This window comes from Helicobacter sp. MIT 05-5294 (assembly GCF_000765675.1).
In the GTDB taxonomy this organism is placed as follows: Bacteria; Campylobacterota; Campylobacteria; order Campylobacterales; family Helicobacteraceae; genus Helicobacter_D.
In genome coordinates this window covers 1-44,409 of sequence record NZ_JRPA02000012.1, presented here as the reverse complement: position 1 = coordinate 44,409, position 44,409 = coordinate 1, and the positions used below count along the sequence as shown (strand labels likewise).

62 protein-coding genes, 1 tRNA gene and 1 other RNA gene are annotated in these 44,409 nt (G+C 38.0%); 42 read left to right on the top strand and 22 right to left on the bottom strand.

Features of this window, described 5'->3' with window-relative positions; translation table 11 throughout:
* Both LS69_RS07185 and LS69_RS11110 read left to right on the top strand, forming a co-directional pair.
* Positions 1–1,072: flagellin (locus tag LS69_RS07185; RefSeq protein WP_138123583.1), on the top strand; the 1,072-nt coding region annotated here is incomplete at its 5' end.
* A 130-nt stretch (positions 1,073–1,202) separates the two neighbouring features.
* On the top strand, positions 1,203–1,328 hold the full coding sequence (locus tag LS69_RS11110) for a hypothetical protein (protein WP_275050967.1): 126 nt from the start codon (positions 1,203–1,205) through the stop codon (positions 1,326–1,328).
* 217 nt (positions 1,329–1,545) lie between these two features.
* Here LS69_RS11110 and LS69_RS07180 read toward each other — a convergent pair whose 3' ends face one another.
* From LS69_RS07180 to LS69_RS07170, 3 genes are read right to left on the bottom strand one after another with little or no spacing between them, the layout of a single operon-like run.
* Positions 1,546–2,928 carry a UDP-N-acetylmuramoyl-L-alanyl-D-glutamate--2,6-diaminopimelate ligase gene (locus LS69_RS07180; RefSeq protein WP_138123581.1) on the bottom strand — a complete coding sequence of 461 codons (1,383 nt, stop codon included), beginning with the start codon at positions 2,926–2,928 and terminating at the stop codon, positions 1,546–1,548.
* 48 nt (positions 2,929–2,976) lie between these two features.
* Complete coding sequence (locus LS69_RS07175; RefSeq protein ID WP_138123579.1) at positions 2,977–3,573, bottom strand: hypothetical protein; 597 nt, start codon at positions 3,571–3,573, stop codon at positions 2,977–2,979.
* A 23-nt stretch (positions 3,574–3,596) separates the two neighbouring features.
* Complete coding sequence (locus tag LS69_RS07170; RefSeq protein ID WP_138123577.1) at positions 3,597–3,842, bottom strand: NifU family protein; 246 nt, start codon at positions 3,840–3,842, stop codon at positions 3,597–3,599.
* Positions 3,843–4,049: 207 nt separating this feature from the next.
* Between LS69_RS07170 and LS69_RS07165 the strand changes: the two genes are divergently transcribed.
* The 6 genes from LS69_RS07165 (at position 4,050) to LS69_RS07140 (ending at position 8,943) form a co-directional block, all read left to right on the top strand.
* Complete coding sequence (locus tag LS69_RS07165) at positions 4,050–4,781, top strand: fumarate reductase cytochrome b subunit (protein ID WP_138123575.1); 732 nt, start codon at positions 4,050–4,052, stop codon at positions 4,779–4,781.
* An 11-nt stretch (positions 4,782–4,792) separates the two neighbouring features.
* The gene (locus tag LS69_RS07160; protein ID WP_138123573.1) at positions 4,793–6,766 is read left to right on the top strand and encodes a fumarate reductase flavoprotein subunit; all 1,974 of its coding nucleotides are present in this window, start codon (positions 4,793–4,795) and stop codon (positions 6,764–6,766) included.
* The gene (locus tag LS69_RS07155) at positions 6,763–7,509 is read left to right on the top strand and encodes a fumarate reductase iron-sulfur subunit (RefSeq protein ID WP_138123571.1); all 747 of its coding nucleotides are present in this window, start codon (positions 6,763–6,765) and stop codon (positions 7,507–7,509) included. Before LS69_RS07160 ends, LS69_RS07155 begins: the two co-directional genes overlap by 4 nt.
* A gap of 162 nt (positions 7,510–7,671) precedes the next feature.
* A tRNA-Ser gene (locus tag LS69_RS07150) sits at positions 7,672–7,759 on the top strand.
* Between the two features lie 241 nt (positions 7,760–8,000).
* Complete coding sequence (locus LS69_RS07145; RefSeq protein ID WP_138123569.1) at positions 8,001–8,417, top strand: hypothetical protein; 417 nt, start codon at positions 8,001–8,003, stop codon at positions 8,415–8,417.
* Between the two features lie 55 nt (positions 8,418–8,472).
* On the top strand, positions 8,473–8,943 hold the full coding sequence (locus tag LS69_RS07140; RefSeq protein ID WP_138123567.1) for a hypothetical protein: 471 nt from the start codon (positions 8,473–8,475) through the stop codon (positions 8,941–8,943).
* A gap of 312 nt (positions 8,944–9,255) precedes the next feature.
* On the opposite strand, the gene LS69_RS07135 is transcribed toward LS69_RS07140, so the two are convergent.
* The 5 genes from LS69_RS07135 to LS69_RS07115 form a co-directional block, all read right to left on the bottom strand.
* Positions 9,256–9,798, bottom strand: a complete 543-nt coding sequence (locus LS69_RS07135; protein ID WP_138123565.1) for a superoxide dismutase family protein — start codon at positions 9,796–9,798, stop codon at positions 9,256–9,258.
* Positions 9,799–9,918: 120 nt separating this feature from the next.
* Positions 9,919–10,500 (bottom strand): MotE family protein, encoded by a 582-nt coding sequence (locus tag LS69_RS07130; protein WP_138123563.1) that lies wholly within the window; start codon positions 10,498–10,500, stop codon positions 9,919–9,921.
* Complete coding sequence (locus tag LS69_RS07125; protein ID WP_138123561.1) at positions 10,497–10,922, bottom strand: flagellar export protein FliJ; 426 nt, start codon at positions 10,920–10,922, stop codon at positions 10,497–10,499. The genes LS69_RS07130 and LS69_RS07125 overlap by 4 nt, the downstream gene beginning before the upstream one ends.
* 17 nt (positions 10,923–10,939) lie before the next feature.
* The gene (locus tag LS69_RS07120) at positions 10,940–12,196 is read right to left on the bottom strand and encodes an adenylosuccinate synthase (protein ID WP_138123559.1); all 1,257 of its coding nucleotides are present in this window, start codon (positions 12,194–12,196) and stop codon (positions 10,940–10,942) included.
* A gap of 20 nt (positions 12,197–12,216) precedes the next feature.
* A complete protein-coding gene (locus tag LS69_RS07115; protein ID WP_138123557.1) occupies positions 12,217–13,092 on the bottom strand; it encodes an ATP phosphoribosyltransferase regulatory subunit in 876 nt (291 codons plus the stop codon).
* Positions 13,093–13,310: 218 nt separating this feature from the next.
* Here LS69_RS07115 and LS69_RS07110 point away from each other — a divergent pair, with 218 nt between their 5' ends.
* From LS69_RS07110 to polA, 3 genes are read left to right on the top strand one after another with little or no spacing between them, the layout of a single operon-like run.
* On the top strand, positions 13,311–14,063 hold the full coding sequence (locus LS69_RS07110; protein ID WP_138123555.1) for a TerC family protein: 753 nt from the start codon (positions 13,311–13,313) through the stop codon (positions 14,061–14,063).
* On the top strand, positions 14,064–14,282 hold the full coding sequence (locus LS69_RS07105) for a 4-oxalocrotonate tautomerase family protein (RefSeq protein WP_138123553.1): 219 nt from the start codon (positions 14,064–14,066) through the stop codon (positions 14,280–14,282). It begins immediately after the preceding gene.
* A gap of 18 nt (positions 14,283–14,300) precedes the next feature.
* Positions 14,301–17,018, top strand: coding sequence for a DNA polymerase I (polA, locus tag LS69_RS07100; protein WP_138123551.1), 2,718 nt, complete (start codon positions 14,301–14,303; stop codon positions 17,016–17,018).
* Between the two features lie 3 nt (positions 17,019–17,021).
* Here polA and LS69_RS07095 read toward each other — a convergent pair whose 3' ends face one another.
* From LS69_RS07095 to LS69_RS07055, 9 genes are all read right to left on the bottom strand, one after another.
* Positions 17,022–18,233: a potassium/proton antiporter gene (locus tag LS69_RS07095; RefSeq protein WP_138123549.1), complete on the bottom strand. Its 1,212-nt coding sequence runs from the start codon at positions 18,231–18,233 to the stop codon at positions 17,022–17,024.
* A gap of 17 nt (positions 18,234–18,250) precedes the next feature.
* Positions 18,251–18,823 (bottom strand): recombination mediator RecR, encoded by a 573-nt coding sequence (gene recR / locus LS69_RS07090; RefSeq protein WP_138123547.1) that lies wholly within the window; start codon positions 18,821–18,823, stop codon positions 18,251–18,253.
* A gap of 57 nt (positions 18,824–18,880) precedes the next feature.
* Positions 18,881–20,665 (bottom strand): cation:proton antiporter, encoded by a 1,785-nt coding sequence (locus LS69_RS07085; protein WP_138123545.1) that lies wholly within the window; start codon positions 20,663–20,665, stop codon positions 18,881–18,883.
* 205 nt (positions 20,666–20,870) lie between these two features.
* Positions 20,871–20,968, bottom strand: an RNA gene (ffs, locus tag LS69_RS07080) — signal recognition particle sRNA small type.
* 134 nt (positions 20,969–21,102) lie between these two features.
* Positions 21,103–22,155, bottom strand: a complete 1,053-nt coding sequence (locus LS69_RS07075) for an NAD-dependent epimerase (RefSeq protein ID WP_138123543.1) — start codon at positions 22,153–22,155, stop codon at positions 21,103–21,105.
* A gap of 4 nt (positions 22,156–22,159) precedes the next feature.
* A complete protein-coding gene (locus tag LS69_RS07070; RefSeq protein WP_138123541.1) occupies positions 22,160–23,272 on the bottom strand; it encodes an alanine--glyoxylate aminotransferase family protein in 1,113 nt (370 codons plus the stop codon).
* Positions 23,273–23,485: 213 nt separating this feature from the next.
* The gene (gene dctP, locus LS69_RS07065; RefSeq protein ID WP_138123539.1) at positions 23,486–24,604 is read right to left on the bottom strand and encodes a TRAP transporter substrate-binding protein DctP; all 1,119 of its coding nucleotides are present in this window, start codon (positions 24,602–24,604) and stop codon (positions 23,486–23,488) included.
* Between the two features lie 12 nt (positions 24,605–24,616).
* Positions 24,617–25,945 (bottom strand): TRAP transporter large permease subunit, encoded by a 1,329-nt coding sequence (locus LS69_RS07060; RefSeq protein WP_138123537.1) that lies wholly within the window; start codon positions 25,943–25,945, stop codon positions 24,617–24,619.
* Between the two features lie 3 nt (positions 25,946–25,948).
* Positions 25,949–26,524 carry a TRAP transporter small permease subunit gene (locus LS69_RS07055; RefSeq protein ID WP_138123536.1) on the bottom strand — a complete coding sequence of 192 codons (576 nt, stop codon included), beginning with the start codon at positions 26,522–26,524 and terminating at the stop codon, positions 25,949–25,951.
* An 896-nt stretch (positions 26,525–27,420) separates the two neighbouring features.
* Between LS69_RS07055 and rpsJ the strand changes: the two genes are divergently transcribed.
* The 29 genes from rpsJ (at position 27,421) to rplQ (ending at position 41,201) form a co-directional block, all read left to right on the top strand.
* Positions 27,421–27,732, top strand: coding sequence for a 30S ribosomal protein S10 (gene rpsJ / locus LS69_RS07050; protein ID WP_034287206.1), 312 nt, complete (start codon positions 27,421–27,423; stop codon positions 27,730–27,732).
* A gap of 9 nt (positions 27,733–27,741) precedes the next feature.
* On the top strand, positions 27,742–28,320 hold the full coding sequence (gene rplC / locus LS69_RS07045; RefSeq protein ID WP_138123534.1) for a 50S ribosomal protein L3: 579 nt from the start codon (positions 27,742–27,744) through the stop codon (positions 28,318–28,320).
* Positions 28,317–28,931: a 50S ribosomal protein L4 gene (gene rplD / locus LS69_RS07040; RefSeq protein WP_138123532.1), complete on the top strand. Its 615-nt coding sequence runs from the start codon at positions 28,317–28,319 to the stop codon at positions 28,929–28,931. Before rplC ends, rplD begins: the two co-directional genes overlap by 4 nt.
* 1 nt (position 28,932) lies before the next feature.
* Entirely contained in the window at positions 28,933–29,214 is a 282-nt protein-coding gene (locus LS69_RS07035) for a 50S ribosomal protein L23 (protein WP_138123530.1), read from the top strand.
* Between the two features lie 10 nt (positions 29,215–29,224).
* The gene (rplB, locus tag LS69_RS07030; RefSeq protein WP_138123528.1) at positions 29,225–30,052 is read left to right on the top strand and encodes a 50S ribosomal protein L2; all 828 of its coding nucleotides are present in this window, start codon (positions 29,225–29,227) and stop codon (positions 30,050–30,052) included.
* A 9-nt stretch (positions 30,053–30,061) separates the two neighbouring features.
* Positions 30,062–30,343 (top strand): 30S ribosomal protein S19, encoded by a 282-nt coding sequence (gene rpsS / locus LS69_RS07025; RefSeq protein ID WP_138123526.1) that lies wholly within the window; start codon positions 30,062–30,064, stop codon positions 30,341–30,343.
* An 11-nt stretch (positions 30,344–30,354) separates the two neighbouring features.
* Positions 30,355–30,684, top strand: coding sequence for a 50S ribosomal protein L22 (rplV, locus tag LS69_RS07020; protein ID WP_138123524.1), 330 nt, complete (start codon positions 30,355–30,357; stop codon positions 30,682–30,684).
* Positions 30,684–31,391 (top strand): 30S ribosomal protein S3, encoded by a 708-nt coding sequence (gene rpsC / locus LS69_RS07015; protein ID WP_138123522.1) that lies wholly within the window; start codon positions 30,684–30,686, stop codon positions 31,389–31,391. The genes rplV and rpsC overlap by 1 nt, the downstream gene beginning before the upstream one ends.
* 3 nt (positions 31,392–31,394) lie before the next feature.
* Entirely contained in the window at positions 31,395–31,820 is a 426-nt protein-coding gene (gene rplP, locus LS69_RS07010; RefSeq protein WP_115551088.1) for a 50S ribosomal protein L16, read from the top strand.
* On the top strand, positions 31,807–31,998 hold the full coding sequence (gene rpmC, locus LS69_RS07005; RefSeq protein WP_138123520.1) for a 50S ribosomal protein L29: 192 nt from the start codon (positions 31,807–31,809) through the stop codon (positions 31,996–31,998). The genes rplP and rpmC overlap by 14 nt, the downstream gene beginning before the upstream one ends.
* A 3-nt stretch (positions 31,999–32,001) precedes the next feature.
* Entirely contained in the window at positions 32,002–32,268 is a 267-nt protein-coding gene (rpsQ, locus tag LS69_RS07000) for a 30S ribosomal protein S17 (RefSeq protein WP_138123518.1), read from the top strand.
* Positions 32,265–32,633, top strand: a complete 369-nt coding sequence (gene rplN, locus LS69_RS06995) for a 50S ribosomal protein L14 (protein WP_138123516.1) — start codon at positions 32,265–32,267, stop codon at positions 32,631–32,633. The genes rpsQ and rplN overlap by 4 nt, the downstream gene beginning before the upstream one ends.
* Positions 32,633–32,869, top strand: a complete 237-nt coding sequence (gene rplX / locus LS69_RS06990; RefSeq protein WP_138123514.1) for a 50S ribosomal protein L24 — start codon at positions 32,633–32,635, stop codon at positions 32,867–32,869. The genes rplN and rplX overlap by 1 nt, the downstream gene beginning before the upstream one ends.
* 3 nt (positions 32,870–32,872) lie before the next feature.
* Positions 32,873–33,427, top strand: a complete 555-nt coding sequence (rplE, locus tag LS69_RS06985) for a 50S ribosomal protein L5 (RefSeq protein WP_138123512.1) — start codon at positions 32,873–32,875, stop codon at positions 33,425–33,427.
* Complete coding sequence (locus tag LS69_RS06980; RefSeq protein ID WP_115551083.1) at positions 33,420–33,605, top strand: type Z 30S ribosomal protein S14; 186 nt, start codon at positions 33,420–33,422, stop codon at positions 33,603–33,605. The genes rplE and LS69_RS06980 overlap by 8 nt, the downstream gene beginning before the upstream one ends.
* A 9-nt stretch (positions 33,606–33,614) precedes the next feature.
* Positions 33,615–34,010: a 30S ribosomal protein S8 gene (gene rpsH, locus LS69_RS06975; RefSeq protein ID WP_138123510.1), complete on the top strand. Its 396-nt coding sequence runs from the start codon at positions 33,615–33,617 to the stop codon at positions 34,008–34,010.
* A 9-nt stretch (positions 34,011–34,019) separates the two neighbouring features.
* Positions 34,020–34,556, top strand: coding sequence for a 50S ribosomal protein L6 (gene rplF / locus LS69_RS06970; protein WP_138123508.1), 537 nt, complete (start codon positions 34,020–34,022; stop codon positions 34,554–34,556).
* A 9-nt stretch (positions 34,557–34,565) separates the two neighbouring features.
* Entirely contained in the window at positions 34,566–34,922 is a 357-nt protein-coding gene (gene rplR / locus LS69_RS06965; protein ID WP_138123506.1) for a 50S ribosomal protein L18, read from the top strand.
* 8 nt (positions 34,923–34,930) lie between these two features.
* Complete coding sequence (gene rpsE / locus LS69_RS06960) at positions 34,931–35,371, top strand: 30S ribosomal protein S5 (RefSeq protein ID WP_026943282.1); 441 nt, start codon at positions 34,931–34,933, stop codon at positions 35,369–35,371.
* 9 nt (positions 35,372–35,380) lie between these two features.
* Positions 35,381–35,782 carry a 50S ribosomal protein L15 gene (rplO, locus tag LS69_RS06955; protein WP_138123504.1) on the top strand — a complete coding sequence of 134 codons (402 nt, stop codon included), beginning with the start codon at positions 35,381–35,383 and terminating at the stop codon, positions 35,780–35,782.
* Positions 35,782–37,041 carry a preprotein translocase subunit SecY gene (gene secY / locus LS69_RS06950; protein WP_138123502.1) on the top strand — a complete coding sequence of 420 codons (1,260 nt, stop codon included), beginning with the start codon at positions 35,782–35,784 and terminating at the stop codon, positions 37,039–37,041. Before rplO ends, secY begins: the two co-directional genes overlap by 1 nt.
* A complete protein-coding gene (map, locus tag LS69_RS06945) occupies positions 37,041–37,799 on the top strand; it encodes a type I methionyl aminopeptidase (RefSeq protein WP_138123500.1) in 759 nt (252 codons plus the stop codon). The genes secY and map overlap by 1 nt, the downstream gene beginning before the upstream one ends.
* Positions 37,800–37,817: 18 nt before the next feature.
* Complete coding sequence (gene infA, locus LS69_RS06940) at positions 37,818–38,036, top strand: translation initiation factor IF-1 (protein WP_026943286.1); 219 nt, start codon at positions 37,818–37,820, stop codon at positions 38,034–38,036.
* 261 nt (positions 38,037–38,297) lie between these two features.
* Complete coding sequence (gene rpmJ / locus LS69_RS06935) at positions 38,298–38,411, top strand: 50S ribosomal protein L36 (RefSeq protein ID WP_005022299.1); 114 nt, start codon at positions 38,298–38,300, stop codon at positions 38,409–38,411.
* 12 nt (positions 38,412–38,423) lie between these two features.
* A complete protein-coding gene (gene rpsM, locus LS69_RS06930) occupies positions 38,424–38,792 on the top strand; it encodes a 30S ribosomal protein S13 (protein WP_138123498.1) in 369 nt (122 codons plus the stop codon).
* Positions 38,793–38,802: 10 nt separating this feature from the next.
* A complete protein-coding gene (rpsK, locus tag LS69_RS06925; protein ID WP_138123496.1) occupies positions 38,803–39,195 on the top strand; it encodes a 30S ribosomal protein S11 in 393 nt (130 codons plus the stop codon).
* 9 nt (positions 39,196–39,204) lie between these two features.
* Positions 39,205–39,831: a 30S ribosomal protein S4 gene (gene rpsD / locus LS69_RS06920; protein ID WP_138123494.1), complete on the top strand. Its 627-nt coding sequence runs from the start codon at positions 39,205–39,207 to the stop codon at positions 39,829–39,831.
* 19 nt (positions 39,832–39,850) lie between these two features.
* Positions 39,851–40,840 carry a DNA-directed RNA polymerase subunit alpha gene (locus LS69_RS06915; RefSeq protein ID WP_138123492.1) on the top strand — a complete coding sequence of 330 codons (990 nt, stop codon included), beginning with the start codon at positions 39,851–39,853 and terminating at the stop codon, positions 40,838–40,840.
* Positions 40,841–40,850: 10 nt separating this feature from the next.
* Complete coding sequence (gene rplQ, locus LS69_RS06910) at positions 40,851–41,201, top strand: 50S ribosomal protein L17 (protein WP_138123490.1); 351 nt, start codon at positions 40,851–40,853, stop codon at positions 41,199–41,201.
* 161 nt (positions 41,202–41,362) lie between these two features.
* On the opposite strand, the gene mog is transcribed toward rplQ, so the two are convergent.
* From mog to LS69_RS06885, 5 genes are read right to left on the bottom strand one after another with little or no spacing between them, the layout of a single operon-like run.
* The gene (gene mog, locus LS69_RS06905; RefSeq protein ID WP_138123488.1) at positions 41,363–41,914 is read right to left on the bottom strand and encodes a molybdopterin adenylyltransferase; all 552 of its coding nucleotides are present in this window, start codon (positions 41,912–41,914) and stop codon (positions 41,363–41,365) included.
* On the bottom strand, positions 41,915–42,409 hold the full coding sequence (mobB, locus tag LS69_RS06900; RefSeq protein ID WP_138123486.1) for a molybdopterin-guanine dinucleotide biosynthesis protein B: 495 nt from the start codon (positions 42,407–42,409) through the stop codon (positions 41,915–41,917). It lies immediately after the preceding gene.
* Positions 42,410–42,431: 22 nt separating this feature from the next.
* Positions 42,432–42,887, bottom strand: coding sequence for a molybdenum cofactor biosynthesis protein MoaE (locus LS69_RS06895; RefSeq protein WP_138123484.1), 456 nt, complete (start codon positions 42,885–42,887; stop codon positions 42,432–42,434).
* Positions 42,888–43,109: a MoaD/ThiS family protein gene (locus LS69_RS06890; RefSeq protein WP_138123482.1), complete on the bottom strand. Its 222-nt coding sequence runs from the start codon at positions 43,107–43,109 to the stop codon at positions 42,888–42,890.
* A 30-nt stretch (positions 43,110–43,139) separates the two neighbouring features.
* Positions 43,140–43,502, bottom strand: a complete 363-nt coding sequence (locus LS69_RS06885; RefSeq protein ID WP_138123480.1) for a hypothetical protein — start codon at positions 43,500–43,502, stop codon at positions 43,140–43,142.
* A 72-nt stretch (positions 43,503–43,574) separates the two neighbouring features.
* Between LS69_RS06885 and LS69_RS06880 the strand changes: the two genes are divergently transcribed.
* Positions 43,575–43,961 (top strand): RidA family protein, encoded by a 387-nt coding sequence (locus LS69_RS06880; protein WP_138123478.1) that lies wholly within the window; start codon positions 43,575–43,577, stop codon positions 43,959–43,961.
* Between the two features lie 217 nt (positions 43,962–44,178).
* A partial coding sequence (locus LS69_RS06875; protein ID WP_138123476.1) for a hypothetical protein occupies positions 44,179–44,409 on the top strand: 231 nt, incomplete at its 3' end.

Sequence of the window (44,409 nt, the reverse complement as noted above, 5' to 3'; positions counted from 1 at the left end):
TGGATTTACAAACAAAGAATTCCAAGTAGGTGCTTACTCTAACCAAACCATTCGTGCAAGTATTGGTGCAACAAGTTCTGATAAGATTGGGCATGTAAGAACAGAAAGCTATGGTGTAGATGTTTTTAGTGCTTCTACTGGTAATTTGGCTCTAACTTTCACAGTGGGCAACAAAAAAGTCAGCTTAGAGTCTGTAACGATTTCTACAAGTGCAGGAACAGGTCTAGGTGTCGTAGCTGAAGCTATCAATAGATACTCCGATGAGTTGGGTGGTGTGCGTGCTGAATACACAGTAGAGACAGCAGGAACAGCAGCGGTAACAGCTGGAAATATCGTAAGCCTCTCAATCAATGGTGTAAAAATCGGGGATATTCTTGACATTAAAACAAACGACAAAGACAATCGTTTAGTTCAAGCTATCAATGCTTACAAAGATACCACAGGTGTTCAAGCTTCTATTGATAAAGATGGTGCATTGAGATTGACTTCTACAGATGGTAGAGCGATTAATGTTACAGGGGATGGTGTTTCAGGTGTTACAAACTTTGGCACTGGAGTAAATGTTGGAACATTGAACCTTACTCAATTGGGTGCAAATGATATTAAAGTTTCAGGAACAAATACAGGTGGGCAATTCACTGTTAATTCAGCAAGTGTTGCTCAAGCCGTTACAACCCTAAGACAACTTAAAGGTTCATTTAATGGTGATACTTTGAAATCCATCGGTGTAACTACAACAGCAATTGGAACAGCATTAGATGCGACTTTTGGTTCAGGCGTTACAACCCTCAAAGGTGCAATGCTTACTATGGATATTGCAGAATCTGCGATTAAACAACTTGATAGCATTCGTTCAGACTTGGGTTCTGTGCAACAACAAATGCAATCTACAATCAACAACATTACAATCACTCAAGTGAATGTAAAATCTGCTGAAAGTGGAATCCGTGAAGTAGATTTCGCAAGTGAATCTGCAAACTACTCTAACTTGAACATTCTTGCTCAAGCTGGAAGTTATGCAATGAGCCAAGCGAATTCAGTGCAACAAAATATCTTAAGATTACTTCAGTAGCTTAAGGATTCTTTTCTTAGAATCACAACTCCAGGCAAGGGATTCTCCCTTGCTTTTTTATTTTCTTCATCTTTCTACCTAATCCAATCACCAAGATTTAACTATCTTTTGTCATTGCGAGGCACACGAAGTGCAACGAAGCAATCCACGCTTAGAATCTCACATTAAAGATTCCATTGTATTATTTTCCTTGAAACCCAACATTATAGATTGCCACGAGTTTTTGCAAAACTCTCGTAATGACGCAGTGGTTTAATACATAAACAATGACTCAATAAATAAAACTTGGGATTTCTAAAGTTTTGAAGTATAATGTCGCAGGGTAATTACCACAGGCTGGTTACCCTGTGGTAAAATCTACGCTCCAAAAAAGAGCTATTGTATAAATTTCCATTGATTGTTTTCTTACCATTTTGATGTTGATTGTGGATTGCCACTTCATAAGGACGCAAGGCAACGCAAAACTTACATAGCTATGCTAAGTTTTTCAAAGCCTTTTGCACTTCTTGGCAATCATCAAAAGGGTAAGTTTTATCGCCAATGATTTGATAAGTTTCATCGCCTTTTCCCAAAATCAACAAAACCTCTTCATCTTTTAAGCTTTTAATCGCCATTTCAATGGCTTTAGCGCGGTTTTCTTCCAAATAAATCTCCCTAGAATCCCTTAAAATTGTCGGGATTCCGCTAAGAATTTCTTGCATAATCTGCGATGGAATCTCACTGCGTGGATTGTCGCTTGTGATATAAAGTTTTTGGGCATATTTGGCGGCACACAATCCCATTTTTGGTCTTTTACTTTTGTCTCTATCGCCTCCTGCACCAAAGACAACAGAGATTTTTTGGTGCAAAAAAGACTGAAAGATTTTTTCCATTCCGTCTTCTGTATGTGCGAAATCCACGATAATTAGGGGCTTTTGATTGACGACTTGCATTCTCCCTAACACGCCACCAAAGTTTTCTAATTTTTCGCAAATTTCACCCAAAGGAGCGTTTTCTAGCAGTTTGACTGCCCCGATTGCTGCAAGTGCGTTATAAAGGTTGTGTTTGCCAAACAAGGCGCATTCCAAACTCGCTTCTTCTTTGCCATAGGCGATTTGGGCTGTAATACCATTTTGTAGGCTGTAAGCTTTGGCATTAAGCGTGGCGGGGGATTCTATGCCATAGGTGATTGCTCTTTCTAGGGCGTAATGCGCGTTGGATTCGTCTTTGTTGATAAGTTTTAAATCCTCTGGATTGGCAAAAAACGAATTTTTCACAGCGATATAGTTTTCTAAAGTCTTGTGATAGTCTAAATGGTCGCTTGTGATGTTGGTTAGAATTCTTAAATCAAAATGCAACCCTTCAATGCGATTTTGCACAATTGCGTGGGAGCTAACTTCCATTACGAAATATTGGCAGCCCTCACTCTTTGCCTCGCTAATCGCGCTATAAATCTCTAGCAAACTAGGCGTTGTAAGTCCTTTGGGGCGTTTTTGGATTCCATTGATAAAGAATCCGCGTGTGCCAAGTAAGCCAACAGAGAATCCAAAATCAAGCAAAATAGAGTAAATCATCGCTGCTGTGGTTGTTTTGCCATTTGTGCCTGTGATTCCGATAAGTTTTAAGTTTAAATCAAAATATTTTATTAAATCTTTAGGAATGATAAATTTTTTAAATCCATTTTTTTGGGCAGATTCTTGATAATTTTGATTGCTTTGCGTGATGAGAAATGCGCAATTTTCTGAAGTGCGATTCTTGCTTTGGTTGTTTTGGGTTGTTGGAGGGAGCAACACTTCTCTTGAATCATCGCTAATAAAGCGTAAAGAAGAATCACAATCTGGGCAGTTTGTGAGGTTTGCTTGAATTTCCACTAGCATAAAATATCCTTAAAATTAATGTTGTTTAGACGATGGAATCGCAAAGATTCAAAGCTTTTTGCCTTGCAGGATTTTGCGATAGAGGCGCATAAAATCTCTGTCGTAAAACAAAAGATTTCCCGAATTTTCAAAATAATTAATCGCAACATCTTCAAAGCCAAATTTAACGAGATTCCGCACAAAAAAGAGAAATTCGCTTTTGTTGGTAAAGATGATTTTGGAGCTGAACATTAAATCTTCAAAAGCTTCTTTGAAGCCGACTTTGGCGGAATGGGTTTCAAAATCTTCATAGAGGATTCCGTCGTTTTTGTCAATCTCTGCTTCTTGCAAACTCCAAATCGCGAGATTGAGCGCGTAAAGGTTTTTGTCAAAATTTTCAACCATTCCAAGCACGACTTTCGCTACTTCTTGATTGTTTTTAATATGAGTTACTTGATAGTATTCAAAGAGTGCACGCGCCTCATCTTCGTAGTCTAAAGCCATATCAGAGAGCGCACTAAGCATTTTAATATAAAGCGATTCTTTGTCGCTTAAATTTTCAAGCAGAAGATGTGCATAAGAGAGAATCTCTAAAACGCGCAAATATTGACGCTTGTTAAAAGCGAGTTTTGCTTTGTTTTTAAAATACGCAAAATCTTTCGCCATATTAAGCCTTTATGCAGTGCAAGTTAGGTAACATTGATAAGTTCAATGTCAGGGTGAATGTCGTTTTTGAGTGTGCGTTCAATGCCGAATTTCAGGGTTTGTGCACTACTTGGACAGCCTTTACAGGCACCCTCTAGGCGCACAAAAACTTTGCCATTTTCAATTTTGAGCAAAGTTACATTGCCTCCGTCTTGGACAAGCATTGGGCGCACTTTGTTAAGGCTGATTTCCACAGGTTTTAAAAGTTCTTCATCGCTAAAGGGAAGCATAAAATTTCCTTAAATTTCTACTTTTTGGATTCTATGTTTGAAACCTAATTTAAAAGCTATGATAATACTTAAGTTTTCTTAAAGTTTTAATAAAAAACTTCTTAAAAATATTTAATCTAATTTTATTTAAAATGTTTTATAATTACAAGATTTTTAAGTTTAATGGCGTTGTGCAAAGGCACTGGTAATCTACTTTAGGAGGATTTTATGCAAAATGATGAAGTAGTAATTGAGAGTTATTTAAAGGTAACTTCAGAGCGCAAAAAAAGTAAAAACCCTGCGCGTTGGGATATGTTGCAAAGTATCACAGGAGCTATTCTAGCGATTTTTATTTTGTTTCATATGTGTTTTACATCTTCTATTTTACTTGGAACAGAGGCATTTGATGCTGTGGTAGGATTCAGCGAGGGTTCGTTGATTTTTGGTGGGCATGGGATTCCACTTTTAACTACTCTAGTTGTGATTGTTATTAGTGTTGTTTTCGTGGCTCACGCGTTTTTGGCGATGAGAAAATTCCCTGCGAACTTCCAACAATTTATGATTTTTAAAACTCATAAATCTTTAATGAAACATTGCGACACAACGCTTTGGTGGATTCAATTCTTGACTGGATTTGCATTATTTTTCTTAGGTGGCGCACATCTTGTTACGATTCTTTTTAATTCTACAAGTATTAACGCAATCACTTCTGCAACAAGATTTGTTGATGGCAATTTGGCAGAATTTTATCTTGTATTGCTTGTTGTAATGGTGTTACATGCAAGTATTGGATTGTATCGCGTGATTATCAAATGGGTTCCACTTGAAGCACCAACTACCGCACAAAGCAATGTAAAACGCAAAAATGTTAAAATTGCTGTATTTGCAGTATTTATCGTTTTAGGTGTGATTGCATTTATCGCGGACTTTACTTGGATTGCGTTAGGCAAAAGTCTATAAAGGAGAGATGAATGAAAATAGTATATTGCGATTCATTGGTAATTGGTGGAGGTTTGGCAGGGCTTCGTGCGGCGGTCGCCTGTAAAGAAAAGGGTTTGGATACTATTGTCTTAAGCCTTATTCCCGTAAAAAGAAGCCACTCTGCCGCAGCTCAAGGTGGTATGCAAGCAAGTCTTGGAAACTCTAAAATGAGTGATGGAGACAATGAGGATTTGCACTTCGCAGACACCGTAAAGGGAAGCGATTGGGGTTGCGATCAGAAAGTTGCTAGAATGTTTGTTACCACAGCACCTAAGGCGATTCGTCAATTAGCTGCTTGGGGTGTGCCATGGACGAGAATCAAAAAAGGCGACAGAACCGCAATCATTAATGCGCAAAAAACAACCATTACAGAAGAAGAGTTTAGACATGGATTAATCCATTCTCGTGATTTTGGTGGAACAAAAAAATGGAGAACTTGCTATACAGCGGACGCGACAGGACACTCTATGCTTTTTGCGGTGGCAAATGAAGCGTTAAAAAGAGGCGTGATTATCCACGATAGAAAAGAAGCGATTTCTTTGATTCACAAAAATAATCGTTGTTATGGCGCAGTCGTTCGTGATTTGATTACAGGCGAATTGATTGGTTATGTTGCAAAAGGAACATTGATTGCAACAGGTGGTTATGGAAGAATCTATAAAGACACAACAAACGCCGTAATTTGCGAGGGAACAGGAACTGCTCTAGCCCTTGAAACAGGAATCGCAAAGTTAGGTAATATGGAAGCGGTGCAATTCCACCCAACAGGACTTTTTCCAAGTGGGATTCTACTTACAGAGGGTTGCCGTGGAGATGGTGGAGTTTTGCGTGATGTTGATGGCTATCGCTTTATGCCAGATTATGAGCCAGAGAAAAAGGAACTTGCAAGTCGTGATGTTGTCGCGCGTAGAATGCTTCAAAGAATCCGTGAGGGCAAAGGCGTAAGCTCTCCTTATGGTGAGCATTTGTGGCTTGATATTTCCATTCTAGGACGCAAACATATTGAAACAAACTTGCGTGATGTGCAAGAGATTTGTCAAGTGTTTGCAGGGATTGATCCAGCGGATAAATGGGCTCCTGTGAAGCCAATGCAACACTATTGTATGGGCGGAATCCGAACCAACGCAAAAGGTGAAACTGCATTGCAAGGCTTATTCTCTGCGGGTGAAGCAGCTTGTTGGGATTTGCACGGATTTAACCGCTTAGGTGGAAACTCTGTCAGTGAAGCGGTAGTTAGCGGTATGATTATTGGAGACTATTTTGCGGAATCTTGCGCGGGAACTTATGCGGATATTGAAACTAAATTGGTTGAAGATTTCATTAGAGCCCAACAAGGCTATTTGGATAGCATTTTAGCAAATACAGGCGCAGAAAATGTGTTTGAAATCAAAAATGCTATGAAGCAAATTATGGGTGATAAAGTAGGAATCTTTAGAGATGGTGAGCATTTGGCAGCGGCGGTAAAAGAGTTGGAGCAACTTTATATTCGCAGCAGAAATATTGGAATCAAAACCAAACGACTTTCAGCGAATCCGGAGCTAGAAGAAGCGTATCGTGTGCCAAAAATGCTAAAAATTGCGTTGTGCGTCGCCAAAGGTGCGTTAGACCGCACAGAATCTCGTGGAGCGCATAGTCGTGAAGATTATCCAAAACGCGATGACCAAAATTGGTTAAAACGCACTTTGACAAGCTGGGAAGACCCAAATCAAACCTTGCCAACCATCACTTATGAGCCACTTGATATTGCGACAATGGAAATGGCTCCGGGATTCCGTGGTTATGGTGCTAAAGGAATGATTATTGAAAATCCTGAAAGCTTGAAGCGTCAAGAACAAATTGATAAAATTAGATCCGATATGGAAGCACAAGGAAAAGATCGCTATGAGATTCAAGAAGCATTAATGCCATTTGAATTACAACCATATTATAAAGCACGCAATGAGAGAATAGGAGACAAACAATGAGTGGAGCAGTTCAAAGTAGTAACAGAGAATTAACAATTCGGGTATTGAAGTTTGACCCAAATAGCGCAATATCCAAACCACACTTCGCGGAATACAAGCTTAAAGAAGCGCATTCTATGACGGTTTTTATCGTGCTAAATATGATTCGTGAGCAATTTGACCCGGATTTGAGTTTTGACTTCGTATGTCGTGCGGGGATTTGTGGAAGTTGCGGAATGATGATTAATGGGCGTCCTCGCCTTGCTTGTCGCACTTTAACAAAAGATTTTCCTGATGGTGTGATTACTTTAATGCCATTACCTGCATTTAAGTTGATTAAAGATTTGTCTGTGGATACAGGAAATTGGTTTAATGGTATGAGCAAACGCGTAGAAAGCTGGATTCACGCTCAAGAAAAAAGCGAAGAGCATATGTGTCAAATTGAAACAAGAGTAGAACCTGAAGTAGCGGCGGAAGTTTTTGAACTTGACCGCTGCATTGAATGTGGTTGTTGTATTGCTTCTTGTGGCACAAAGCTTATGCGTGAAGATTTTGTGGGTGCTGCTGGATTCAACCGCGTAGTGAGATTTATGCTTGACCCACACGATGAGCGAACAGACGCTGATTTCTATGAGTTGGTAGGTGATGATAATGGGGTGTTTGGTTGTATGAGCTTACTAGCTTGTCATGATGTTTGCCCTAAAAATTTACCATTACAAAGCAAAATTGCTTACTTAAGACGCAAAATGGCGACTACAAAGTAACAATCACAGAATCCCTTTTGGGATTCTAACTTCTTTAGATTCCTTTTGTTTTTATAATGTTTAGTCTTTAGTAGTAACGCAGTAAATCAATAAAATAATCAATGAGAATCCTTTAGATTCAAGCAAAACTTATTTTATTTGTGTATAATTTAGCTTCTTTTTAGAGAGGTGTCCGAGTGGTTGAAGGAGCACGCCTGGAACGCGTGTAAGGTGTAAGCCTTCGAGGGTTCGAATCCCTTCCTCTCTGCCACAATCAACGATACAATTCCTTGATTCCCGTTAAACTTACAATATCAATCTCAACTTTATTTGCAAAAGTAACATTATGAAACATTTTTTTGCTTAAAAGTTAAAAATTATTTTTATAAAATGTAGATTTTAGTTTTTTGATAATATTTATGTGAAATTATATTGCTGAAATGATTTTATGAAAAAGAAATGGCGGTGAAGAGTGTTAGTTTGGGATTCTTGTATGCTTATAGGGGAAAGCAATGTTGCTTTATGGTGCTTTGGATACGGCAGCTTTTAATTCTCTCGTAGTTCCTGCGAAGTTTCGTAGCCAAAAATCTTTGCTAGAGGAAGAAAAAAGTCAAGAGCAAAACCAAGCAACCCATAAAGAAAATACACCCAAAAATACTTCCCGACAAGTTGTGATTTTTGAAGATTCTATAAGCGGTAATAGATTTGGAGTCTCAATTTCTAAAGAAAATTTCCAAAGACCAAAAGAGAAGTTTGATTCTAGTAATTTTTATGCACTTAAAAGTGGAGAGATTCGCCTTAATGGTGAGGTGGAAGCGTATGTTGGGGGTTGGTTTGGTGAAATTGCCTACAATATGGGTGCGCTCCAAGCGGATAAAGATAAGAATGGCAAATTTTCCCAAGAAGAAAAAAGCGCAAATCAAAAGTAGTATTTATTTATCTTTTAGAATGTAATACAGGGATTCTATCGTTTATGATTTTGCTGTGGACAAATATCAAACTAGTGAGAATCTCCAATACGAAAGTATTGATGAAATGCTAGATTTGCTGATTTTTAAAGATAGAAATCTTGATGGCGCAGTGAGTTTAGTGAGGCATTTTGGCACTCAAGGCTTGTATCAAACCCTAGCAGAAATCATTAAATCGTGCGAATGTAAGTGTGAGGATAAGCTGGATACAGAAAAGCTACTGCGTAAGCTAGAAAATAGCAAACAAAATAAAGATGAAATCTCCAAAGAAGAAGCCATAACATTGCTCCATAGACTTAAACAAGGTGGCAATATAGAATCGCTAACACTAAAAGAACAAGAAGCGTTGAAAAAGTATTTTGCAAGTGAAATATCAAGAATCAAAGAAGAGAATCCCTCACTAGAAAATGCGTTGGATAAGGTGATTGGTGATTTTGTCGAGAAAATTTACTCTAAAGAAAGTTTTATTTTAAACTTTATGGTGTGAGTTTGCGCTTGTGTGGCGATTTAGTGTTGCGTTAGTGTGAGGATTCCATTTGCACTTTGCATTTCCTGTAATGACGGAAAGGTGGGATTCTGCAATAGAAATGTGTTAGATTCTTCGCATTGCTTAGAATAACAATAAGAGGATTCGCAATGACAAGTGGAATCCTTGTAGGGTGTAGTTTAGAGATTTTAAAGAAGTGTTTTTGGATTTAATGGTTTTTGGGAATCTTGAAAGCCTTAGAAATGCGAAGCTTCTAGGCTTTGAAATTTTATGCGATGAGGATAGAATCCTCAAAGCATAGGGCGAGTGCGATTATTTAATCACGCCACAAATCATTCTAGCACCACCGCCACCAAGTGCTGCTGGAGTGTCGTGGTGATTATCTCCCCCTACATGGACCATTAAAGAATGGTTTTTAAGCTCTGCTAGAGTTTTGATTTTTGGAGAAAGGACAGGATTGTTTGCGTTACCCTTTTCATCTACGAAAAGTGCGGGTAAATCCCCGCTGTGTCCTTTGTCGTCCCAAGGATAAGAATGAGTGCCGGTTTTGTCTCTATCCCAATGTCCGCCCGCTTTCATTCCTAAACCTTTATCGGTCGCGCCACAATCTGGATTTTCGTGGATATGGAATCCATGCAATCCACTCGTGATTCCTTGTAGATTTGGATAAAACGCCACCCCGTATTTTGTCTCGACTGCGACAACTTCGCCTACGCTCTTATCTCCATTTTGTGAGAGTGCATTCATAGGAATCACCAAATGATTTTTCTCATTTTTGGGATTGTAAAGCTCTGCACTCATCACGATACTCGCAACTAAACTAATGCCTAATGCGCTAATTAGAATTTTTTTCATCGTTAATCCTTTATGTTATTTTGTGCTAATAGCATAAGAATTTTAGTAAAGGCATCTTTAAGAATGCTTTAGAAAAATTAAAAGTTCGCACAAATAAGATTCTGTCTTTTAGGAAGTATTTTATTGTGCTATGTTATTGGGGGTTGTTTGGGGTTCTTTCTCCTCTTCAAAAGGCGGTCCTTTTTGTAACAACTGCGTTAAAGTCGCTGCTTTTTGCGGTGTCATTTTGGATAAGATTTTACTCATCACTTTCGTATCTAGGGCAAACAAAATCCCTGCCGCTTCTGATTCTGGCAAAGTCTCTAGGATTGCCGCAGATTTGGAGTCTTTCATACCCGCATAGGTTTCGCCGACTTTACTTTGTGTCGCACCGCGAATTTGCTTTAGGACTTCTTCGTTGCGTTTTAGCAGACGAGAGATTTTTGCTTCTCGCTCTTCCATTTCTTTCTGCGCGTCTTTAAGTGCAATTTCGCGCTTTTTTAAATCCGCTTCTTTTTGGTCTAATATGTTTTGGGTCGCGCTTTGTAAGGCTTGTAAGGCTTGTTGCTGCTCATCAATCCTTTCAATTTCTTGGATAATTTCAGCTTTGCGTTGTTCAAAGATGATATTACAATCAATAATTTCGCGCGGATTATCGGCAGCCATTAGGGGCAGGATTCCAAATGCCAAAAGAGGCAAAATCCAATGTTTCTTTTGTTTCATTGTTGTTCCTTGTGGTTTGCATAAAGCATTACAGAGATTTCGTCTAAATCCTTGCTTTCTTGTTTTTTTGTTTTTTCAATCATTTTTTTGACTTCTAAGCCGTCTAAATATTTTGCCTTTTCAAATTCAATGTTTTGCACTCTAAAATACTCTTGCAACTCTTTTTTTTGGTGCTTGAGCTGCGCTAATTCTTGCATTTTAAAATCAATGGTTTGACGAAATTCCTCTTTGTGGTGCGCGAAAGTCAAAAAAGCTTGGTAGATTCCGCTTCTTGGCTCTTGAAGTGTGGCAAATTCTTGCACGAGCGCATCAACTTCGCCTTGTTTTGAGAGAATGGCTTGCGCGTTTTTTTGCAGCATCATTTCTGCCTCATCTACCTTTTTTTTGCGCAGTAATACGAGTTGGGTAAATTTCGTTTTCATCGTATTTAAATCAAAAACTACCTAAAAATCGTATCGTTTCTATCGGGACTTGTGGAAATCATCGAGATTTTTACGCCAATGAATTTTTCCAATGCCAAAATATAATCTTGCGCATTTTTGGGCAATTTGTCAAATTCTCTTACACTCGCTGTTTTATCCCAACCCACGAAAGTTTGATAGATTGGCTTGATAGAGGTTAAATCACTTGGAAATTCCTCTAATTGTTCGCCTTTTTCGTTTTCATATGCAACGCAAACTTTGATTTGTTTAAATCCGTCTAAGACATCTAGTTTCATCATTGCAAGTGCGCTCGTGCCATTGAGGCGACAAGCGTATTTAACTGCCATTGCATCTAGCCAACCGCATCGTCTAGCTCTCCCTGTGGTTACGCCAAATTCGCCACCTTTATTGCGTAAGTTTTCGCCAATTTCACCTGTTTCTTCTGTCGGAAAAGGACCATTTCCAACGCGCGTGCAATAGGCTTTGATGATTCCAATCACTTCGCCTAACTCGCGTGGAGCGATTCCGCTTCCACTACACGCTCCGGCAGAAATTGTTGTAGAGCTTGTAACAAAAGGATAAGTGCCAAAGTCAATATCTAGCATACTTCCTTGCGCACCCTCGCATAGGATCTTTTCGTTTTTATCCATCGCATTCCAAAGCATATTAGTAGTGTTTGCCAACAAAGGCAGAATCGCTTTTGCATAGGAATCTAATTCGTTTTTGAGGCTTTCTTGTGTTGGAATCTCTATTGCGATTCCTTTTTTGGCGATTTCCTCTAGCTTTTCAAGTATTTTTTGGGTGAGTGTTTGGGTGTCTTTTAACTCTTCTGCGCGAATCCCTTTGCGAGAAACTTTGTCGGTATAAGTTGGTCCGATTCCTTTGCAAGTTGTCCCAATGGCTTGTTTGGCTTGACTTTCGCTAAGTCTATCTAGCATTTCATGATAAGGCAAAATCAAATGCGCTTTGCTACTAATAAAAAGCCTTCCTTCTAAAGTGCCATACATTTCTTTGAATTGTTCCATTTCTTCAATTAAAGCCTTTGGGCTAATGACAACGCCATTTCCGATAATATTTTTGCATTTTGGATAAAGGATTCCAGATGGAATGAGGTGCAAGGCGTATTTTTTGCCCTCTACGACAATCGTATGCCCTGCATTGTGTCCGCCTTGATAACGCACGACATAATCATAGTCGCGCGCTAATAAATCTACCATTTTTCCTTTGCCTTCATCTCCCCATTGAATCCCAACAATCAAATCTGCTTTGCTCACTCTTACTCCTTAATTAATGTTTAAATGTATTGTATTAAATGATCGGTATAAATCCCAAATCCACACGCATTTTGTCCTAGAATCTCATATTCTCCGCCCAAAATCAAAGTGGCATTTTGGGCAAAAAACCTAAAAGACAAGCCTTTATAATAGCTCATTGGAGCATAATATAAAGGTGAAATGAGACAATGTGCATAAGGAATCTTAATTGCAACTTGATAAAGCCTTTCTAGCTCAACAGCTAAGGCATTTGGTAAGTCTAATTTGGAATCTTGCAAAAACCTCTCTAAAGATTCTTTGTCGCTGATTTGCAAAAGCTTTGCCATTAGCGGATTTGCGGATTCTATCGCTCCGACATCAATTTTTTCAAACGCAGTGAGCGGAATCTCAAAGGTTTCCGCACAAATTTGTGGAATCTTGACATTGGCTAATTGCAAAAAAGCAACTTTGGAATCTGAATCTGTTTTTGTGAGATTCGTGATTTGGCTTAAAATTTGCAAAGAAATTTCAATAAAGGGAAGAATATCGCAGTTTTCTAAATTTTCCACGCCGATTTGATGCACTTCTGTCGTAGGATAAATGAAAATGGGTTGGATATAAAACCAACGCTTAGAAATGGTTGCTTCACGCAAATGAGGCGCAAGGAGGCGAATCGTATCAATTGTAGAATCATTGCGAAGCGCGATTTGGTGATTGTATTGATTATTTGTGCGCACTACTTCGCGACTCTGCGTATCTCTTTGGTGCTCTAAAAAGCTAAAAGTCGGCGTTACAATCTCTTCATAGCCTTTTTTGTAGAGAATCTCACTCGCAAGATTTTCTAATTCCCGCTTGGCTTTGGCGTCTTTGCCAAAGTAGAGTTTGCAGCCTTGTGGTATTTCATGGCTTAAAATCACAAAATATCCTTATAAAAATCTTTGAAAAGCACATTGTAACATATTTTGCTAGAATCTTTCATTCTTTAATGTCTTTCCCTTAATTTTTTATTATATAAAATTTAAGTTTAAAAATTACATTACAATCTTTTAAATCTGATTATTTGGCGATTTCTTTAAATAAGTAGTTTTTTAAGAAAATAGCTTATAATACGACTTTATTATTTATAAGGAATCGTATGTTTGAATGGATTGCAAGTCCTGAAATGTGGGTTGCGTTAGCGACTTTGATTGCTCTTGAAATCGTGCTTGGGATTGACAATATTATTTTTATCGCGATTTTAGTTGGGAGATTGCCCAAAGAACAGCGACAAAAAGCGCGTATTTTGGGGCTTTCTTTGGCTATGATAACGCGCCTTTTGTTGCTTTTTTCGCTTTTTTGGATTATGAAGCTCACCGCTCCGCTTTTTACGATTTTGGGGCAAGAAATTTCAGGACGCGATTTGATTTTGATTTTGGGCGGACTTTTTTTGATTGGCAAATCCACGCTAGAGATTCACCATGATATTGATGGCGCAGAAGAATCCAATGAAGAAGATTCTATGCCACCGAAGATAAGAGGAGGATTTGTTGGGGTGTTGGTTCAGATTGCGATTTTGGATATTGTTTTCTCGCTAGATTCTGTGATTACTGCTGTGGGAATGGTAAGTAACATTGAAATTATGATGTTGGCAGTCATTGTGGCAGTGGGTGTGATGATGATTGCGAGTAAAAGTATTTCAGAGTTTGTGGAGAATAATCCAACGATTAAAATCCTAGCCTTAGCATTTTTGATTTTAGTGGGTGTAACGCTTGTCGCAGAGGGTTTAGATTTTCATATTTCCAAAGCTTATATTTATTTTGCTATGGCATTTTCTTTGGGAGTGGAATCTATCAATATTTATATCAAGAAAAAACGCTTAGAACATTTACGGACGCAAAAAAGGAAATAAATGCCTTATGTTAATATTAAAATCACAAAAGAAAATGGCACTCCAACAACAGAACAAAAGCAACGCATTATTAAGGGAGTTACGAATCTTTTAGGAGAGGTTTTAGGCAGAAGCACGGATTCGCTTGTAGTGGTGATTGATGAGGTGGAATGTGATAACTATGGTGTGGGAGGAATCTCCATCACGCAAAAACGCAAAGCAAATGCGAATCTTTCTTAAACAAAATAAAGAGGTTTTATGAAGACGCTTACCATTATTGATACTTTTGGATTCTTATTTCGTAGCTATTTCGCTCTCCCGCCGCTTAAAAATCACGACGGATTTCCCACAGGATTATTAACGGGATTTGCGAAGTTGATTATGCAGCTTTATAAGGATTATCCGCAAGATTATTTAGTATTTGCGCTAGATTCACCAGAGGAGAATTTCCGCAAAAGCATTGACCCGCTTTATAAGGCGAATCGTCCGGAAGTTCCGCAAGATTTGAAGCTACAACTTAAAGTTGCGATTCTTTGGGTGGAGCAAATGGGCTTTAAGAATCTCGTGATTGCAGGTTATGAAGCTGATGATGTGATTGCTTCTATTAACAAACAAGCAAATCTCTTAAATGTCGCTGTGCGTATTATTAGCCACGATAAAGACTTATACCAGCTGATTAATCAAGATACTTTTTTGTTTGACCCTAAGAAAAAAACAGAAATTCACGAAGCAGATTGTATTGAAAAATATGGTGTTGCCCCAGCGCAATTTGTGGATTTCCAAAGCTTAGTGGGGGATAGCGCGGATAATGTCCCGGGCGTAAAAGGAATCGGAGCAAAGGGAGCCGCGGGGTTATTACATAATTTTAAGAGTTTGGACGGAATCTATGAAAATATTAATAAAATCGCCTCTAAACGCACACAGGAATTGCTAAAGATTTACAAAGAAGACGCATATCGCAGTCAAAAGCTTGTGCGTTTGCGTGATGATTTGCTTACAGATTTTGATTTGCAAGATTGCCAAATGCCAAGCCAGAATCCTTTGCTAAAAATTGTAGAATCCCTTAAGGCGTATGAAATCAATAGCGTATTAAAGAAGATTCTACCCAAAGATACAACAAAAAATTCTTTTCATTTGTTTGAAAACGCAACCAAAATCAGAGAATCTCAAGGCTTTATCCCGCAAACTCCAGCACCTACGCCTTTTGTGTTTCAAGCGCATTTGCTGGATACTGATGAAAAGCTACAAGCGTTTTTGCCTAAACTTAAAAATGATTGTGTTGTGTCTTTTGATACAGAGACGACAAATTTAGATGTTTTTAATGCCAAAATCGTGGGATTCTCTTTTAGTCTTGATGGCAATAATGCCTATTATGCGCCTTTGGGGCATAATTATTTGGGTGTGGGAGAGCAGGTGAGTAGGGAAATGGCTTTAGAGTTTATTTGCGCGATTTTTGAAGCCAAAGCAGTGATAGGGCATAATCTCAAATACGATTTGGAGATTTTGCGCACGAATTTTGACTTCTTTCCTAAAAGCTTTAAGAATATTCGGGATAGCATGTTGCTTTCTTGGCTTTATCAAAGTGATTTGCCTTGCAATTTGGATTCGTTAATGTTGCGTTATTTTAAGTATGAGATGATTCACTATAAAGATATTGTCAAAAAGGGTGAGAATTTCTCGCAGATTCCAATAGAATCCGCTTATACTTATGCGAGTGAAGATGCCGCAGCGTGTTATCAGCTGTATCATAAAATCGCCAATCTCCTCCCGCCACATTTGATTCAAGTAGCGGAATCTACGGAATTTCCTTTGATTCAAAGTCTTGTGAATATGGAATTGTGCGGAACAAAAATTGATATTGAATACTTCAAACAACTCAAAGCGGAAATGTCTAGTAAGCTCTCTTCTTTGTCAGAAGAAATTTACGCCCTCGCACAAAAAAACTTCAATCTCAATTCCCCTCAACAACTCTCTATTGTATTGTTTGAAGATTTGAAATTGCAAAGTAGCAAAAAAACAAAATCCGGCTTAAGCACTTCACAAATGGTGTTAAACTCACTCATTGATGCACACCCTGTCGTGCCAAAAATCCTAGAATACCGCGAACTTTTCAAGCTTTTTAGCACTTATATTGAACCTTTAATTGAGCACGCAAAGTTAAATTCTGCACACAAAATCTACACTTCTTTTATGCAAACAGGGACAAGCACGGGCAGATTAAGCTCCAAAAATCCAAATTTGCAAAATATTCCCGTCAAAACTACGCAAGGTAGGCGCATACGACAAGGCTTCATTGCACAAGATGGAAAAATGCTCGTGAGTTTGGATTATTCTCAAATTGAATTGCGCCTTTTAGCGCATTTCTCGCAAGATAAAGCGATGATTGAAGCATTTTGCCAAAATGCAGATATTCATTTAGAAACAGCAAAAAAAATCTTTGGTGAAGAGTTAGCAAAAGAAAAACGCGCAGTAGCAAAAAGCATTAACTTCGGGCTTATTTATGGAATGGGAGCTAGGAAGCTTTCTGAAACTTTGAAAATTAGCTATCAAGAGGCAAAAACCTATATCCAAAACTATTTTGAATCTTTCCCAACGGTTAAGGACTTCTTAAAAGCGCAAGAAGAATTTATCCTAGAAAATGGCTATTCGCTGACTTTGTTAGGAAGAATGCGTAAGTTTGATTTCAATGGAATCCAAGAATACCAAAAAGCAGCGTTTTTGCGCGAGGGGATTAATGCAATCTTTCAAGGAAGTGCCGCGGATATTATTAAAATGGCGATGAATGCTATCACGCAAGAGGATTTAGAATCCAAATTGCTTTTGCAAGTGCATGATGAGCTTATTTTTGAATCCCCAATAGAGTGTGCGGAATTTGAAGCGCGTAAAATCGCTTCTATTATGGAAAGCATTACCAAGCTTAGGATTCCGCTTCAATGCACAATTAGTATGGCAAAACATTGGGGAGACTTGAAATAGTCTTTAAGACTTTTCGTCCTCGTCAACGATTCCTAAATACTTCGCCGCAACTCCCAAAGTCATACCCTGCACCAAAACAGATACTAGCACCATAAAAAATACGACATCAAAGATTAAGTGTGATTGTTCTAGCTCATAGACGAAAGGATAAGTAGCTAGGATAATTGGCACTGCACCACGCAAACCAACCCAAGAGATAAATAGCTTCTCTTTTTTGTTGAATCGGCTGTTTGCCAAAGAAATAAACACGCTCACAGGGCGCGCAACAAACATTAATACAAGGACTAAAACAAGAGCTGGTAGGGCGATTTGTGGGAGCTGTGAGGGGAATACAAGAAGACCTAAAACCAAAAAGACTAAGATTTGCATCATCCACGCAATCGCATCGTGGAAAGCGATAATGTGGGATTTGTAAGGAAAGGCAAATTTATTCGTTAGGATTCCTGCGATATAAATGCTCAAATATCCATTGCCTTTTAGTGTCATTGAAAGCCCAAAAATCATAAAAAGCCACGCTACGCTAATGAGGGGATAAAGTCCGGGTTGGGAAATGTTAAGTCTTTCGCAAATCTTTGGGAAAGTATAGCCACAAAGCAATCCTACCGCGCCACCAATGGCGAATTGTGCGACAAATTGCACAATCCATTCCATCACAGAGGTCGCCCCGCTCATTACGATGAGTTGTAGAATCGTGATTGTAAGGAAGATTGCCATAGGATCGTTGCTTCCAGATTCTAATTCCAAGAGAGGTTCAATATTGGATTTAAGCCTTAATCGGTGAGAGCGGAAAATCATAAACACCGCTGCAGCGTCCGTAGAAGATACGATAGAGCCGAGCAACAAAGCCTCTAGTGGCGTAACATTCCACATTAAATAAATAAAACCAGCCAAAATAACCGCGGTAATCAAAACACCAAGCGTTGCGAGCATTACGCCACTCACAATCACTGGCTTGATATGTCCCCAATGCGTATCTAATCCACCGCTATAAAGGATAAAAATCAGCGACACAGAACCCACTGCTTGTGCTAGAAGTGTGTTATCAAACTTGATTCCGACAATCCCCTCACTTCCTAAAAGCATTCCAAGAATTAAAAACACGAGCAATAAAGGGAAACCAATTTTTTCTGAAATTTTACTTGCATAGACGCTAATAAACAAAATGATTCCAATCGCAATAATATATAAATGCAAATCATTGATAATTTCTGCCAAAATTTCTCCTTTAAAATTTAAATTTTCACGCGTGATTGTAGGGCGCGAATAATAGAGAGTTGGTCTATATTTTCGAGACTTACTCCTGTTGGGACGCCTTGTGCAATTTTTGTGAATTGCAATCCTAAATGCTCTAATTTATCTTCTAAATACAGCATTACGCTATCATTTCCTAAGGAGGGGCTAAATGCGAAAATAATTTCTTTAATATGGGATTTGTGTATGATTTGTTCTAAATGCTTTAAGTTTAACGCTTCAAGACTTCCAATTACGAAGTATTTACCTAAAAATTCGCCACTCTCTTCAATCAGAAAAATCTCTCTAGGATTTGCGACAATGCACAATTCTCCGTTGTTGCGTGTGCTATCGCTACAAATCTCACAAACGCGCTCACTAGAGATTCCGCCACATTCTTCACAAGTGTGGAGTTGTTGGACGCAGCATTCAATGTTATGCGCAAGACTTAGCGCGCTAAATTTATCTTCAAATGCGAGAAAATAAGCCAAACGCATTGCAGACTTTCTACCGATACTCGGAAGTTTCTCTAGGGATTCTATGAGTTTTGCAAAACTTTCAGGATAAGATTTCATTTGTCTTTACCCTTGATTAAGGTTGCAATGATGATAAGAAGATTCTAAACACATAGTCTAGTTTTTGTCCTCTGTCTTTTTGGAATCCCCCGATTCCTTTAGCTCATCAGCCTCTATTTCTTTAGAATCTTCAATCGCCTCTAGTGCCGAATTTGCAAGCATTTCTGCAATTTCACGACTTCCATTAATCACGCGATAAAGTCCGATTCCTTTCAAATCTGCTTCTGTCGCGTCTTCTTCGGTTTGGGCGATGATTCTAATATGGTGTGTAATATCCATAATGTGGCGACAAGCCTTTTCAATCGCCATAGGGGATTCCACGCAGAGAATCACGACTTTGGATTTTTCAATCCCAATTTCTCTAAAAATCATTTTGTCTGTGATGTTGCCATAGACGATATCGCAACCCTTTTTGATTCCATCTTCTACGCGTTCATAGTTAGAATCCACTACGAGTGTGCGGACATCACAACCATTAAAAAACTCCAACACTCTTTTGCCCAAAACCCCATAGCCACAAATCACCACTTCTGCGTGGTTTTCTTGTTGTGATTTTTGTCCCATTCCTGCTTTGCTGCCGATTTTGGCAATCTTTAATGGAATCCTAAAGATTTTGAGCGCGAATTTGACGCAAATATCTAATCTATCCAAAATAAAAGGCGTTGCAACCATAGAGAAAATCACCATTAAAGTGAGGAATTGGTAGATTTCATTAGGCGTGATAGAGGCGACAAACTCACTGCCAAAAATCCAATTCAAGATTCCGCCATCTAATCCTAGATTTAGGATTTTGTGCTGACTTGCAAGGAGGAAAATAGCAAAGGAAAATTCCCCAATTTGAGAGAGTGAAAGCGCGATACGCATAGCGACTTTCGCACCTCTAAAAAGACTTAAAAAGGCAAACATTATTAGCGTTTTAATGCACAACATTAAAGCAACAAGAATTAAGATGATGATAAAGTATTTTGCCAAAAATACAACATCTACTTGCATACCAATCGTGATAAAAAATACTCCCAAAAGCAAGTCTCTAAAATATACCAATACACTTGCTACTTGGTGCTTGAAAGGAGAGTTTGAAACAATCATTCCTGCTAAAAACGCTCCAAGCGAGAGAGAGAATCCGAAATATTTACTTAAATAAGCCGAGCCTAAAACGATAAGAAGCACCGTTCCAACGAAGATTTCGTCTGTTTTCATCTTAGCACTAGAACGCAATACGATTCGCGCCAAGAATCTCCCGGGCAAAATCAGCAACAAGAGAACGATAACTGCCGAGATTCCTGTATGGAGTAACATTTCTGGCATACTTAAGTCTTGATTGCTTAGGATTTTAATCATCAAAAGAATCGGAATCACCGCAATATCTTGAAAAACCAAAATCCCAACAGCTGCCATACCCATAGGCGTTTTTGTTTGATTGGTTTCATTGAGGCTTTTTAAGACAATTGCGGTAGAAGACAAACTCACAGCACTTGCCAAGATGATAGAAGTATCAAGGTTGAATCCCAATAAATAATGGCAAATCAAGAAAAATGCGAGGATAGAGATTCCAATCTGCAATCCACCAAAAAGCAAGACTTCTTGCTTCATTTGTGTGATTTTTTTGAAACTAAAATCTAACCCAATCATAAACATCAAAAATACGATTCCAAGCTCTGCGGCTTCGTTTAAATCCACAGAATCTTGCACACGGAATCCAAAAATATAGGCTGTTAATGTCCCTGTAACAATATATCCAATAATGGCTGGAATCTTTAGCTTGTTTAAAATGATTCCAGAAACTACTGCCATCGCCAAAACATAGATGATTACAAGTAGATTATCTATCGCACACCTCATTTGAAATAAAATTAAAATAAAATTTTGAAATTATATAAAAAATTTACGAGAATTTTACAACAAATCTTTAAAAATCTTTGGAGATTCTATTGTTTTTAATCCCGATAAAACCCATTGGAGATTTTTGGATAAGTTGATATTTGGATTTAGTATTGTGATTAAGGATTAATGAATGCAAACAAGAAAAGAGTTAAACAAAACAAACCCTCCTTAAGATACTTGCGGCACTTAAGCGATTTGGAGGCTCTGCTGTGTTCCCACCCTGAAGCATTATCCAAAGAACTCATCGCACAAGTCTCAAGAAAGGCGAGTGAGATTATATTAGGTTTTTGCCAAAATTCAACTTAAGGTTTTGCAAATCTGCAATTTAAGAATCAAGAAATAGGCAAGGTAGGTTTTGTGCGCATTTAGCGCGATAGCGGAATCTCACAATCGTGCTAGATTCTAAAAAAATCTTTATACCAAGCAATAAAGTTTTTGATTCCTTCTTGTATGCTCGTGTTAGGTTTGTAGCCTAAATCACTCACTAAGTCTTCTACATTGGCATAAGTCGCTGGAACATCGCCGGGTTGCAAGGGAAGCATATTTTTTTGCGCAGTGATTCCAAGCCCTTTTTCTATTGCCTCAATAAAATCCATCAGTTTTACAGGATTGTTGTTGCCAATATTGTAGATTTTATAAGGTGCTTTGGAGCTATGTGGGTCTGGAGATTTTCCATTCCACGCAGGATTTGGCATTGCGTTGTGGTTTAAAACGCGCACTAAACCCTCTACAATATCATCAATATAAGTAAAATCACGCAACATTTGCCCGTGATTAAACACATCAATCGCCTTTCCTTCCAAAATGGCTTTTGTGAATAAAAACAATGCCATATCAGGGCGTCCCCACGGACCATAAACCGTGAAGAATCTCAATCCTGTCGTAGGCAAACCAAACAAATAAGAATAAGTATGCGCCATTAGCTCATTGCTTTTTTTGCTTGCAGCATAAAGACTAATGGGGTGATCCACATTATCGCTTGTAGAAAAAGGCATTTTCTCGTTTAAGCCATATACTGATGAGCTAGACGCATAAGCAAGATGTGCGATGTTGAATTGCCTACAAGCCTCTAGGATATTGACAAAACCTACAATATTGCTTTCTACATACGCATAAGGATTCACAAGAGAATAGCGCACACCTGCTTGTGCAGCGAGGTTGCAAACCTTATCAAACCTTTCATTGGCAAAAAGATGAAAAAGATTCTCCCTATCTTCTAGTTTTAGCTTAATAAAACGATAGTTGGGATATTTGCTACTCTGTATGAGTTGGTTCTCCACAATAGAATCCTGCGCGATTCCTACATTTGCAAGTCTACCATATTTAATGCGCACATCATAATAATCATTAATACAATCCAAGCCTACAACTTCTTCGCCAAGCTCTACAAGGCGTTTTGCTAAAAATGAGCCGATAAATCCAGCCGTGCCTGTGATTAAAACTTTCATTGCATTACTTTAAAAGACTGAAATAATTTTCTAAAAACACTTGATTTGCGATTCCATCAAAGGGGCGTCTTCCCAAATCAGCAAGGCTTAGTTCTATCGCATTAATTACCCACGAAATCTCACTTGCTTCAATTAAGCCCATTTGGTTGATTCTGAAAATTTTGCCCTTTAAATCATCTTGCCCACCTGCAATATTGACATTGAATTTGGTTTTAAGATGTTTGCGCAGTGTATCACTTGCTTCGTCATAAACACAAGTCATAGAAAGTGCGGGTTTGGTCGGATAGATTTTTAGCCCAATGCTTTCCATTGCTTTGTCGCAAGAGAGAGAACGCGCTTTGGTTTGTTGGTAGATTTTATCCCAACCGATACTTTTTGCCTTTTGCAAAAACGCACAAAGCCCGATGATAATCGTAGTAGGCGCAGTCCAAGCTGTGGTGTTTTTGACTTGATTTTTCAACTCTGTTTTGAGGTTGAAGTAGAATCCCACATTGCGTTCTTCAATTTTGGCAATGGCTTGTTGGCTTAGCCCAATAATGCTAAGTCCCGGTGGTAACATAAAAGCTTTTTGTGAGCCACCAATAAGTGCATCAACACAACTCACATCTAGCTTTTCCACTCCCATTGCTGTAATGCTATCCACAATCACCATAATTTTAGGATTGTAATCTTTAATGGCTTTGGCGATTTCTTCATAAGAATGGCGCAAACCTCCTGCACTCTCACACGCTTGAATACAAAATGCGTCAATATCGGGATTCTGCTTTAAGGTTTCCAATACGGATTCTACACTTGCAGGAGTATCCCACGCATTTTTAATTTCTATATTTGGAATCCCAAACGCTTTGGCGATTTTACCGAATCTCTCACCAAATTTTCCGCTATTAATGCTTAATAGCTTTGTTTGGCATAGGGAAGTAACACAAGCTTCCATTGCTCCACTTCCCGAGCTTGCAAGCATTAGAACTTCAGGCATACCAATCACTTCTTTTAAAAGTGTCCGAGTGGTTGCGAAGATTTCTTCAAACTCTGGAGTGCGGTGGTGGATTGTTGGTTCGCTCATTGCCACACGCACAAATTCTGGCACAGGAGTAGGACCGGGAGTAAAAAGTAACATATTTTATCCTTATTTAAAAAATCCGCGAATTATAACCAACATTTCATCATTATGCAATCAAACCAAGAGATTCTATTTGTGAAGCCATAAAGGATTGCGAGAAATAAAGCAGTGAGCAAAATTAGATTGAGTAGGTAGAATCTTCGTAGCAACAAATGAGATTCCGCGCTAAAGGGCAGAATCTCTTTAGTGGGTTGCAAGTAAAAGCGAAAATTAACGAATCGCTAAATACGCTCCTAAGCTATCTTGCGTCCAAGTCATTTGCTCTTTTTGGAAATTTTGGTAGCTTGTAAGCACTTTTTTGAAGTCGGGATTCTTAGCACTTTCTTCTTCTAAAACAATTGCGAGTGTTTTTTTGAATCCTTCAATTACTTCAGGTGGGAATGTGCGCACCTTTGCGCCCTCATTTTTGAGAATTTCTAAAGCTTTGGCATTATAGAAGTTGCCCATTGCGGTCATTTGCATATGCGCTTCGCGACTTGCAACCTCTAAAATTGTTTGCACTTCTTTAGAATAGCTTTCCCATTTTTGCTTATTGAACACAAATTCAGTAATTGAACCTGCTTCTTGCCAAGGCGTATAATAATAAGGAGCGACTTTATGAATATCTAGCTTTTGGTCAAACGCAGGAGAAACCCATTCCGCAGCGTCTAACACGCCTCTTTCTAGGTTTGGCACAATCTCTCCACCCGGAGTGTTTTTCGTCGCAGAGCCAAGCTTAGATAACACCTGTCCTGCAACTCCAACCATACGAATCCTTAAACCTTCAAAGTCTTTGAGGCTATTCATTTCTTTTTTATACCAACCCGACATTTGAATGCTTGTCGCACCGCCTAGCATTGGGTAGAGATTGTATTTATCCGCGATTTCTCGCCACAATTCCATACCATCGCCATATAAAAACCAAGCATTTTGTTCGCTATCAATCATTCCAAACGGAATCCCAGAAAACAAATTAAACGCGGTGTTTTTACCCTCCCAATAATAAGGCGCAGAATGGAATGCGTCAATCTGTCCGCTACTTGCAGCGTCAAACACTCCAAGTGCCGGCACAAGCTTCCCTGCGGGAAAAATATCTATCTGAATGCTACCGCTACTTAGTTCATTGACAACTTTTGCATAATGCTTCACTGTATCTGCTAGAATTGGCATTGTAATAGACCAAGTCATCGCTAAGCGAATCTTTAAAGTCGGTTTTTTGGTAGTTGTTGTTTGCGATTGCGCATTTGTATTCTTTGCGTTCCGTTCGCTATTGCAACCTGCCAAAGTCGCAGCTCCTAGCACAGAAGCAACTCCCAAACCAGTATTTTTCAAAAACTCTCGTCTTTTCATTTCTTCTCCTTGTTAAAAAATAAATTCTAAAATCTTAGCCCAATCTGCACTGCTTAGCGTTAATTGTGGGAAGCAAAACACGAATCCTAGAATTAAAACTTGCAATAAAATAAATGGAATCACACCTCTATAAATTTCTCCGATTCTAATGGAATCTCCCACTGCGGATTTCAAAAAGAAAATAGAGAATCCAAAAGGTGGCGTGAGAAAGCTTGTTTGCAAATTAATTGCGACAAGTAATGCAAACCATAGCATATCTACTTGATAGTGCATAGCAATCCCTGCTAGAATCGGCAAGGCGATATAGCAAATTTCAAAAAAATCAATCAAGAATCCAAGAATAAAAACAACAAGCATGGCAACAAGCATAAAATAAAAGGGCGAATCAAGATAGTTTGAAAAAAATTCCAACACGAAAACATCGCCACCTAATTCGTTGAAAACGAGCGTGAAGCAATTTGCGCCAATGAGAATCATAAAAACCATTCCGCAGAATAGAATAGTTTCGGCACTTGCTTGTTTGATGAGGTTAAAATGTAGTTGTCCATTAAAAAAGCTTAAAACAAGCGCACCCATTACGCCAAGTGCTGCTGCTTGTGTTGGTTCTACGATTCCCCCTAAAATGCTTCCTAAGACAAGGACGATTAAAAGAATCGGTGGAATCGCCATTTTGAGGGTTTCCAATGCTAGAGTGCGTATGTTTTTGGAAATTTCTAGATTTGCTGGGGCGAGTTTGGGAGCAAAAATCACGATGCCTAACACAAATAAAACATAAGCACTTACAAGCAAAATACTCGGCAAGATTGCGGCACTAAAAAGGTCGCGCACACTGACATTTAAAACATCTGCTAGAATAATCAAAATAATAGAGGGAGGGATAATTTGCCCCAAAGTGCCACTCGCGGCAACCACGCCTGAAATCAATCGTTTATCGTAATTTGCTTTAAGCATTGTTGGCACTGCGATAACGCCCATCATCACCACGGTTGCCCCTACGATTCCTGTGCTTGCAGAGAGCAACACGCCAACAAGAATCACGCCCATTGCCGCGCCACCACCAAGAGAGCCAAAAAGCTTTGCGATAGAGTTAATCAATCGTTCTGCGATTCCACTTTTCTCTAAAATCATTCCCATTAAAATAAATAATGGAATCGTGATGAGCGTTGTGTTGCTAAAGATTCCCTCCAAGCGATTGGGTAGGAAAGTCAAGACATAGGGATTCTCACCAAAAACCATAAGATAACTACCTACAATCAACCCACTTGAACCAAAGGCAAAAGCAACCGGCACACCGATTACTAAAAGCACAATAGCGATTCCAATTAAAGCTAGTAATTCCATACTTTATTCAACCTTTTGTTTCAAGCTGTTTTTGAGGGATTGCGTCTCTTGGGCAACAAAATCCAAAGGCGCGGCGAAGTTTTTCTGTTTGATTTTAACAAGGGATTTGAGAATCTCGCTAATGCTTTGCAAAGCCAACAAGACAAAACCAATCACAACAAAAGATTTGAAAATAAAATAATAAGGAATTTTTCCGTTTTGCGAAGATTCTCCTATTTTGTAAGATTGAATCGCGAAATCTAAGCCATACTTTACCATAATCAAACAAAAGGGAAGAATAAATAAAAGATTGATAAAAAAGAAGCTAATCACTTTCGTTTTGTCGCTATAATGGGCATAAATAATATCTACACGCACATGTTTATCATTCTTAAGTGTCCAAGAAAACGCCAAAAGTGCCATTAAAGCAAAGCAATAAAGGCTAAAATCGTCTAATTTGCTATTCACATACGAGAAATTAAGCGCGATAGCAAGTCCAAAAGTGAGCAAACATAATGCCCATAAACAAACCATAGACACGCGCGAACCAAAGAGGCTTGAAGTATCTAAAATACGAGTAATTTTCAAGATTTTTTGCATTATGGGGAAATTCCTAAATTTGAAACGAAAATTAAAACCTGCACTTATACCAAAAGTTTTAATAAAATTCAAGAAAACAGAATGCAAAATGTAACGAATCCTTAAAAGTTTTATTGCATTTCAAAGAATCCTAAAATTAAGATTCTTTAAGCTTTTTTAAATTTCAGTTTCAAATGCCAAAAGGGTTTTGCCAATATCTCAAATAGAAATATGCAATTCAAACGGAGATTTTTCAATCTTCTAAAATGCATTTAATGATTTCTTGAATGTGTAAATCCATCGTATCTAAAAGAGGCGCACAATCTTGTGTATCGCCAAAGAGTAGCGGCAACTCTGTGTGAGCAAGGATTATGGATTCTATCTTTTGCCCTTTTGCGTTTTTTCAATGATTTTTAAAAACCGATTCAAACTTTCTTGTTTTATGATTCCAAGCTCTAGTTCGTGAGCAATGATATGGTGAATCTCCTCGCGTTATTTTTTTTGTTTGGCAGTGGCACTCCTATGCCACATTTTTGTAAGGGAGATTGATAAAGTGAGCCTTTTATTATGGCTTTCATACCCATGAAGCCAACTTTGTGGAATCCCCGCATTTTGGGCTGCTTTTCAAGTGGATTCTACACCTACGCCACCAATCAAACCTAGCTTTTTCATTTTTTTCCTTCAAAGATTCTATGGAATCGCAAAATTAAATAGGGAGGTCTTATTATAATACTTATGGATTCTGTGCGAATGTAAAAAACCAACAACAGCAAAATAATATGTCCTTTTAAAAAGGAAATAAAATATAAAAATATCATCAAAAATATTGCTAAAAAATAGGAATCTTTAGTATAATCCCGACTTCCAAAATATACATCGGCAAAAATGTTAGATGAGTTCTTTGAAGGAAAAATAAAATGGAAAAAATTAGACTTAAGTTAAAAGCGTATGATCACCGCGTTCTTGACCGCTCGGTTGTTTCAATCGTAGAGGCTGTTAAGAGAACAGGTGCAGAGATTCGCGGTCCTATTCCGCTTCCAACCAAAAAAAGACGCTATACCGTCTTAAAATCTCCCCATATCAATAAGGATTCAAGAGAGCAATTTGAAATCAGAGTGCATACAAGAATCATTGATATTGTTTCAGCTACTCCAGAAACCGTGGATAGTTTGACAAAATTAGATATGGCACCAGAAGTGGATGTAGAAGTCCGCTCAATGGGTAAATAAGGGGTATAAATGGAATTTTTAGTAGAAAAAATTGGAATGAGCAGAACTGTTGCGAAACCAAGTATTCCTGTAACCTTGCTTAAAGTAAAATCAGCAAAGATTTGCGAAGTTTTAGAAGGTGGTAAAGCATTTGTAGCGTATCATCAAGGCAAAAGCGCAAACAAATCTATTGCGGGTCAGCAAAAAAAATATAATCTTGGTAAAGAGTATAACAAATTTGCGACGCTTGAAGTAAGCAATGCAGAAACGGGTGATTTAGATTTATCTGTATTAGAGGGAGCGAAAAGAGCAAAGGTTTCTTTTAGTACAAAAGGACGCGGTTTTAGTGGCGTTATGAAACGATGGAATTTTCAAGGTGGTCCTGCTGCGCATGGTAGTAGATTCCATAGAGCTCCGGGTTCTATTGGAAATCGTGAATGGCCCGGAAGAGTTCAACCGGGTAAGAAAATGTCTGGACACTATGGTAACGAAAAAGTAACGGTGCAAAACGAGATTATTTCTTTTGACAAAGAACATAATGTGCTTGTTTTGAAAGGTTCTGTGCCGGGATTTAATGGTGCATTTGGCAAGTTAAAGGTTGTGAAATGAGTAAAGCAATTATTTTAGATAAAGATTTAAAGAAATCAGGTGAAGCACAATTGCCTGCATCTTACAAAGAGATTAATTCACATAACCTCTATCTTTATATTAAATCCTTTTTGGCGTCATTGCGCACAAATAATGCAATGGCAAAAACTCGTGGTAGAGTGAGTGGTGGTGGTAAAAAGCCATGGAGCCAAAAAGGCGGAGGTAGAGCAAGAGCAGGGAGTATCACTTCTCCTGTATTTGTTGGCGGTGGTGTTTCACATGGACCAAGCAACAATAGAAACTATAACCTAAAAGTCAATAAAAAACAAAAAAGACTTGCATTGCAATATGCTTTGCTTGAAAAAGCAAATGCTAATAGTCTGTTTGTAGTGGATAAAATCCAAGTAGAAAGTGGTAAGACAAAAGATGCTTGTGCGCTTTTTAAAGCATTGAATCAGAGAAATACACTTTTTGTTGCGGATTTGTTTGACGAAAAGACATTTTTGGCATTTAGGAATCTCAAAGATTGTTATCTAATTGATGGTGCTGAATTGAATGCTTATTTGGTAGCGACATTTAGATCGGTAGTGATTGAAAAATCGCTTTTTGAATCTATCACTAAAGAGGGTTAATATGGCGAGTATTACAGATATTAAATCCATTATGTATACTGAGAAGTCTTTGAAATTGCAGGAGCAAGGCGTTCTTGTTGTGCAAACTTCTCCAAAATTAAGTAAAACGCAACTAAAAGAAGTGTTTAAAGAATATTTTGGTGTAACACCTTTGTCTATCAATTCTTTGAAACAAGAGGGGAAAGTTAAGCGATTTCGCGGTGTTATTGGCAAGAGAAATGACTTCAAGAAGTTTTATGTTAAGCTTCCAGAAGGCGCAAAAATTGAATCATTGGCAGTTTAAGGAGTAAAAAATGGCAATTAAAACTTACAAACCATACACTCCAAGCAGAAGATTTATGAGCAACCTTAGCTCGGAAAACATCACTGCAAAAGCTAGTGTAAGAAAGTTATTGGTTAAGCTACCTGTGCATGCAGGACGCAACAACAATGGTAGAATCACAAGTCGCCATAAAGAGGGTGGAGCGAAAAAACTCTATCGTATTATTGACTTCAAGCGCAATAAATACAATATTGAAGGCAAAGTAAGTGCGATTGAATACGATCCATACAGAAATTGTAGAATCGCATTGATTACTTACAAAGATGGCGATAAAAGATATATTATTCAACCAAGCGGTTTAAGCGTTGGAGATACGATTATTTCCGCAGAGGGTGGATTGGATATTCGTTTGGGTTATGCAATGAAAATTAAGAATATTCCAATTGGAACGGTGATTCATAATATTGAAATGTATCCCGGACGCGGAGGACAACTCGCAAGAAGTGCAGGAGCAAGTGCGCAGTTAATGGGTAGAGAGGGCAAATATTCTATCCTAAGAATGCCAAGTGGAGAGATGCGCTACATTCTAGGTGAATGTATGGCGACAATCGGAACGGTTGGAAATGAAGACTTTGCAAATATTTCTATTGGTAAAGCAGGACGCAATCGTCATTTGGGTGTGCGACCACAGACAAGAGGAGCGGCAATGAACCCGGTAGATCACCCACATGGTGGTGGTGAAGGTAAAACCGGTTCTAGCGGACACCCTGTTTCTCCATGGGGTATGCCTGCTAAAGGTTACAAAACGCGTAGAAAAAAAGCAAGTGATAAGTTGATTATTTCAAGAAGAAAAAAATAAGGAAAGTAAATGGCTAGATCAATAAAAAAAGGTCCTTTTGTTGATGAGCATTTAATGAAAAAAGTGCTTAAAGCAAAAGAGGCTAAAGATAATAAACCAATCAAAACATGGTCGCGTAGAAGCACGATTGTGCCTGATATGATTGGAATTACTTTTAATGTGCATAATGGTAGAGCTTTCGTTCCTGTTTATGTAACAGAAAATCATGTTGGCTATAAGTTAGGTGAATTTGCTCCTACAAGAACTTTCAAAGGGCACAAAGGTAGTGTCCAAAAGAAAATCGGTAAATAAGGGAGATAACAATGAGTAAAGCATTATTGAGATACATTCGTTTATCCCCAACAAAGGCTAGATTGATTGCAAGAGAAGTTCAAGGAATGAATGCTGAATTAGCGATTGCTTCATTGGAATTTATGCCTAATAAAGCAGCGAGAATAATTTCTAAGGTGATTGCATCAGCAGTTGCAAATGGTGGTTATGAGGCTGAAAATGTTATCGTCTCTTCTTGTAGAGTAGATGCTGGTCCTGTGCTTAGACGCTTTACGCCAAGAGCTAGAGGAAGAGCAACTCCAGTAAGAAAACCTACTTCACATATTTTTGTAGAAGTAGCACAAAAAAGTAAGGATAAGTAATGGGTCAAAAAGTTAATCCGATTGGTCTAAGACTTGGTATCAATAGAAATTGGGAATCACGATGGTTTCCTTCATTTACTAGTGCGCCACAAAATATAGCGGAAGACCATAAAATCAGAAAATTCTTAAAAAAAGAGCTATATTACGCAGGTGTAAGTGATATTTTGGTAGAGCGCACCGCTAAAAAAGTTCGTGTAACGGTTGTTGCAGCGCGTCCGGGCATTATTATCGGCAAAAAAGGGGCAGATGTAGAGAAGCTAAAAGAATCTCTAAAAAAGATTGTGGATAAAGATATTTTCATTAATATCAAAGAGGTTAAAAAGCCTCAAAGCAACGCACAATTGTCCGCTGAAAGCGTAGCAACACAACTTGAAAGACGCGTAGCTTTTAGACGCGCGATGAAGAAAGTTATGCAAGGTGCAATGAAATCTGGAGCAAAGGGCATTAAAGTTCGTGTTTCTGGTCGTTTAGCAGGAGCTGAAATGGCAAGAACAGAATGGTATATGGAAGGTAGAATCCCGCTTCATACGCTTAGAGCGAAAATTGACTATGGTTTTGCAGAAGCCTTAACAACTTATGGAAATATTGGCGTAAAAGTATGGATTTTTAAAGGCGAAGTTCTACAAAAAGGAATCCAAGCAGAAAAACAAACTGAAGAGGGCGAAGAAAAAACAAGTCGTCCAGCAAGAAAGAGAAGGGGGCAATAAACAATGTTAATGCCAAAAAGAACAAAATATAGAAAGCAAATGAAAGGACGCAACCGCGGTAAAGCGTTTCGCGGCACTTCGTTAGCATTTGGTGAATTTGGGATTAAAGCTTTAGAGCATGGTAGGATTGATTCGCGTCAAATCGAAGCTGCTCGTATTGCGATGACGCGTGCAACAAAAAGAACGGGAATGGTTTGGATTCGTGTTTTCCCCGATAAACCTCTAACAGCTAAACCTCTTGAAACGAGAATGGGTAAAGGTAAGGGAGCAGTAGATAAGTGGGTAATGAATATCAAACCCGGAAGAATCATTTACGAAATGGGTAGTGTAGATGAATCTCTTGCTAGAAGCGCGTTGGCTTTGGCGCAAAGCAAACTTCCTTTTAAAACAAAAATTGTAACAAGAGAGGGCGAAAATGAAATATACTGAAATTAATACAAAAACAATTGAAGAACTTAATGCTCTTTTGAAAGAAAAAGAGACGCATTTGTTTGAGTTAAATTTGAAGTTAAGAACCATGCAATTAACTAATTCAAGCGAAATAAGAATCGCAAAAAAAGATATTGCAAGAATCAAAACAGCTCTGAATGTTAAAAGGAGGGCGTAAGATATGAGTAGTGTGCAACCGCATAAAAGGGTGATTGCTGGAAAAGTTGTTACAAAAGCTGGCGACAAAAGCGTAACGATTCTGGTTGAAAGACGCGTTATACACCCAAAATATAGAAAAATTGTAAAAAGATTCAAGCGTTATATTGTCCATGATGAGAATAATAGCGCAAAAGTAGGTGATGTGATTGAGGCGATTGAATGTAAGCCAATTTCTAAAAGAAAAGCTTTCACACTCCATAAAGTTGTATCTGTGGGAGTTGAATTATGATTCAAAGTTTTACACGATTAAATGTTGCAGATAATAGTGGTGCAAAAGAAGTAATGTGCATTAAGGTTTTAGGTGGAAGCAAAAGGCGTTACGCGACAATAGGCGATGTGATTGTTGCTTCTGTGAAAAAAGCACTTCCAAGTGGAAAAGTCAAAAAAGGTCAAGTCGTAAAAGCAGTTGTAGTGAGAACGAAAAAAGAGTTGCATCGTGAAGATGGGGCTTTGATTCGCTTTGATGATAATGCCGCTGTGATTTTAGACAGCAAAAGAGATCCTATCGGGACGCGTATTTTTGGACCTGTTGGAAGAGAGATTCGTTATGCTAACTTTATGAAAATCGTATCGTTGGCACCGGAGGTATTATAATGGCAAAATTCAAGATTAAAAAAGGCGATTTGGTAGAAATAATTGTCGGCGATAAAGAAGATAAAGGCAAGAAAGCGAAAGTTTTGCAAGTATTACCTAAAACTTCTCAAGTTATCGTAGAGGGTTGCAAGGTTGCAAAAAAAGCTGTGAAACCAACAGATAAGAATCCTAAAGGTGGTTTCGTGAATAAAGAAATGCCAATCCACATTTCAAATGTTAAAAAAGCGGAGGACTAATCTATGTTTCAATTAAAGACTGCCTACAAAAATGAAATTAAACCAAAGTTGGCAGAAGAATTGGGAATCAAAAATCCTATGCTTTTGCCAAAATTAGAGAAAATCGTCATCAGTGTGGGTGCAGGTATGCACGCAAAAGATACTAAGATTATGCAAAATATTGCGGATACCATTTCGTTAATCGCAGGGCAAAAGGCGGTAATTACTCTTGCTAAGAAATCTGTTGCTGGATTCAAAATGCGTGAAGGAATGCCAATGGGTGTAAAAGTTACTTTAAGAGGAAACCAAATGTATAACTTCCTTGAAAAACTCATTGTGATTGCACTTCCAAGGGTGAAAGATTTTAGGGGTGTTCCTCGCAATGGGTTTGATGGTAGAGGTAATTACAGCTTTGGAGTTAATGAGCAACTCATTTTCCCAGAAGTAGTTTATGATGATATTATGGTAAGTCATGGTATGAATATTACCTTTGTAACTTCAGCTACAAACGATAAAGATGCGTTTAAATTGCTTGAGCTTTTTGGCTTACCTTTCGCTAAAGGAAGAACTAATGGCTAAAAAATCTATGATTGCAAAAGCAGCAAGAGCACCTAAATTTAAAGTAAGAGCATATACAAGATGTTCTATTTGTGGAAGACCGCATTCTGTTTATAGAGATTTTGGTATTTGTCGTGTTTGCCTCCGCAAAATGGGCAATGAAGGCTTAATACCGGGACTTAGAAAAGCAAGTTGGTAAGGAAGAAATATGGTAAATGATATTATCGCAGATTCTTTAACGAGAATCCGAAATGCAAGTATGAGACGCTTAGATACTACAAATTTATACTATGCCAAAATTGTAGTATCTATCCTTGAAGTTTTTCAAGCAAAAGGCTTTATTGAGGGCTTTAAAGTTGTAGAAAAAGACAAAAAACAATCCATTAATGTAGTGTTAAAATACGATGAAAAAGGACGCACTGTAATCAACGAGATTACAAGAATCTCAAAACCCGGGAGACGCGTCTATAAAGGAAGAAATGAATTAAAGCGTTTCAAAAATGGTTATGGGACGATTGTTGTAAGCACTAGCAAAGGCGTTATTGCTAACGAAGATGCTTATAAAGCAAATGTAGGTGGCGAAGCCCTCTGCAGTATTTGGTAGGAGTATTTAATGTCAAGAGTTGGAAAGAAACCTATTAGCATTCCAAGTAGTGTTCAAGTAAGCATTGAAGGGAGCAAAATAGTTTTTAAGGGTGGCAAACTTACAAAAGAGTTAGAAACTTATGGGCGTGTAGGTATTGCATTTAAAGATGGAGAATTAACTTTTTCTTTGAATGGAGAAAATGCCCAAGCTAAAGCGTATTGGGGAACTTACAGGGCTTTAGCTAATAATATCGTAGTGGGTTTGACAGAAGGTTTTACAAAGCAATTAGAAATCAATGGTGTAGGTTATAAAGCAGCTGTAAAAGGCAAAGTTTTAGAACTTGCTCTTGGTTTTTCTCACCCTATTAACTATGACATACCAGAAGGTGTTGAGATTTCAGTTGATAAGAATCTTGTTACAATTAAAGGTTCTGATAAGCAGCAAATTGGACAGATTGCGGCTGAAATTAGGGAGTTTAGACCACCAGAACCTTATAAAGGCAAAGGTGTAAAATATACTGATGAGCGTATTATCCGCAAAGCTGGTAAAACTTCTAAGAAATAAGGATAAATAATGGTAAATAAAGTTATTAGACAAAAAAGAAGTTTAAGATTGAAAAGAAAATTAAGAATCCGCGCTAAAGTTTTTGGAAGTGCTGCAACTCCAAGATTAAGCATTTTTCGCTCAAATAAATATTTTTATGCACAAGCCATTGATGATACAAAAGGCATAACACTTGCAAGTGTAGATGGTAAAAAATTGGGCTTAAAAAACAATAAAGAAGATGTGAAAAAAATTGCTGTTGCATTGGCTGATAGTCTTAAAAAGTCAAATATTACAGAAGTGCTTTTTGATAGAAATGGCTATCTATACCATGGTGTTGTTGCAAGTTTCGCCGATTCTCTTCGTGAGAACGGAATCAATTTGTAGGGGATAATATGGAAATCAATAGAGAAGAGTTTGAAGAGTATGTTGTAAATATTGGACGCGTAACAAAAGTTGTTAAAGGGGGTCGCAGATTCCGCTTTAATGCTTTGGTAGTTGTAGGAAATAAAGCAGGTTTGGTTGGTTTTGGACTTGGTAAAGCAAAAGAAGTGCCAGATGCCATTAAGAAAGCTATTGATGACGCATTTAAAAATATCATCAAAGTGAATATTAAAGGCACAACTATTGCGCACGATGTGCAAGAAAAATACAATTCAAGCGTTGTTTTATTAAAACCAGCAAGCGAAGGAACAGGCGTTATTGCCGGTGGTTCGGTTCGTCCGGTATTGGAAAAGGCAGGAATTAAGGATATTTTGACAAAATCATTGGGTTCAAATAATCCTTATAATGTTGTGCGTGCCACAATTGAAGCCCTTTCTAAGGTTAAAGCATAAGGAGAATGTATGGCATTAGAGAATTTAGCACCTGCAAAAGGTAGCGTGAAAAAAATCAAAAGAGTAGGACGAGGGCAAGGAAGCGGTATGGGCAAAACCTCTACGCGAGGTGGTAAGGGTCAAACTGCAAGAACAGGCTCTAAACAAAAAAGAGGCTTTGAAGGTGGGCAACAACCTTTGCAAAGACGCCTCCCAAAAGTTGGTTTTACAAGTCGTGTTGTAAAGCCTTATGTGATTAATGTGGAATCCATTAAAGCAGTTGCGAGTTTGGAAGAAATCAATTTTGAAACCATTAAATCCGTTCACAAGTTTCCAAGTTATGTAACTAAAATCAAGCTAATTGGCGCAGAAGCAAAGAATCTTGCGTCTAAAATTAAAGATGAAAGAATTACAACAAGCGGAAACAAATAATGAGTAAAGCAATCGTCAATAAGATTCTCATTACTTTAGGCTTTCTTCTAGCCTATCGTGTATTGGCTTATGTCCCCGTTCCTGGTGTTGATACCACCGTGATTAAAGCGTTTTTTGACAACAATGCTTCAAATGCGTTGGGATTGTTTAATATGTTTAGTGGTAATGCAGTGGAGCGATTGAGCATTATTTCTCTCGGGATTATGCCTTACATTACAGCTTCTATTATTATGGAACTTCTTGCTTCAACTTTCCCAAATCTTGGCAAAATGAAAAAAGAACGCGATGGAATGCAAAAATATATGCAAATTATCCGTTATACCACAGTTGCGATTACACTGATTCAAGCCGTAGGTGTTTCCATTGGATTGAAGAGTTTGGGGACAGGAGCAAATGGTGCAATTATGATTGACATGAATGTGTTTATCGCTATTTCAGCGTTTTCTATGCTTTGTGGGACGATGCTTTTAATGTGGATTGGAGAGCAAATTACGCAAAGAGGTATTGGCAATGGAATCAGCTTGATTATCTTTGGGGGAATTGTCTCTGGAATCCCAAGCGCGATTGCGGGAACATTCAATCTTGTGAATACCAATCAAATCAGTTGGCTTGTATTGTTGTTTATTGCGGCAATCATCATTGTAACTGTGGCTAGTATCATTTACATAGAATTAGGTGAGCGCAGGATTCCTATTTCTTATTCTCGTAAAGTCGTAATGCAAAATCAAGACAAACGCATTATGAATTATATTCCGATTAAAATGAATCTAAGTGGCGTGATTCCGCCTATTTTTGCCTCTGCGCTTTTAATGTTTCCAAGCACGATTCTGCAAAGTTCTTCTAACAACATTGTAATGCAGATTGCGGATTTTTTGAATCCTAATGGCTATCTTTATAATGTCTTAATGTTTTTGCTAGTGGTTTTCTTCGCTTACTTTTATGCTTCCATTGTCTTTAACGCAAAAGATATTTCAGAAAACCTTAAGCGTCAGGGTGGGTTTATACCCGGGATTCGCCCCGGTGAAGGCACTGCAAACTTTTTGACAGAAGTTGCCAATAGATTAACTTTTTGGGGTGCTTTGTATTTGGCGATTATTGCAACTCTACCATGGGTTTTGGTTAAAGCTTCTGGTGTGCCATTTTACTTTGGTGGAACTGCTGTTTTGATTGTTGTGCAAGTTGCAGTGGATACAATGCGCAAAATTGAAGCTCAAATTTATATGAATAAATATAAAACCCTTAGTGCGGTGGGCTTATAATGTCAATTACCATTAGAAAACCCGCAGAAATTGAATCCTTAAGGGCTGCTAGTAGAATCGTGGCGAAAACCTTGAACCACCTAAAAAGTCAGATTAAACCAGGTATTACTTTAAAAGAATTGGACCAAATGGGCGAACAAATGATTCGCTCATGTGGGGCAACGCCATCTTTTAAAGGGCTTTATGGATTTAGTGGTTCGGTTTGCACTTCGGTTAATGAGGTGATTATCCATGGAATCCCAAACGACTATAAGTTGCAAGAGGGCGATATTATAGGATTGGATATTGGCACACAGCTTAATGGTTGGTATGGTGATGCAGCCATTACTTGCGGGGTTGGGAATATCTCGCAAGAAGATAAGCATTTGATTGCTTGTTCTAAAGACGCTTTGTATTTTGCAATCAGCCAAATTAGGGTAGGTATGCACTTTAAAGAATTAAGTGCGTTGATTGAACAATTTATTTTAGATTATGGTTATGTCCCCTTGCGTGGTTTTTGCGGTCATGGAATCGGTAGAAAGCCGCACGAAGAGCCAGAGATTCCGAATTATTTAGAGGGAACGAAAGCTAAGCAAGGCGACAAAATAAAAGAGGGAATGGTTTTTTGTATTGAACCCATGATTTGTCAAAAAAGCGGTGAGCCTGTTATTTTGGAAGATGAATGGAGTGTGGTTTCTAAAGATGGACTAAGAGGAAGTCATTATGAACACACTGTGGCAATCATTAAAAATAAGGCTGAAATCTTATCTTTGGAATAGAAATCAAAAGGAAAATAAGTGGCGAAAGATGATGTTATTGAAGTAGATGGAATCGTAAAGGAAGCTTTGCCGAATGCGACTTTTCGTGTAGAGCTTGAAAATGGGCATATTATTTTGTGCCATATTGCGGGAAGAATGCGAATGCACTATATTAAGATTCTGCAAGGTGATAAGGTAAAATTAGAGTTAACACCTTATAGCTTGGATAAAGGTAGAATTACTTTTAGATATAAGTAGATTTTAATAAGACTTTAAATATAATCTACGCTTTATTTTAAAAATTAGATAAAGCTTAATTTGTTTGGAATCTTAAGTTTTATTCTTAGTCGTTTAGGTGATTTGGAAGAGCCTTTGAGGACTATAAACTCAATGCCTAGTCTTATTTTTAGGTTTAGGAAGTGATAAATTCTATTTAAAACATTCCAAAGTGATAATTTAGAATTTTCTAAAATTACGCTTAAGTATTATAAGGCATTTGCCTTGAAAGAGGAGTAAGCTATGAAAGTGAGACCTTCTGTCAAAAAAATGTGCGACAAATGCAAGGTTATCAAAAGGAAAGGCGTGATTCGAGTAATTTGCGAGAATCCAAAACATAAACAAAGACAAGGATAAAAAGGAAGAATAATGGCGAGAATTGCTGGTGTTGATTTACCCAAAAAAAAGAGAATTGAATATGCTTTAACCTATATTTATGGTATTGGTTTAAAGACAGCAAGAGATATTTTAAATGCTGTAAATATTTCTTATGACAAAAGGGTTCAAGACCTTGGTGAAGATGAAATTTCTTCAATTGCGAAAGAAATTCAAACACATCATATCGTAGAGGGTGATTTGCGCAAGAAAGTTACAATGGACATTAAAGCTCTTATGGATTTAGGGAACTATCGTGGTCTTAGACATCGTAAAGGTCTGCCTGTTCGTGGTCAAACAACAAAAAATAATGCGAGAACGCGTAAGGGTAAGAGAAAAACTGTTGGTAGTGCATCAAAATAGGGAGTAAATAATGGCTAAAAGAAACACTAATAAAAAAAGAGTTGTCAAAAAGAATATCGCACGAGGTATTATTCATATTTCTGCTGCTTTTAACAATACAAGCGTAACAATCACGGATGAAATGGGTAATGTTATTTGCTGGAGCACAGCAGGTGCATTAGGTTTTAAAGGAAGTAAAAAATCAACTCCTTATGCTGCACAACAGGCAGTTGAAGACGCAGTCGCTAAAGCGAAAGAACATGGAATCAAAGAGCTTGGCGTCAAGATTCAAGGTCCCGGAAGCGGTAGAGAAACTGCGGTAAAAAGTTTGGGGAGCATTGAAGGTATTAAAGTTTTATGGTTTAAAGATGTTACACCATTGCCACATAATGGTTGCCGTGCGCCAAAAAGAAGAAGAGTGTAAGGAGAGACAATGGCTAGATACAGAGGTCCTGTTGAAAAAATTGAAAGAAGATTTGGTGTTAGTCTCGCATTAAAAGGTGAGCGGAGATTAGCCGGGAAAAGTGCATTAGATAAGCGTCCCTATGGTCCGGGACAACACGGACAAAGAAGAGGAAAGATTTCAGAATATGGGATTCAGCTTCGCGAAAAACAAAAAGCGAAAATGATGTATGGAATCTCTGAAAAACAATTTCATTCTATCTTTGTAGAAGCAAATCGTTTGGAGGGAAACACCGGAGAGAATCTTGTTAAGTTGATTGAAAGACGCTTAGATAATGTCGTGTATAGAATGGGATTTGCAACTACTAGACGCTTTGCAAGACAACTTGTAGTGCATGGGCATATTTTGGTAGATGGCAAGAAGCTTGATATTCCTTCTGCATTTGTTGGAGTGGGACAAAAAGTAGAGATTTGTGAAAAAACCAAAAAGAATCCGCAAGTTCAAAGAGCGATTGAGTTGACAAAACAAACAGGAATTTCTCCTTGGGTTGATGTAGATCAAGAAAAGGTATTTGGAATCTTTACGCGTTTGCCAGAAAGAGAAGAAGTAGTGATTCCAGTCGAAGAAAGGCTCATTGTTGAGTTGTATTCTAAATAATGCGTAGGAAGGTGTTAGTATGAAAAATATTAAAACTTCTCCGCATGTTCCGACAAAAATTGAAGTAAAAGAGGTGGGTGCTAATAAGATTCAGATTGTTGCCTATCCATTTGAATCCGGATATGCGATTACTTTGGCGCACCCATTGCGTAGATTATTGCTTGGAAGTTCTGTTGGTTTTGCTCCTATTGCATTGAAGATTTTTGGTGTTGCCCATGAGTTTGATTCTGTGCGCGGAATGGTTGAAGATGTATCACACTTCATTGTCAATCTTAAAACGATTCGTTTTAAAGGCAAAGATGAGAGTGAAACAATCAGTGTAGATTATAAATTTACAGGTCCAAAAGTTGTTACAGGTGCAGACTTAAATAACGATATTATAGAAGTTGTTACGCCTAATATTCATTTGGCAACCATTAATGAAGATGCAGTGTTGAGTTTTTCTATCGTGATTTGTAGGGGAATTGGCTATGTGCCAAGCGAAGAGATTCGCAATCAAGTGCCAGATGGTTTTATGCCTCTTGATGCTTATTTTACCCCGGTTACCAATGTAACCTATAACACAGAAAATATACTTGTAGAAGACGATCCAAATTACGAAAAAGTTATTTTTGATATTCAAACAGATGGACAAGTAGATCCTTTAACAGCTTTCAAAAATGCTTTAAGCGTTATGCATAAGCAAATGGCTATTTTCAATGCAGAATTAAATATTGAAGTGCCAGAAATCAGTAATGGAGATGAAGATCATCCTGAAATCAAAGCGTTGTTGCAGACGATTGATAGTTTAAACTTTAGTGCACGATGTTTTAATTGTTTGGATAGATCAGGCATTAAGTATTTGGGAGAGCTTGTGCTTCTTAATGAAGACCAGATCAAAAATATTAAGAATTTAGGCAAAAAATCTTTAGATGAAATTACCGCAAAGTTAGAGGAATTAGGCTATCCTATTGGTAAAGGACTTCCGGAAGATTTGATTGCATTGCTTAAGAAAAAATTTTCTAACTAAAGGATAATGAATGAGACATGGACATGGATATAGAAAGCTTGGAAGAACAAGCTCTCATAGAAAAGCTTTGCTAAAGAATCTTTCTATTGCTTTAATTGCAAGTGAAAAAATTGAAACAACATTGCCTAAGGCAAAAGAGTTGCAAAGCTATTTTGAGAAATTGATTACAAAAGCGAGAAAAGGTGATTCTATGGCGCATCGTTTAGCTTTTTCTCATTTGCAACACAAAGATTCTGTAAAAAAACTTGTAAAAGAAATTGCACCAAAATATGCTGAAAAAAATGGTGGATATACAAGAATCATCAAAACAAGAGCAAGAGTTGGTGATGCTGCTCCTATGGCAATTATTGAGCTTGTCTAATGCGAAATAAGATTCCTCATCAAGGAATCTTATCTAGCTTACCACATTGTGCGTTTTTTCTAAAACTTATAATTTTGCCTCATTGGCTTTAACTTATTTTGAATTATAATTAATCCTGAAAGAATTTAAGATATATTTAAATAAAAACTGCGTCATTTTAATCAGTTTTTTGGGCGAAAAGTCTTGATAATATTTTCATTGGTTTCTAAGTAACTTGCACCAATTAAATCAAGGCAATAAGGGATTGCCGGAAAAACAGCATCAAGGCATTCGCGAATGGATTTTGGTTTGCCCGGAAGATTGACGATAAGGCATTGGTTACGGATTCCGGCGGTTTGGCGAGAAAGAATCGCAGTAGGGACATATTTTAAACTTACTTGTCGCATTAGCTCACCAAATCCTGGAAGTATTTTGTGGCATACCGCCTCTGTTGCTTCAGGCGTAACATCACGCAATGCAGGTCCCGTGCCTCCTGTGGTAACAATCAAATCGCATTGCTCTTCGTCTGCAAGTTGTTGCAGATTTTGCTCGATGGCTTTAAAATCATCAGCAATAACGCGGTAAATGCAAGTAAAAGGCGTGAGCAGATATTCTTCTAAAGTTTCTTTGATTGCCTTACCTGAAAGATCTTCGTAGATTCCAGCACTTGCCCGATCAGAGAGTGTCAAAATACCAATTTTTGCTTGTTTGGTTTCTTTTAGAGTTTCTTGCATTTAAATTTCCTTAATATTTGTATGAATCCATTTTAAAATTTCTTGAATGTTGTTTAAATCTAAAATAGGCAGACGATAGGGGATTAGTGATTCTTTATTAATGCTAGAATCTATCGCGATAGCTTGGATAAAGGGCAAGAAACGCATATCAAATAGATTCCTTGCTACACAGATTCTAGGCAAAGGCAATTCCTTTAAACCTTCAACAAACAAGTAGTCGTATGCCTTGAAAGATTCTACTAGGGTTGCAAATTCCAAAGATTGATGGAATCTTAAAGTTGTTTGTGTAGCTCCAAGGATTGCAATATCTGCGCCTGTTTCAAAGAATCTTGCAGAATCCTTACCAGCAGTATCTAAAATAGCCTTATCTTTTGGGTCGTGTTTAATGATTCCTACGCGTTTTTGGGGGTGATTTGCTTGAAGATATAAGGCGATTTTTTCTATTAAAGTCGTCTTTCCGCTGTTGGAATTACCGGTAAATGCAACTGCTCTCATTGGGATTCTTTTTAAACCTAAATCAGTTTAGGATTCCGCTATATGGAAGTCGGTAACTGCGCTCTTTAGCATAGATTCTTTGTCCGTCTTTTAAATCATACTTCCAAATCGGGGCGCGGTGTTTGAAGTCTTCTATGAAATCTTCAAAAATCTCTAAGGTTGCGCGTCTTTTTGAGCTAAAAATACCCGCCATATAAGAACTTTGGTGATTCAAAACATCTCCCCTAGAGTGCGCCATTTTAAGCAAAACTTCGTTTGCTAAAGCTTTTTTAGCCCAACCCAAAAACCATTGCTCCAACAATGGCAGATAAATATCAAAGCTTAACCCCTCACACTCATTTTCTGCACGCACGATTCCTGTGAAGATTGCATTAGCTCCTAAATTGGACTGGGAGCTAAAATCAAACCAATTTTTATAGATATTTGGCGTATCTAGTGCGCCTTCAAAAATCTCTAATCCTTCAATGTGGCACTGCATTTAGCCACCGCAGACAGGAGGCAACAATACAATCTTGTCGCCATTTTTAATTGGAGTATCCAAGGAAGTAACGATTTCGTCATTAAGGGCAATTGCGCAGTCTTTAAGCCATTCTTTTAATTCTGGAATCGCTTGTAATTCTTGTTTAAGTGCGTAAAAGTCTCTTGCTTGGCTTTGAAAGGTTTTGTTGCCAAGAGGTCCTAAAAATTCAACTTCTATCATTTTTGCTCCGGAATCTCATTTGTTTTAAGCTTATAGCAAGTCAATGCGTTCTTCTTGGATTTTATAAGGCACGACTTTGTCGGATTGTTTTGGGAGTTGTGTTTCATCTGCCTCTCTTGGATAAAATTTGCCCGGATTTGGCGCACTAGATTTGACATTAGGAGCTTTATCTACGGATAAGACTTTGCCGCTTTTGCCATCTACAAAAAACATAGAACCTCGTGGATATTTTTTCATTTCTTCTTGTAGCGTTCTATCAAAATCAGTAAGCGGAGGGACTTTGACGACGACATTTGATTGGGTTTTGGGTGAAGTGGTTTGCACGAAATTATCAGCATTCGCAAGAGTATTGGCACAGAGTGCAATCAGTAAAAACCTAAAAACGGACTTCATAAACTTTCCTTAAAAAATAATTTGGCTATAATTTTATAACATTTAATAAATAAAGTAAAGGAGAATCTTAAAATGTTAGGTATTGTCGCGACACAAAACGCACCTCAAGCAATCGGTCCTTATTCCCAAGCAATGGTTGCTAATGGAATCGTCTATACTTCAGGGCAAATTGGACTAACCCCGCAAGGTGAGCTAGTAAGTGGCATAGAAGCGCAAACAAGACAGGTATTAAAGAATCTCGAAGAGGTTTTAAAAGCGGGTGGAAGCAATCTGCAAAATGTGCTTAAAACCACGATATTTTTAAGCAACATAGAAGACTTTGGAATCGTAAATGAAATTTATGCAGAGTTTTTTGGGGCACATAAACCTGCTAGAAGCACGGTAGCTGTGAAAACGCTGCCCAAAAATGCTTTGGTAGAGATTGAGTGCATTGCTTTGCAAGATTCCAATAAATCTTAAAAGAATCTGTAGGTTGCGGTTAGCTTTGCTGGCTGCTTCTTGATTTGTTGTATTGGTGCATTAATGAGTGCATAGTTTGTAATAAGGTCTTTATAAATCATAGCAAGAGTGAAGAATCAGAAGAAATGTTTGTCTAAAATCACAAAGGCAGTGATTGAGGAATTTCTTTGCAAAATAAAATCTAAAAGATTCCAATCTAATTTTATAAGATTGCTTAATGCCCAACAAACCCTTAACTTATAATCGCTTTAGAGCTTATTTGAGGTATCAATTTATCCAAAAACATTGGAATAAAACTTTTAATACAAAATATCCTTATCTCAAAGTTTTCACTGACTTTATGGATTTTATTCCAGCCATTAAACTTATGGAATCCAAAACTTTCGCTCCTGAACTTTGTAAGTTTTATGCTGCATATATGTTTGTGGTAGGAGTGGTCTATTCTTTA

Coding starts and splice junctions, on each gene's coding strand:
- rplV (WP_138123524.1), top strand. CDS start 30,355: ATGAGTAAAGCATTATTGAGATACATTCGTTTATCCCCAACAAAGGCT.
- LS69_RS07155 (WP_138123571.1), top strand. CDS start 6,763: ATGAGTGGAGCAGTTCAAAGTAGTAACAGAGAATTAACAATTCGGGTA.
- rplF (WP_138123508.1), top strand. CDS start 34,020: ATGTCAAGAGTTGGAAAGAAACCTATTAGCATTCCAAGTAGTGTTCAA.
- LS69_RS07105 (WP_138123553.1), top strand. CDS start 14,064: ATGCCTTATGTTAATATTAAAATCACAAAAGAAAATGGCACTCCAACA.
- LS69_RS07165 (WP_138123575.1), top strand. CDS start 4,050: ATGCAAAATGATGAAGTAGTAATTGAGAGTTATTTAAAGGTAACTTCA.
- LS69_RS06880 (WP_138123478.1), top strand. CDS start 43,575: ATGTTAGGTATTGTCGCGACACAAAACGCACCTCAAGCAATCGGTCCT.
- mog (WP_138123488.1), bottom strand. CDS start 41,914: ATGCAAGAAACTCTAAAAGAAACCAAACAAGCAAAAATTGGTATTTTG.
- recR (WP_138123547.1), bottom strand. CDS start 18,823: ATGAAATCTTATCCTGAAAGTTTTGCAAAACTCATAGAATCCCTAGAG.
- rplP (WP_115551088.1), top strand. CDS start 31,395: ATGTTAATGCCAAAAAGAACAAAATATAGAAAGCAAATGAAAGGACGC.
- rpmJ (WP_005022299.1), top strand. CDS start 38,298: ATGAAAGTGAGACCTTCTGTCAAAAAAATGTGCGACAAATGCAAGGTT.
- LS69_RS07110 (WP_138123555.1), top strand. CDS start 13,311: ATGTTTGAATGGATTGCAAGTCCTGAAATGTGGGTTGCGTTAGCGACT.
- LS69_RS06885 (WP_138123480.1), bottom strand. CDS start 43,502: ATGAAGTCCGTTTTTAGGTTTTTACTGATTGCACTCTGTGCCAATACT.
- LS69_RS07125 (WP_138123561.1), bottom strand. CDS start 10,922: ATGAAAACGAAATTTACCCAACTCGTATTACTGCGCAAAAAAAAGGTA.
- rplE (WP_138123512.1), top strand. CDS start 32,873: ATGTTTCAATTAAAGACTGCCTACAAAAATGAAATTAAACCAAAGTTG.
- rpsC (WP_138123522.1), top strand. CDS start 30,684: ATGGGTCAAAAAGTTAATCCGATTGGTCTAAGACTTGGTATCAATAGA.
- LS69_RS06890 (WP_138123482.1), bottom strand. CDS start 43,109: ATGATAGAAGTTGAATTTTTAGGACCTCTTGGCAACAAAACCTTTCAA.
- dctP (WP_138123539.1), bottom strand. CDS start 24,604: ATGAAAAGACGAGAGTTTTTGAAAAATACTGGTTTGGGAGTTGCTTCT.
- rpmC (WP_138123520.1), top strand. CDS start 31,807: ATGAAATATACTGAAATTAATACAAAAACAATTGAAGAACTTAATGCT.
- rpsM (WP_138123498.1), top strand. CDS start 38,424: ATGGCGAGAATTGCTGGTGTTGATTTACCCAAAAAAAAGAGAATTGAA.
- rpsJ (WP_034287206.1), top strand. CDS start 27,421: ATGGAAAAAATTAGACTTAAGTTAAAAGCGTATGATCACCGCGTTCTT.
- rpsQ (WP_138123518.1), top strand. CDS start 32,002: ATGAGTAGTGTGCAACCGCATAAAAGGGTGATTGCTGGAAAAGTTGTT.
- LS69_RS07060 (WP_138123537.1), bottom strand. CDS start 25,945: ATGGAATTACTAGCTTTAATTGGAATCGCTATTGTGCTTTTAGTAATC.
- rplD (WP_138123532.1), top strand. CDS start 28,317: ATGAGTAAAGCAATTATTTTAGATAAAGATTTAAAGAAATCAGGTGAA.
- rpsH (WP_138123510.1), top strand. CDS start 33,615: ATGGTAAATGATATTATCGCAGATTCTTTAACGAGAATCCGAAATGCA.
- LS69_RS07160 (WP_138123573.1), top strand. CDS start 4,793: ATGAAAATAGTATATTGCGATTCATTGGTAATTGGTGGAGGTTTGGCA.
- rplX (WP_138123514.1), top strand. CDS start 32,633: ATGGCAAAATTCAAGATTAAAAAAGGCGATTTGGTAGAAATAATTGTC.
- LS69_RS06915 (WP_138123492.1), top strand. CDS start 39,851: ATGAAAAATATTAAAACTTCTCCGCATGTTCCGACAAAAATTGAAGTA.
- LS69_RS07055 (WP_138123536.1), bottom strand. CDS start 26,524: ATGCAAAAAATCTTGAAAATTACTCGTATTTTAGATACTTCAAGCCTC.
- LS69_RS07145 (WP_138123569.1), top strand. CDS start 8,001: ATGTTGCTTTATGGTGCTTTGGATACGGCAGCTTTTAATTCTCTCGTA.
- LS69_RS07070 (WP_138123541.1), bottom strand. CDS start 23,272: ATGTTACTTTTTACTCCCGGTCCTACTCCTGTGCCAGAATTTGTGCGT.
- rplQ (WP_138123490.1), top strand. CDS start 40,851: ATGAGACATGGACATGGATATAGAAAGCTTGGAAGAACAAGCTCTCAT.
- map (WP_138123500.1), top strand. CDS start 37,041: ATGTCAATTACCATTAGAAAACCCGCAGAAATTGAATCCTTAAGGGCT.
- rplB (WP_138123528.1), top strand. CDS start 29,225: ATGGCAATTAAAACTTACAAACCATACACTCCAAGCAGAAGATTTATG.
- LS69_RS07135 (WP_138123565.1), bottom strand. CDS start 9,798: ATGAAAAAAATTCTAATTAGCGCATTAGGCATTAGTTTAGTTGCGAGT.
- LS69_RS06980 (WP_115551083.1), top strand. CDS start 33,420: ATGGCTAAAAAATCTATGATTGCAAAAGCAGCAAGAGCACCTAAATTT.
- rplO (WP_138123504.1), top strand. CDS start 35,381: ATGGCATTAGAGAATTTAGCACCTGCAAAAGGTAGCGTGAAAAAAATC.
- rplN (WP_138123516.1), top strand. CDS start 32,265: ATGATTCAAAGTTTTACACGATTAAATGTTGCAGATAATAGTGGTGCA.
- LS69_RS07175 (WP_138123579.1), bottom strand. CDS start 3,573: ATGGCGAAAGATTTTGCGTATTTTAAAAACAAAGCAAAACTCGCTTTT.
- LS69_RS06895 (WP_138123484.1), bottom strand. CDS start 42,887: ATGCAGTGCCACATTGAAGGATTAGAGATTTTTGAAGGCGCACTAGAT.
- rpsK (WP_138123496.1), top strand. CDS start 38,803: ATGGCTAAAAGAAACACTAATAAAAAAAGAGTTGTCAAAAAGAATATC.
- rplC (WP_138123534.1), top strand. CDS start 27,742: ATGGAATTTTTAGTAGAAAAAATTGGAATGAGCAGAACTGTTGCGAAA.
- LS69_RS07085 (WP_138123545.1), bottom strand. CDS start 20,665: ATGAGGTGTGCGATAGATAATCTACTTGTAATCATCTATGTTTTGGCG.
- polA (WP_138123551.1), top strand. CDS start 14,301: ATGAAGACGCTTACCATTATTGATACTTTTGGATTCTTATTTCGTAGC.
- LS69_RS07170 (WP_138123577.1), bottom strand. CDS start 3,842: ATGCTTCCCTTTAGCGATGAAGAACTTTTAAAACCTGTGGAAATCAGC.
- LS69_RS07130 (WP_138123563.1), bottom strand. CDS start 10,500: ATGAAACAAAAGAAACATTGGATTTTGCCTCTTTTGGCATTTGGAATC.
- LS69_RS07035 (WP_138123530.1), top strand. CDS start 28,933: ATGGCGAGTATTACAGATATTAAATCCATTATGTATACTGAGAAGTCT.
- rplR (WP_138123506.1), top strand. CDS start 34,566: ATGGTAAATAAAGTTATTAGACAAAAAAGAAGTTTAAGATTGAAAAGA.
- rpsD (WP_138123494.1), top strand. CDS start 39,205: ATGGCTAGATACAGAGGTCCTGTTGAAAAAATTGAAAGAAGATTTGGT.
- mobB (WP_138123486.1), bottom strand. CDS start 42,409: ATGAGAGCAGTTGCATTTACCGGTAATTCCAACAGCGGAAAGACGACT.
- rpsS (WP_138123526.1), top strand. CDS start 30,062: ATGGCTAGATCAATAAAAAAAGGTCCTTTTGTTGATGAGCATTTAATG.
- LS69_RS07075 (WP_138123543.1), bottom strand. CDS start 22,155: ATGAAAGTTTTAATCACAGGCACGGCTGGATTTATCGGCTCATTTTTA.
- LS69_RS07180 (WP_138123581.1), bottom strand. CDS start 2,928: ATGCTAGTGGAAATTCAAGCAAACCTCACAAACTGCCCAGATTGTGAT.
- rpsE (WP_026943282.1), top strand. CDS start 34,931: ATGGAAATCAATAGAGAAGAGTTTGAAGAGTATGTTGTAAATATTGGA.
- secY (WP_138123502.1), top strand. CDS start 35,782: ATGAGTAAAGCAATCGTCAATAAGATTCTCATTACTTTAGGCTTTCTT.